Below are 57,671 nucleotides of genomic sequence, written 5' to 3'. Positions count from 1 at the left end.
TTGTCTACCTGGATATAGAACGCATAGATGCCCAACACCAGCCAGAACACCATGAACAGCCATGGCGCACGCATGGAAAACAACAGCGACTTGCGATAGCCCTTGTGGCTCGACTCCACCTCGGAAAACAGCGGCGATTCATCGTACGCCATGCCCATCACCGGCTCGCTGCGCAGCAATTCGCTTTGCTTGTAGTGCCAGTGGTCGATGATTTCATACGCCGCACGGATACCGGGCCAGGCATTCAGCGAACTGAGAATACCCAGCGAAACCAGGAAGATCGGCACCACCAGCGTGAACAGCTTGCCCCATTCCGGGTTGAGGTTACCCATGCCGGAAACAAAGGCAATCACCAGGAAGGACTGCGCCGTCAGGTAGGCGTCGGTGCGGTTGGCCAGGATGCTGGTTTCGTACTGAATCTCGCGCCGGTAAAAGTCGAGGCGGTCCTTGGGCGAGCCGAAAATCTTTGCGTTGTGTTCGCTGTGGTCGTTCAGGGCCGCTTCCGGAGTGTGGGGGGAGATGATTCTGGACACGACGGTGCTCCACAAGGTGACGAAACTCCTTAGAAGAATCGGGGCCTAGTGAAGTTCAAGTCGGTTCACGCACCAATTCAGGGCAGCCACCGCCCTCTGTAGGATCGAGCTTGCTCGCGAAAAACGTCAACGCTAACGCGGGCTGCCTGATTAAACGCGGTGCCGGCGAGTTTTTCGCGAGCAAGCTCGCTCCTACAGGGGATTAACGGCATTCCGGCACAGGCATTGCTTTATCCATTCACCACCCGGAAAACAGGAGCATGCGTTACCCCCTGACCCAGAGCCGCCCCCATAAGAAAGTAAGGACCAGGTCTGTTGGCACCTTCAGCCACGGGCTCATAAAAACATGCGTTTTTTTAAGCGGCAGTGCCACCCAAAGCCACACTGGGCACTGACAAGGTACTGGAATGGCTCGATCTTTCTTTGATGAAATGAATGACGCAAACGGCGTATGCCGTGCGCACTATCAGGACTTCTCTCGCTGGCTGGCCAACACGCCGCCGGAACTGCTGGCCCAGCGTCGCCGTGAAGCGGATTTGCTGTTCCATCGCGCCGGGATCACCTTCACCCTGTATGGCGACGAGCAAGACACCGAACGCCTGATTCCCTTTGACATCATTCCCCGCAGCATCCCCGCCAGTGAATGGAGCCTGATCGAGCGCGGCTGTATCCAGCGGGTTAATGCATTGAACATGTTCCTCGCCGACATCTACCACGACCAGCGCATCATCAAGGCCGGGATCATTCCCGCCGACCAGGTCCTGGGCAATGAGGGCTATCAGAAAGCCATGGTCGGTCTTGACCTGCACCGCGGCATCTACTCGCACATCTCCGGCGTCGACCTGGTTCGCGACGGCGACGGTACCTACTACGTGCTGGAAGACAACCTGCGCACCCCCAGCGGCGTGAGCTACATGCTCGAAGACCGCAAGATGATGATGCGCCTGTTCCCGGAAGTGTTCGCCAAGCAGCGCATTGCGCCGGTGGATCATTACCCTAACCTGCTGCTCAAGACCTTGAAGAACTCCAGCCGCCTGGACAATCCCAACGTGGTCGTCCTGACTCCAGGGCGCTTCAACAGCGCCTTCTTCGAACACGCGTTCCTTGCCCGGGAAATGGGCGTGGAACTGGTGGAAGGCGCCGATCTGTTCGTGCAGGACCTCAAGGTGTTCATGCGCACCACCGACGGCCCCAAGGCCGTGGACGTGATCTACCGGCGCATCGACGACGCTTTCCTCGACCCCCAGGCGTTCAACCCCGAGTCGATGCTCGGCGTGCCCGGGCTGGTGGCGGCTTACTGCGCCGGCAATGTGGTACTGGCCAACGCCATCGGCACCGGGGTGGCTGACGACAAGTCGATCTACCCCTACGTACCGGCCATGATCCGCTTCTACCTGGACGAGGAACCGATCCTGCAGAACGTGCCGACCTTCCAATGCCGCAAGCCCGATGAACTGTCCCATGTGCTGGCCAACCTTGAGCAATTGGTGGTCAAGGAGACCCAGGGTTCCGGCGGCTACGGCATGCTGGTGGGCCCGGCGTCGACGGCCGCCGAGATCGAAGACTTCCGCCAGCGCATCAAGGCCCGTCCCCATGCCTATATCGCCCAACCCACCTTGAGCCTGTCCACCTGCCCGACCTTTGTCGAAAACGGCATCGCGCCCCGGCACATCGACCTGCGACCCTTCGTGCTCTCGGGCAAGGAAACCCGCCTGGTGCCCGGTGGCTTGACCCGCGTGGCGCTGAAGGAAGGCTCGCTGGTCGTCAACTCGTCGCAAGGCGGTGGAACCAAGGACACCTGGGTGGTGGAGGGCTGAGTATGCTGAGTAGAACGGCTGCAGATCTGTATTGGATGTCGCGCTACCTGGAACGCGCCGAGAACCTGGCACGCATGCTGGAAGTCAGTTATTCGCTGTCCTTGATGCCCCAGGCCGGGCGCAGCGATGGCCTGGATGAACTGGCGATGTCGTTGCTCAGCAGCGGCACCCTGGACAGCTACCTGGAACGGCACCAGACCCTGGATGCTGAGCGCATGTTGCACTTCTTTGCCCTCGATGCAGAAAACCCCGCGAGCATTTACAACTGCCTGCGCGCCGCCCGAGGCAATGCCCATGCGGTACGCGGGCGCATCACCGCCGACATGTGGGAAAACCTCAACGCCACCTGGCTGGAAATGCGCAGCATCGCCGCCGGTGGCCTGGCGCGACACGGTATCAGCCACTTCTGTGACTGGGTCAAGCAGCGCTCGCACCTGTTTCGTGGCGCAACCTCGGGCACCATCATGCGCAATGACGCCTACCGTTTCATTCGCCTGGGCACCTTTGTCGAGCGCGCCGATAACACCCTGCGCCTGCTGGATGCACGCTATGAGATGTTCGGCGAAGAGTCCGAAGAAGTCAGCGACCTGTCGGCACGCGGTTATTACCAGTGGAGCGCCCTGCTGCGCGCGTTGTCGTCGTTCGAGGCGTATACCGAGCTGTATCCGAATGCCTTGAATGCACGCTCGGTATCCGAGCTGTTGCTGTTACGCAGTGATGTGCCGCGTTCGCTGCATGCCTGCATCGAGGAATTGAGCCATATTCTGGCGGACCTGCCCGGCAGTTATGGGCGCACGGCGCAACGCCTGGCGGCGGAGTTCGAGGCGCGGCTGCGGTACACGGGGATTGATGAGATTCTGGAAGATGGGCTGCACACTCGGCTGACAGAATTCATCGACACCGTGCGTGAGTTGGCGCGGGAGATACAAAGCTCCTACCTGGAAGTGGTCTAACACAAACCTGTAGGAGCGAGCTTGCTCGCGGAAAACTCACCGGCGCCGCGTTTATTCAGAAAACCCGCGTTATCGTTGACGTTTTTCGCGAGCAAGCTCGCTCCTACTGGGGGGTGATCGCCCACCAGCGCGGCAGCAACTGGCGCACCCGCGATTCGCCGAAGCGGTCGTCGATCAGCATCACCACCCCGCGATCCTGCTGGCTGCGGATCACCCTCCCCGCTGCCTGCACCACTTTCTGAATGCCGGGATACAGGTAGGTGTAGTCATACCCCGCGCCAAAGACCGCGCCCATACGTGCCTTGATCTGTTCATTCACCGGGTTGAGCTGCGGCAAACCCAGGGTGGCGATAAAGGCACCGATCAGGCGCGCACCCGGCAGGTCGATACCTTCGCCAAACGCACCGCCCAGCACCGCAAAGCCAATGCCCTGGCTGTGGTGGGTGAACTGGTCTAAAAACGCTTGGCGCTCGGCCTCGGCCATGCCCCGCGCCTGCAACCACAACTCAACCTGTGGGTGCCGTTCGGCCATTAACTGGGCCACCTGTTGCAGATAATCGAAGCTTGAGAAAAACGCCAGGTAGTTACCCGGTTGCGCGGCGAATTGCCGGGCGAGCAGTTCCACAATGGGCTCCAGCGATGCCTGGCGATGCACAAACCGCGTAGAGATGCGGTCAACGATGCTGACCTGCAATTGCTCGGCCCTGAACGGTGACGCCACATCAACCCAGGCGGTATCCGCCGGCAGGCCCAGCAAGTCGGCGTAATAATGGCGCGGGCTCAGGGTCGCAGAAAACAGCACGCTGCTGCGTGCGGCGGTCAGCCTGGGCCGGATGAACTCGGCCGGCACCACATTGCGCAGGCACAGGGTCGAGCTACTGCGCTTGCCGCTGAACTGGCGCTTGGTGATATCGAAGATAAAGTGCTCATTGAACAGCTCGGCCACTTTGGCCCATTGCAGCGCGTCGAAGTAGAAGGCTTGCAGATCACCGCTGAGGGCTTCGGGGTGGTCGTTGAAGTAGTCGCCCATGGCGCTGGTGCACAGGCTCAGGGCCTGGAGCAGTTTGTCCGGTTTGGCCGCGTATGCCTGATACGGCGCGAGTTGGTCCTTGTGCAACGCATTCCACTCGCGGTTCAAGCGCTGCAAGGGCTTCTTCAGTGTCTCGGGCGCGCTCTCGCGCAAGGTCTTGAGGCTGTACTGGTCCAGGCTGGCGCTGTACATCGAGCGCGCGCGTTCGACCAGGTTGTGCGCCTCGTCCACCAGCACCGCGACGCGCCATTGGTTGAGCTGGGCCAGGCCGAACAGCATGGCGCCAAAGTCGAAATAATAGTTGTAGTCGGCGACGATCAGGTCGCTCCAGCGCGCCATTTCCTGGCTCAGGTAGTACGGGCACACCTGATGGGCCAGCGCTACGTTGCGCAGGCTGCGCTGGTCGAGCAGGCGCACCTGGGACGCAGCCTGGCGGGCGGCAGGCAGGCGGTCGTAAAAACCCTTGGCCAATGGGCAGGAATCACCGTGGCAGGCTTTGTCCAAGTGTTCGCACGCCTTGTCCCGGGCCACCAGTTCAAGCACACGCAGTGACAGCTCGGGGCTGCTGTCGTACAGAACCTGGGCGGCATCCAGGGCCAGCTTGCGGCCGGGCGTCTTGGCGGTGAGGAAGAACAGTTTGTCCAGTTGCTGCGGCGCCAGGGCCTTGAGCAGCGGAAAAATAGTGCCGATGGTCTTGCCAATACCCGTGGGCGCCTGGGCCATCAGGCACCGGCCCGTACTCACCGCTTTGTAGACCGACTCGGCCAGGTCGCGCTGCCCGGTACGGAAGTCGGCATGGGGAAACGCCAGGCTCTGCGCAGCGGCGTTACGCGCGTCGCGATGCTGCATCTCTTGCCGGGCCCAGTCCAGGAACAGCGCGCATTGGTGATTGAAGAATTGCTCAAGGCCTGGCGCATCGAATCGCTGGTTCAGCACGGTTTCGCCTTCGCCGACGATATCGAAGTACACCAGCGCCAGGTCAATGTGATCGAGCCCGAGTTTCTGGCACATCAGCCAGCCATACACCTTGACCTGGGCCCAGTGCAGTTGCCGGTGGTTGGCGGGCTGAGCGGCGAGGTCGCCACGGTAGGTCTTGACTTCTTCCAGGCGGTTGGCGTCCGGGTCATAGCCGTCCGCCCTGCCCCGCACCTTGAGCTGCTGGTAGTCGCCCTCCAGGGCAACCTCATGCTGATAATGCGCGCTGCGCCGGGACGCCACCGTACGATGGCCGACAATGCCTTCCTGGGCGCTGGGCGACGGCGTAAAGCGCAGGTCGAGGTCGCCGACCTTGGCGGTGAACTCACACAGCGCCCGCACGGCCACGCTGTAACTCAAGCGGGTTGCTCCGCCCAGCGCACGTAGCAAACGGTGACCGGCATCTGGTATTCGCCGCAGAATGCCAGCCAACGCAACTGGTTGTCTTGCAGGCGGTCGCCGGGGCCCTTGACCTCGATCATGCGATAGGTGTTTTGCGCCGGCCAGAACTGGATGAGGTCCGGCATCCCGGCCCGGTTGGCACGGATATCCTGCAACAGGCGCGTAAACCAATGGCGCAAATGCTCGGCGGGCAGGCAGGCCAGGGCTTGCTCCAGCAGTTCTTCGCTGAGCAGGTTCCAGAACACAAAGGGCGACTGAATGCCCCATTTGTCCATGTAGCGTTGGCGGATGCTGGCCTTGTAGCGACCGTCCTCCAGTTGCGCAAAGCACGCGGCAAACAAGGCTTCACGGCGCTGATAAAAGTCCTCGCTGTGCAAGTCCGCCGGCCCGCGCTGGAACGGGTGGAAGAACGCCCCTGGCAGCGGTGCGAAAATCGCTTCCCAGCACAGCAAGCCAAACAGCGAATTGATCAGGCCATTCTCGACGTAATGCACCGGCGCATCCGGTTCACTCAGGTGCGCCAGCACACAGGACTCCACCGACAGCAGCGGCTCCTGCACCAGCGCCAGGTCCAGGCGCGCCACCGCTTGGGGCTTGGCCCTGGGCAGCGCCGGCCCGCCAAGTTTGCGGCGCAGGCGCGGCACGACGCGCAGCAGGTGTTGTTGTTCCGCTGCGCTGTGTGGGGCCTGTTGCGCCTCGCTCGCCAAGGCCATGGCTTGGGCGTAATCCTCCTGGCGCTCCAGTACGCGGATCAGCCGCGCCCGCGCACCGGGATAAGTGCAATTGCGGTAGATCTGTTCGGCCAGTGCCAGCTCGGCGCAACGTTCGCAATACTGGCCGATCTGGAACAGCAGCTTGGCGCGGCGCTTTTCCAGCCAGGGGTTGTCGGTACACAGCGTGGCGACCTGTGCCAACACCGTATCCAATGCCTCACCGGCTTCAAAGGCTTGCTGGCAATGGTGCAGGAACAGAAACCCGTGCACGTCGTCACGGCTGCGTAAACCGCGAGACTCGGCGCAGAACTCGACTTTTTCATAGGTGTAGATACCCAGGTCCGCCAGCACGAACTCCGACCAGTCTTGGTGCAGGTTGCCGAAGAACATCAGGCGCAGGCGATCACATAACTCCATTACCGTCAGGCTATAGAGCACATCGTCCACGTCGGGGCACCACTGGGCAAAGCTGCGCGTTTCGGTAAATTGCGCGGCCAAGGGTTCAAGCCAATCGGCCTTGTTGGCCTTGGGTTGATCGATCCAGGGCCTGAAGGCGCCGAGCAGTTCACTTTTTTGCAGCAGCGCAAACAGGGTGGCAAACGGCAGCGGGCTTTGATCCTCGACCCATCCCAACTCACGCAAAGGCCGCGCCGCCGCATGAGGGCAACCGATTTCCAGGTAATGGAGCTTGGCGGCACGAAAATGCACGCCCTTGCGCATCACCATCCGCACCAACAACGCCTGGGACGCCTGGGGCAACCTGTCAAATTGCTGAATGAAATGCTGTTCGTGAGCATCGAGCAAATCGGCATAGCGTTGCCCCAACCACACCAGCACTTGGCGGAAGTTATGCAGGTAATACAAGGGGTCTTCGAGGGGATTGGCCATGGCGCAAAGCAATCAAGTACTGGTTATGCATACAGATTGCCGGGGCAAAGCGGTTGTTGCAATCAGTAATAGATAAATGGCGCCTGCAACTTTTTGCAAAAAAACAATCTGATGAGGGGGTTGATCAAGTAATATTTATGGCCGCGCAGCCAGACGCTGCGGGACTTTTCAGGGTTAAAGGTAAGGGTTATGAACATGAAGAATTTGGGTCTGCCACTGGTTGCACTCACTTTTCTGGTATTGGCCGGTTGCTCCACGCAAACCGTAGTGACCTTGCAAAATGGCACGCAATATTTGACCAAGGACACGCCCAACGCCAAGACGGCCGACGGCTTCTACGAGTTCACCGATATTGCCGGCAAGCGTATTCGTATCAAGGCCGATGATGTGGCCACGGTGCGTAAGGAAAAATGATCATCTAGCAACACCCCATCAAATGTGGGAGCTGGCTTGCCTGCGATAGCGATTTGTCAGTCACCGCATGGCTGTCTCGACCGCCGCCATCGCAGGCAAGCCAGCTCCCACACCGAATACGTTAACTGATGACTATCCCCTCCCCCGACAGACTGCTCACACCCACCAGCGTCACCGAATCCGTACCAAAACTAATGACGGTATCCCCGCCCACCACCTTGGCGTGATCGCGGTAATCATTGCTGCCCGCCACATCGTTGAACACCAGCTTGTCCGTCGCCTGATAGCCAATCACCCGGTCATTGCCAAACTGCCCGCTGAACAAAAACGTGTTATGCCCGCTGCTGTCGCGGATCGTGTCATTGCCCTTGCCGCCTTCGATAAAGTCCGCGCCCCTGCCGCCTTTGATCAGGTCGTCGCCGTCGCTGCCGATGATGAAGGTATTGCCCTTGTGCGTCTCTGCATTGCGGTTGAGGTCTTGCACCCAGGTGGTGGCCCGTGCCGGGTCGGACAGGTTGGCGACGATCACCGTGGAGTCGCGGGTCATCTGCTCGTAGAAGCCCGAATCGAGGATGCGGGTCATGCCGTCGCCGTAACCGGTGGGCAAGTGCGAGACCCAGGTGGGCAGGTTGAGGATGGAAAACGGCAGCACGTTCCACAGGGATGAGGCGTAGTGGTCGTTGAAGCTGACGATGTTGTCGGTGCTCGATTCGTGGGGTTTGTCGTGCACGCCCAGGGACGACAGGTTGAATGACGAGCCATCCAGGGCGCGGAACACCGGGTCGTTTTCATAGCCAACGTTAAGCACCTTGTCGCCGGCGCTCTGGGTCGGCGACGCGTAGGCCACGTAGTTGGAGTCCTTATAAAACCCTGACCAGGTGCTGTCGCTCAAATCGGCCATGCTGTTGACCGCCAGGCCCCCCAGGCTGTGGCCGCTGACCACGACGTCATTGCCGCTCAGGCCCTGGGCGCTGGCGTAGTCCGCCACGTTCTTGAGCAAGCCGCCAAAGGCTTCGCCCGCGTAGTTCTTGGCGTAATCCTTGGGCCCGAAGGCGGCGAGCAGGTCGCTGATCACATCGCCGATGGAATCGGTGATCACACTTTCCCGAGGCCCCGAAGTGCCGCGAAAACTGATGCCGAGTTCCAGCAACTTGCCAGCGTCATCATATTTGCCCAGCACCTCGGCCTGCGCTGTGCCGTAGCCGAATTTTTCGCCAAAGAAGGTGCCGCGCGCATCGACCTTGCCGCTGTAGCCCAGGGTGCTGGCGCTGATGGGCGTCCAGCCGGCTGCTTGCACCGCCTCAAGGGCGGCTTTTTCCGAGTCGGGGTTCCAGGGGATGCCGGGGATGACCCCTTGGGCGTTGGTGCCGCCAATCAGCGCGCTGACCAGGGTGGCGGGCAGGCCCAGGCCGAGGCCGTTGTTCTGGTAGCCGACGGCAAAGCCGTTATCCAGGTTGTGGTAGGAATACAGCGTGATCGCCATGGCATCGGCGAACAGCGCCTTGGAGTCCTCGGTACCGAGGTTTTTATAGTCAAAGATACCCATTGGTAGTGCCTCTCTGTTGTTGGATTTGTAGAGAAAGCCAAAACACCTGTTATCTGTTACCACCTGTAGGAGCGAGCTTGCTCGCGAAGGTCGTCAACGATGACGCGTTCTACCTGAAGGAACGCGGCGCACTTGAGTTTTTCGCGAGCAAGCTCGCTCCTACAGTGGTTTTTCAAAACTTTAGAACGCCCAATCCAGGCTCAAGCCGACGCCGTGCACCTTCTCCTTGCTGGCCAGCAGGCCGTTGTAATCGAAGTTCACCCGCGCATCCTTGCTCAAGGCCAGGCTGACCCGTGCCCCGACCAACGCAGCATCGCGCACCATTGGCGCACTTTCCACAGCGAACGAAGGGCCGCCCGAGGCAAACGCCAGGTGCTGCTCCGAATCGGTGCTGCTCAGGTTGTGCTGCCAGCCCAGGGTGCCGGAGACTTCCAGTTGCTGGTGATCGTTGATATTGAAGGTCTTCAAGGCGCGCATACCCAGGGTGCTGAGCACCAGGTCACGGCTGTCATCGCCACTTCTCAGCGCGGCGGCGTCGCCCTTCTCTTTGAAGCTGTCAGTTGCCAGGTGCACGTAGGCCAGATTGGCGAACGGCTCCAGGGCCAGCGGTTGCAGGTTGATGCGGTACGCAGCTTCGGTGAACACCTGGGTGCTGTGGGCATCGACCTTGGCCTTTTGCTTGCCGCTGACGTCGCCGTATTGCAGGTCGCGTTTGACATCGGCGCGGTGCCAGCTGTAGGTCGCGCCGCCACTCAGGCGCCAGGCGCCGATTTCATGCCCGGCATAGGCGCCGAAATGGTAGCTGTCGACCGAAGCGCGGCTGTGGGTGCCGCTGCCCATGTTCAGCGACGTGTCGCTGTAGCCGGCCACCAGGCCAATGCGTGTGGCGTCATCGAGGGCACCGTCCACACCGGCGAGCATGCCGCCGATGGAGGTGGTGTAGCCCGCGGTGTCGTTGCGGCTGTCGGTCTTGCCCCATGCGCCCAGTGCCTTGACCCACACGTTGCCACGGCTGTCGATGGCTTGGCTGGCAGCGCCCATTTCACCGTTGCGCAGGCGTTCGCCCACGGCTTCGCGCACGTAGCGGCTGTCATTGACCAGCGCGGTTTCCAGCGCCGGGTAAACCTCGCCGCTCAGTTGCTGGAACGCGCCCTGGGCCGAGGCGGCCGTGGGTGCCAGCAGCAAGCTTTCATACACACCGTTGCCCGCGCCCAATTGCTCGACGGCGCCGGCCACGGCGCGCTGGTTCGGCGTGGCGGCCACACTGGCGAAGCTGTTGGTGCGTGCCACATCCAGTTGCACACCGTTGGCGGCGTAGTTCAAGGTGCCGCCGACAAACAGGTAGTTGGGCACCACTGCCGCGAAACTGCCGGTGACGCCACCTGCCGCTTGCAGGATGTTGTACTGACGGCCGATCAGGCTTTGGGCCTGGGTGGCGCTCAACAAGGTCGGGCTATTTTCCAGGGCCAGGGTCACGGTGCCGCCGTTGAGGGTGGCCGTGCCGCCGGCGACGATGCGATCGCTGCTGGTGGGCGACAGTTCTACCGCGTAGGTGGAACCCGGTTCAAAGTTGACGTTGCCCGCCACGTTCAAGGTGCCGATGGAATTGCCCGGCGCCACGGTGCCGCCGCTGTTCGCGCTCAGCGAACCGATACGCCCCGAACCACCGACCACGCCGCGCTGGCTCACAGTGACGTCGGAGGTAACCGAACCGTTGATCGCCAGCAAGCCCTGGTTGACCCGCGTCGGCCCGCTGTAGGTATTGGCGCCGGTGAGCACCAAGGTACCGATGCCCTGCTTGGTCAGGCCGCCATGGCCCGAGATGTCATTGCTCCACACATCGCGCCCGCAGTGCAGGTCGTCGCACACACGCTGGGTGGGTTTGCCGGCATCCACCACCGCGCCGACACCCGGCAGGTCCGCGACGAACTGGCCGCTGCCGTAGGCGCCGTCGATACGGAACTCGGCCGGGATATCCTCAGCGGTGATAAACATCCCTGGGCCGTTGACCGCTTTGCCCAGGTTGATCATGCCCCAGCCGTACAACGAGTCGATGCCCGGCGCGCCGAGGTCGGTGGCGGTGGTCTTGAGCACGGTGGAAATCTGGTCGCCGCTCATGTACTGGAAGCGCTCCATCAGCACCGCTGCGGCGCCCGCCACGTGAGGTGCGGCCATGGAGGTGCCATTTTTGTTGGCCCAGTCGGTGGTGAGGTTTTCCAGGCTGGTACCGTTGATGATGGAGCTGTAGATCTTGGTGCCGGGTGCCGATACGCAAAAGCTCGCCGCATAGCCACAACGCGAGGAGAACGTACTGATCACGTAAGGATCGGGGCTGGCAGTATTCGGGTTCTGCTGGAGGGCCGCGACGGACAGCCAGTTAGGCGCGATCTCTGGCACAAAATACGCAAGGCCGGAAATCGCATCCGGGTTGTTGAGGTTGTAGTCATTACCTGCGGCAAAGATGGTCAGCACACCGCTGCGGGCCGCGTCGATGGCGCCTTGGTACGCGCCACCTGCGAGGGTGCCAAGGATCGGCCGGATGGTATTGAACTGCGCCTGGGCCTCATTGACGGTGAAGTTGGGGAACGCCGGATCACGGCCGCCTTTGGCGTACTGATCACCAATGCCGATGCCCCAACTGTTGTTGATGATGCGTGCGCCACTGGCGACCAGCCCATCCCAACCCGCCTTGTACACGGCGCCGTCGTTGCCAAGGATGATCCCGTCTTCCGGCCCCGGGTCACCGTTTTCGGCGGTGAGGATTTGGGCGTTGAACGCCACGCCATGCATCGGCCCGCCATCGCGGTTACCGGCCGCAATGCCGCCGACATGGGTGCCGTGGTTACCCAGCTTGCCGTTGGAGTCCTTGGACGGCGTGCCGTCGTAGCGGAACGCGTCGCCCGCCTTCACCGGGATATATGGGTCGGTGTATTGGCGAATGCCCTCGGTGACAATCGTCACCACCTTGTCGGGGCTGGCGAACTCCGGGTGCTGGGCGTACACCGGCTGGTCGAAGATCCCCAGCTTGACGCCCTTGCCGGTATAGCCGGCCGCATAGGCGGTGTCGGCGTGCACGGCGCCCAGGCCCCAGTCGGCCTTGAACTCATTGCTGCGCCAGCTGGCGGCGTCGCCCAGTTTGCCGGTTTCCACATAGGGTGCAGCCTGGGCGGTCCCCAGGCTTGCCAGGCAACACAACAACGCGCCATATGGCACGCAGCTCAGCGCCTTGAGCGGATAGCCCGGGCCTGTGTGGATGGCGGTAGTTAACCCTGACTTGCGTTTTTTCACGGTGACCTTCCTTAGTTTTCTTATTGCACGTGTGTAAATCACTTCTCCAGAACACCGCCGCTGATCATTCCCACGCTCCGCGTGGGAATGCGGCCCCGGACGCTCTGCGTCCCAAAGCGTGACGCGGAGCGTCACAAGAGGCGTTACCACGCGGAGCGTGGGAACGATCAGCGGAGCGTGGGAACGATCAGGTTCGCTGTGTCTTCAGAACTGCCAGTTCAGGCTCAAGCCCACGCCCTGGGTTTTCGCGCGCCCACCCAGTTGGCCGTTGTAATCCAGGTTGACCCGTGTCGATGCATTCAGCGCCAGGCTGGCCTGCACGCCCACCAAGGCAGCGTCGCGCAGCAATGGCGCACTGCGCACGGCAAATGAAGGCCCGCCCGCGACAAACGCCAAGTGCTCTTCGGACTCCACCGCCGTCAGGCTGTGTTGCCAGCCCAACGAACCGGACAGGTCCAGTTGCTGATGGTCATTGAGGGCCAGGGTTTTCAGGGCACGTACGCCAAGGGTGCTGAGCACCGCGTCACGCCGGTCGCTGCCGCGCTCCAGGGCCGCGGCATCGCCTTTTTCGTGGAAGGACTCGCTGTTGAGATGCACATAGGCCAGGTTGGCGAACGGCTCCAGCGCCACCGCCTGCAGGCGGATGCGGTACGCGGCTTCGGTGAAGACTTGCGCCGTGGTCGCGTCCAGCTTGGTTTTTTGCTTGCCGCTGACATCACCCCATTGCAGGTCGCGCTTCACATCGCCGCGATGCCAGCTGTAGGCACCGCCGACGCTCAGGCGCCAATCACCCAGCTCGCGCCCGGCGTACGCGCCAAAGTGGTAGCTGTCGATGGATGCCGATGAATGGGTACCACTGCCCATGTTCAAGGAGCTGTCGCTGTAACCGGCGACCACACCCACGCGGGTCTGCTCATCCAGCGCGCCATCCACGCCCGCCAACAGGCCACCGATGGAGGTGGTGGAACCCGCCGTTTCAGTGCGTCTGTCGGTCTTGCCCCAGGCGCCCAGTGCTTTGAACCACAGGTTGCTTTCACCGGTCACTGGCACATGGCGCAGGCGCTCGCCCACGGCATTACGCAGTTGCAGGCTGTCGTTGATCAGCATCGCACCCACGGCGGGGTAGATTTCCCCGGACAGTTGCTGCAAGCCCTGCTGGGCCACGGCGACCGATTGCGACTGCAGCAGGCTTTCATACACCGGGTTGCCAGCGCCCAATTGCTCAGCGGCGGCTGCGACGTTGCGCTGGTTGCGGGTGGCGCCGACGCTGGCGAAGCTGGCGTCGTTGCGCCCCACGTTCAGTTGCACGGCATTGGCGGCGTAGTCCAGGGTGCCACCGAGGAACAGGTAGTTGGGCAGCACTTGCCCGAACTGGCCCTGAATGCCGCCCGCCGCCTCGAGAATCGAGTACTGCCGGCCGATCAGGCTTTGGGCCTCGCTCTGGCTGAGCAAGGTGGGGCTGTTTTCCAGCGCCAGCGTAACGGTACCGCCGCCCAGAATAGCCTGGCCGCCGGCGACAATGCGGTCGCTGCTGGTGGGCGTCAGTTCCACGGCATAGGTCGAGCCGGCGCCGAGGTTTACATCCCCCGCCACCTGCAATGTACCCACCGAATTGCCTGGCGCCACACGGCCGCCACTGTTTACCGACAACGCGGCGATACGTCCGGAACCACCCAGGGTGCCGCTGTCATTGACCGTCACCGCCGAAGTCAACGAGCCATTGACGGCCAACAGACCGCCGTTGACCAGGGTCGCACCGCGATAGGTGCTGTCGCCGCTGAGCACCAGGCTGCCGGCACCGGCCTTGATCAGGCTGCCTTCGTACACGCGGTTGGCGGCGGCCTGGTCGCGGGCATTGCCGATGGCGTAGTCGGTCTGGTCCTGCTGGCTGGCAGTGGCGCCCACGCCGTTTTGCCAGCCCTTGTCGATCAGGGTTTGCTGCCAAGCCGTGTGTTCGGCGCGGTCCTCGGCCTGGCGCTGGATGAGCGCCTGGTCGGAGATGCCGTTGCTCCACACGTCACCCTGTCCGGCGGCCAGGTTGACCTCCATGGGCCCGAGCAGTTGCCCTGGGCCGTGCATCGCCCGGCCCAGGTCAGGTACGCCCCAGCCGACGATGGCGTTGGGCGCCTGGGTGATCGAGCCGTCGAGTTGCGTGGCGGTGGTCAGCAGCACCTGCAAGGCTTGCTCGTTGGTCATGTAGGGATAACGTTCCATCACCAGCGCCAACGCGCCAGTGGCATGGGGCGCTGACATCGAGGTGCCGGACTTCACCCCATACCCCCCGTCGGGAATAGTGCTGTTGATCAGCGCGCCGGGGGTAGAAATACACCAGTACTTGGCAACGCCGCACTTGTTGTATTTCTGGTTATTGGCTTTATCCAGCCCGGATACGGCCAGCCAGTGGCCTTCCAGTTCCGGCTGGAAATACGGCAAGGCCGAGCGCACGCTGGCGTTGGCATAGCCGCTGTTGCCGGCGCTGAACACGTTGATCACGCCCGCCTTGGCCACGTCCGCTGCCGCGTCAAGCCAGGTGCCGCGGTTGTAATGCTGGGCGTACGCCGCGTGCATGTTGTCCAGGGTCTGGTAGCTGACGTCCTTGGGCTGGCTGCCCCAGCTGTTGTTGATGGCGCGCACGCCGGAGTCCACCAAAGCGGTGTACACGGTCTTGAAGTATTTGGGGTCTGGCGTGGGGCCGAACAGGAAGCTGTCGTTGGCGTTGGTGTTGCCCACATAGACCTGCGCGTTGTAAGCAACGCCATGCATGCCCACGCCGTCGCGGGCGGCGCCCATGGTGCCGGTGACGTGGGTGCCGTGGGAATCGTTGTTCGGGTTGAGCGCGCCGGTGGTGCTGAAGGCGCTGCCATCGACATAGGTGCCAGTGGCGGTGACCGGGTGGAAACGGTCTTTGGCAGCTTCGGGGTGATTGGCATCGAACCCTGAGTCCAGCGCGCCGATTTTTACGCCCTGGCCGCTGATCCCGGCGGCGTAGGCTTCATCGGCTTTCATACGGCCCAGGCCCCAGTCGCTCTGGTACTCGGCCGAGCGCCAGCTGGCAGGGTTACCCGGTTGGCCGGTCTCGGTGTATTGCGCCTGTGCCGCAACGGACAGCAAGAGCAAGGAACCTGCGGTGAAGGGTTTGAAACGTGGTGAATCGGTGATCATGTGCACACTCCCTATTATTGTTATTCCCTGCCCTGTGGCGAGGGAGCTTGCTCCCGCTGGAGTGCGAAGCGCTCCCTAAAAAAGCCGGCTCCAGCTTCGCTGTCGAGCGGGAGCAAGCTCCCTCGCCACAAAACACGCGCTCCTACAGTTTTCCATCCGGGCCGAAGGCTTCGTCCACTTTGGCCAAGTCGGTGTCACGCAAGTTGCCCGCGTAGTAGTGCAATTTGGTCCAGGCCATCAAGTAGTCATAACGCGCCTGGGCCAGGTCGCGGCGGGTGCTGTACAGCTGCTGTTCGGCGTTCAAGGCGTCGAGGTTGACGCGCTCGCCGCCCAGAATGCTTTGCTTGGTCGACACCACCAGCGCCTCGGCGGATGCCAGCGCTTTCTGATAGGCGCGCAACTTGCTCACGCCTGACAGGCACGCACTGAACTGGCGACGCAGTTCGATCAGGGTTTCGCGGGTCTTGCCTTCCAGCTCGTACTCCGCCTGCTCCATGGCGCGGCTGGCCTGGCGGGTGGAGGCCGAGATACCGCCACCGGCATACAGCGGCATGCTCACTTCGACGCCGATGGTGTTGGTGTCGTAGCGCTGGTTATAGGTGTTGCCGCTGTCGGACTCCTGCTTGCGCGAGGTGGCATACGCGGTGATTCGCGGCAAATGCCCGGCGCGGTTGCGTTCCACTTCATAACGCGCCACTTCCAGGGACTGGCGCTGCGAAGCCAGCACCGGGTTGTTGGTCAATGCCAACTCATGCCAGGTGTCGTAGTTGGCCGGGGTCAGGGTGAACGCGGCAAAGCTCTGGTTCAGCGGTGCCAGGTCGTTGATGTTGACACTTTGCACACCGATCAATGCGCCCAGTTCCCGGAGCGAGGCGTCCTGCTCATCCAGGGCCTGGATCTCTTCGGCGGTGGCCAGCTCATAGCGCGACTCGGCTTCAAGGATATCGGTGCGGGTGCCCTCGCCTTGCTGGAACAGATGGCGGTTCTGCTGGAACTGTTGCTCGAAGGCCTTCTTCTTGGCCCTGGCGATGTCGATCTGGTCCTGGGCAAACAGCGCCTGGGTGTAATAGCTCAACACCCGCACCAGCAACGCCTGGCTCTTGTCGCGAAAGCTCTCATCGGCAAACAGCGCCTGGGCCACGCCCTTGCGGTAGTTGGCATAGGCTTCGTAGTCGAACAGCGGCTGTTGCAAGCTGAAGGTCGAGCCGTAGCTGTTGTAGTTGCGGTCGTCGCGGTAACTGCCGCCGCGCCCGTCAGGCAGGTGCGCTTCGGAGTTGTTGCGGCCCTTGTTGTAGTTGTAGGACAGCCGCGGCAGCAAGCCGGCGCGGCCAATGGTGCGGTTTTCCAGGCCGGCGTCGCGCTCCTTGATGGCGCCGAGGAACACCGGGTCGTTGCGCAGCGCCTGCTCGTACACATCGAAGGGCCCCATGGCTGCCTGGGCACTGCCACACACCAGCAACAGCGAAATGAACACTGGCTTCATGCTCATTCCTCGGTCAACGCGGAGCCGGCGCGATCCAGCAGCGGCTTGAACAGGTAGTTGAGCAAGGAACGCTCGCCGGTGCGCACGAACATCTCGGCGGGCATGCCGGGCTTGATCACCAGGCCGTTGAGTTTTTCCATCGCCGCCTCGCTCACGCTGGTACGCAGCACGTAGTACGGCGCCCCGGTTTTTTCATCGAGCATCTGGTCGGCGGAGATCAGGCTGACTTCGCCCGGCACCCGTGGCGTGCGGCTTTGGTTGAAGGCAGTGAAGAGGATGTCGACCGGCAAGTGCGTGCCAACCTTGTCCACCAAATGCACCGGCAGGTGCCCTTCCACTTCCAGGCGCGTGCCCTGGGGCACGATCTCCAGCAGGGTTTCACCGGCGCGCACCACGGCGCCTTCGGTGTGCACGCTGAGGTTGACCGCAATGCCATCGGCCGGCGCGTTGATTTCGCTGTGCTGCAGGTTGAAGCCGGCGGAGGTCAGTTGCTGCTCCAGTGTCAGGCTGCGCAGTTGCGCGTCGGCCAGTTGGCTGCGCACTTCCTTTTGATATTCCTCGCTGTGCTGCTGCAACTTGAGGCGAGATTCGACAATGCCCTGCTCTATCCGGCCGCTTTCCCCGGCGTTTTGCGCCAGGTCCTGCTGCACCTGGGATAACTGGCGCTGGTAGTCCATCAGCCGGTTGCGCGGGATATAGCCGTTGTCGGCCAAGGGTTGCAGGTTGCTCAGTTGCGCGCGCAGGGATTGGGCCTGTGAGGTCAGGTCGCTGCGCGCACGGCGCATACCACTTAACTGAGAGGTGGCGCCTTCGATGCTGGCGCGAATCCCGGCCTGTTCACGGGCAAACGCGTCGCGACGGCTGCTAAACAGTTGGCGCTGGCCTTCGAGCACCAGCATCAGCGCGGGATCGGGATTGGCGCTCAGCTCAGCAGGAAAGGTAATACCGGGCAGGTTGTCACGCTCGCTCTCCCAGCGCGCCACACTGGCCCAGGCCATGCGGTACTGGGCTTGCAGCGATTGCACATCGGCCTGGTTCTGGGTCTGGTCGAGGCGAAACAGCGGCTGGCCTTGTTTGACCAGTTCGCCCTCTTTGACCAGGATCCGGCTGACCACGCCGGGGCTGAAGGTTTGTACGGCCTTGCGCTTGCCGGACACCACCACGGTGCCTTGGACCGGAATGCCCTGGTCCAACGGTGCGAGGCTGGCCCAGAGGAAAAACCCGCCGGCACCGACAAGGGTCATCACCCAGCCCATTTTTACGAAAAAGCCGGCATCGCGTTCTTTAATTTGAGGTTCAACAGTAAGGCTGCTCATGCGCCTGGATTCCTTGCGGCCGGGTACTGACGACTGAAACTGACACCGGTTTTTTCTTTCGGCGCTTCCTGCTGCCCGGACAACGCCCGCAGCACCTCCTGGCTGGGCCCGAATGCCTGCAACTGGCCTTCGCCGAGCACCAGCAATTTATCGGCCTGGGCCAATGCCGAGGAACGATGGGTGACTAGCACCACGCTGCTGCCCTGGGCTTTCATTTGCATGATGGCGCTGGCCAATGCGGCTTCGCCGACGGTGTCGAGGTTGGAGTTGGGCTCGTCCAGCACGATCAGGCGCGGCCCGCCGTACAGGGCGCGAGCCAGGGCCACGCGCTGTTTCTGGCCGCCGGACAAGCCACCGCCGTTGTCGCCCAGCACGGTGTCGTAGCCCTGGGGCAGGCGCAGGATCAATTCATGCACACCGGCCTGTTGCGCGGCCTTGACCACCCGCTCCGGGTCGGCCTCGCGAAAGCGCGCGATGTTGTCGGCGATGCTGCCGCTGAACAGCTCGATGTCCTGGGGCAAATAGCCGATATGCGGGCCGAGGTCGTCGCGGTTCCAGCGGTGAATATCCGCGCCGTCCAGGCGCACGGTACCGGCCAGGGTCGGCCACACGCCCACCAGCACGCGGGCCAGGGTGGATTTGCCGGAGCCCGACGCGCCTAGCACGCCCAGCACTTCACCGGCGGCCAGGTTGAAGCTGACCTGATGCAGGGTGGCCATGCGTCGCCCCGGTGGGCCGGCGCTGACCTGCTCGAAACTGACCTGGCCGTGGGGCGCCGGCAAGGCCATGTGCTCGACCTCTGGCGGGAATTCGCGCAGCAGCTCGTCGAGGCGCTGGTAGGCCAGCTTGGCCGAACTCCATTGCTTCCACACCGCAATCAATTGGTCGATGGGGCTGAGTACGCGGCCCATCAAGATGGAGCCTGCGATCATCATCCCGGCGGTCATGTCGCCCTTGATCACTAGGTAGGCGCCCAGGCCCAGCACCAGTGATTGCAGGCACAGGCGCAGGGATTTGCTTAAGGAGGTGATGATCGAACCGGTGTCGCTGGCCTGGTTCTGCAAGCCCAGGAACTGCGAATGCACGCCAAACCAGCGTTGGCGCAGCGCGCCGAGCATACCCATGGCCTGGATGGTTTCGGCGTTGTGCAAATGGCTGGTGGCCAGTTGGGTGGACTGCTGCGAATAACCGCTGGCCTCGCCCAACGGCTTTTTAGTCAAGTATTCGTTAAGGCACGCCAGTGCGATCAACAGCACCGCGCCCGCCGTAGCCAGCACGCCGAGCCACACGTTGAACAGGAAAATCACGAACAGATAGATCGGAAACCACGGCGCATCGAAAAACGCGAACAGCGCCGGCCCCGTGATGAATTGGCGCAGAGCGGTCAGGTCGCCCAAGGATTGCCCGGCATGCCCCTGGCCGCGCTGCAGGTTGCGCTCGAACGCGGCTTTGTACACGCGCAAGTTGAAACGCCGCTCCAACTGGCTGCCAATGCGGATCACGATAAAGCTGCGCACCACTTCCAGCAGGCCGATAAACGCAAAGAAGCCCACGACCATCAGCGTCAACATCACCAGGGTGGTTTCATTCTGGGAGGACAACACACGGTCATACACTTGCAGCATGTAAATCGAGGGCACCAGCATTAATAGGTTAATCAGTGCCGTGAAACAGCCAACGCTGATCAAAATACTCTTGTATTCACCCAGCGCCCTGAATAAGGGCGCCACCCCATGGGACTTCGCCATATTAATTGTTTTTCCTTGCAGCGAATTACGCAAAAGGGTCACCCCTACCAAGTAGGGTACGGCCGCCTAACAAATCGAGTTATATGCTTATAACTTTTAATTAAGGTTTACGTTGCAGCGTTACAACTTCGCCAGCTTTGGTGCGGGCTTGATAGTCGCCCTCTTTCTGGCGATTTAAATGGGTGATCCCTGAGCCTTCAGCGTTAAACAGCCAGATACCATCCGGCGTGGGTGACCATGTCTGCGGCTTGTCGCCCAGCCACTGCTCGGCACAAGCGATATCGCCCCCAAGGGCATTGGCTTGCTCCACTAACTTCAGCACGCACACCTGATCCTGCTGTTTCAGCTCCCACTGCCCGGCAAGCTGCGCGGAGGTGGGTAATACAAGACTGCTAGCCATTGCGTGGGCTCCTGCCGACACGAACAACACCTGCACAACACAGGCGATCAAAGGGGAAAAACGTGGCATATCCAACTCCAGCCAGGAGCGCGGCGCCGAAGCGCCGCGCGCTTTACATCAGGCTACGATGTCACTGGCAGCCGCCTGGCCAACGGTGGTGACGAGGAAATCCGCCACGCCGTGCCCGGAGAAGTCCACCGCCAAGGTGCCCAGGTTGGTACCTGAGGCATAGGTCAGTACAGCATCGCCGGCATGCCCGGTAAAGGCGTTGACGAAGGTCACGCCCGCACCCTTGGTGATACCGGACAGGTCGATCTTGTCCGAACCGGAGGTGAAGTCGAAGATCTTGTCCGCAGCCCCTGGCCTGGAGTCGGAACTGGCACCGTACACGAAAGTGTCGCTGCCAGTGCCGCCCCACAGCTGGTCCGCACCGCCGCCACCGTAGATGAGGTCGTTGCCGGCCCCGCCCTTGATGGTGTTGGCGACTTGGTTACCAATGATCAGGTCGTTGCCCGCGCCGCCGAACGCGTTCTCGATGGTGACGCCCTTGGCGATGGACACGTTGCCCACCAGGCCGCCCACATCAGAGAACGAGGTGGCCGTGAGGTTGATCTTCTGGTTCTGGGTGAAACCGGAGAAGTCCAGGGTGTCGTTGCCGCCACCGTCCCATACCGAGAACACCAGCTTGTCGGCGTTGGACGTGGCGCTGAGGAAATCACGCCCGGTGTTGGAGTTGAACCCGTAGGTGGTGTCCGTGGCGCGGGTGCTGAGGTTGGCACCGTAGAGCTTCTGGATCGCGGCAATGTCGTCGATCAGCGGGCCGGAAGCGTAAGCTTCGACGCCGCCTTTGCTGAAGTTCTGGTTGGTGTTGCTCTCGCTCCAGTAACTCATGAGGCTATAACCACGCGTGTCCTGTCCATAGGTTGCGTCGTTATAGGTCGGGTTGCCGTTCCCGGCGTTGTAGTCGCCAGGGTGAGCCAGGCCCAGGGTGTGGCCGATTTCGTGGGTCAGGGTCTGCCGGCCATAGTTGTTCAGGTCCGGGGTCTTGTTCGGCGTGTAGCTGTTGTTTGTCAGGTACCACGAGGTGCCGTCGTAGCCTGCACCGGTACCGGGCAGGTAAGCGAAGGCCGCGGCGCCGTCCTGGCCACTGCTGTAGTTGCCGAACGTCATGTGGCCGTCACCGCCGGAAGCCTTTTCGGTAAAGGTCACGTTGGCAACATCCGCCCAGGATTGCATGGCCAGTGCGGCCTGTGCTTTCTGCTGGGTGTTGAACTGGCTGAACCCCGAGATGCCATGTTTGTTCATGGTGCTCTGGGTAGCCGAGGTGAGGAAGGTGTAGGTCAGATCGATCTTGCCGTTGCCATCAAAGTCCCGGTACGCAGCACCATCCCGCAGCAGCTGGGTCGCTGCCTGGTCCACGGTGTAGGACGGTTTGCCATTGACTGTGAGGTTACCGCCACGGTCATACAAATGGCTGAAGCTATCGATTTGCGAGTAAGCAGTGCTGGCTTGCGCGGCAGATACAATAGCTTTGTCTTTTACTTTTGACATAAACGTACTTCCTTGTTTGCAAGTGCATCAGTCTTTGTTCGATAGGAACCTCGCGGGCGAGGATAGTCCTATCACTCACCTCTTTTGAAGGCGTAAGAAAACTGACACAACTTGAAATCTTTCGTCTACATCTATTTCCATCGCACAATTGTGACGCAGGTTCAAGTTGCAGAAGTCGCACGCAGTGTTTATTGGGGGCCGTTGCGTTTGTGTGGCCGAATCGGCGCTCACCACTATTTAAATATTAAATACAAGTAAAGCCACTCTAAGTGAGCGGCCGACTTGATTAATGGATCCAATATATTGTCACGGTGTCATTAGCAACATTAAAGAGCCACTATTCGCACTATTAAAGTGCGCTGCCCCCCATTACCGGGACATACTCCAGCCACACTGTTGCAGGGCTGCCAAGAGGGTTTCGCCAGCCAGGCCCGGCACCTTGACGCCGTCTTGGGTGGTCATGTCTTCACCCGCCAGAATGGCGTTGATGATCGCCTCCTCCACCGCCTCTGCCGCCGCGCTGAACAGCGGCGAAATATGATCATTGTTGACCATCTGCAAGCCGGTGCTGAGCGGCAGGTCCTTGCGCCCATAGTCGGCCGGTGGCAAATCCTGGTTACCGGTGGCAAAGGCCAGGAACAGGTCACCACTGGAATCCTCGGTGCCTCCACCGGTGCGCGCGATGCCGATGGACGCACGCTGTGCCAGGCGCTGGCACTGGTGGGGCAGCAAGGGGGCGTCCGTGGCGATGATCACCACGATGGAGCCCATGCCGGGGGTACCTTGCTCGGCAAAGGGCGAAGCAATGTCCATCAAGTGACGGCCCACCGGGTAGCCATCGACCCGCAGCTCCTGGCGCTTGCCATGGTTGGCCTGCACCAGTACGCCGACGGTCCAGCCGCCCTGCTCCGCTGGCAACCGCCGTGACGCGGTGCCGATGCCGCCCTTGAACTCATGACAAATCATGCCGGTGCCACCGCCCACCGCGCCTTCCTGAACCGGGCCGCTTTCCGCCTGGTCCAGGGCCTGGCGCACATGCTCTGGGCGCACGTGCTGGCCCCAGATATCGTTGAGCAGGCCATCGTAGGTTTCCATGACCACCGGCATACACCAGTACACCGCCGGGTCCGCCAGCCGCTCGCGCTCCAGGGCGATCAGGCTGTCGCGTACCACCCCGATACTGTGAGTGTTGGTGATCGCCATCGGCGTGGTCAACAGCCCCGCCTCGCTGATCCATTCAAGCCCCGTGGCGTCACCATTGCCGTTGAGCACGTGGTAGCCGGCAAAACACGGTTGATGCCGCGCTTCCCCGGCACGCGGCTGGATCAGCGTAACGCCGGTACGCACCTGCTTGCCGTCGACCTGCGCCTTGAGGGTGGCATGGCCGACGCGAACCCCGGGAACATCGGTGATGGCATTCAATTCGCCGGGCATGCCCAACCCCAACGTAATGCCCAATTGACGTGCACGCATACCCACTCCTTACAGTTTCTGAAACGCCGGACTCAACCGGCCACTGATGCAATACAAAATCACCGACAGGGCCAGCAAGCCGATGATGATCATGATGTCGCGTACCGAGGCCTCCAGGATCAAGGTAACCAGCAGGTAACCGGCACCGAGCACCGCCAGCAATGCCGGCAGCGGCCATAACGGCATGCGATAGGGATGCTCGCGATCACGCAGCAGCACCCGGCTCATCAGCGCGCTCAGCGCCACCACCAGGTACACCAGCATGATCAGCAGCACGCTGAATGAGGTCAGGTCGGCCAGGTTAGAGCTGAAGCTCAACAGCGCCGAGGGTATCGCCAGGAACAGCGTCGCCAGCCACGGCGAGTCCCAGCGCGGGTGAATACGCGTGAACAGCTTGTTGATACTCGGCGTCCACAGCGCATCGCGACCGCTGCTGAACACCACCCGGCCAATCTGGATCACGATGGCGACGATCGCGTTGAACACCGACAGGAAAATCCCGGCGCTCACCAACCGCGACAGGGTTTCATTGCCATGGCTGGTCAACAGGTAGCCGATCGGGTCGGGGCTGCTGATCATCTCGCTCAGGGACGGCGCGCCGATCAACAGCGCGGTGATTGGCACCAACTCGATCACCACCACCAACCCCAGGGACCAGAGCACCGCCTTGTGCACGCCCTTGCCGCCGCACTTCATGTCTTCAGCCAGCAACACCGCCGGGCCGTAGCCGTTGAACGAGAACAGGCCAATGCCGACGGCGCCGATCACCAAGGCCCAAGGCGCCAGGTGCAACACGCCGTTTTCGACGATCTGCGGCTGCAACAACACACTGGCCGGCTGCACCGGATTGCCGAAGCCGATCACCACGATCACCAGCAACGCTGCCACTTCCAACAGCAGGCAGGTGCCGGTAATCCAGGCGTTGAGCTTGATATTGAGAATGCCCAGGGCGTAGCTGCACACCACGATCACCAGGGCGACCGTTTGCGCGTCGAACTTGGTGCCCAGGGCGTTATTCAGATAAGTCGCCGCACCGGTGGCCAATACCGGCGGGATAAACAACAACATCACCAGCACCGTCAGGAAGGTGGCGTAACCAGCCATGCCGCCAAATACGCGCTTGGCATACACATACTCGCCGCCGGCGCTGTTATGGGCGCGGCCGAGTTCGGCGTAGCAGAAGGCGAACATCAACGCGAGTAGCGCCGCCATCACAAACGCCAGGAACACGCCACTGCCCGCCTGCTGGATGGCAAACGGGGCGATCACAAAGACGGAACTGGCCGGCGTTACCGCTGAAACGGTAATGGCTACTACATCAAAGACGCTCAGGGTGGGCTTGAGCACGCCATCGGGCGCGGGGGTAGCACTCATATCGTTATCCTCTGTCGTTGTTTTTGGTGTGAGGCAGAAACGAAAAATGATATTTGCTCGGGATATGCTTCCCGTTGAGTAGTGGCGACGTTATCGGCTGACGGGCCTGTCGGCCAATTCCCCTATTGGCGTACTCCCCTTGACGGTGCTCACCAGAAGCCTAACCCTTGGCCGATCATTTTAGGGTGGGGATGGTTGGATGAGCCTGTTCCGGGAAGTGGGTATGCATGCGGGGTTGGGCCGCACCTTGTCTCAGATCGGCACCGAGCGGTTCTGGAAGCAACTGGTGCTGTTGTTGCACCAATGCCTGCCCTTCGATAATGCCCTGGCGATTTTCTACCCGCTGGATGGCCCGCCCCAGGCATTGGAAGAGTACGACGCCCAACCCAGCAGCAAACCGGCATCGATGCTGGTGTACCTCAACGGCCTGTACCTGCTCGACCCGTTCTACCAAGCCTGCCGCGAGCACTATGCCAGCGGCGTATACCGCCTGGAGGAAGTGGCGCCGGATCATTTCCGCCAGAGTGAGTACTTCCTCAATTACTTCCACGACAACGTGCTGGAAGACGAAGTGCAATTGATCCTGCAATTGCCCGGCGCGGGCACGCTGTCGCTATCACTGGGTATGCAGCGGCGCTTCAGCTTTGAAGAAACCGGGCTGTTGACCACGCTGTCGGCCTGGGTGTTGCCGCTCATGCAGCAGCATTGGCAGCAAAGCACCCAGCGGGCACCGGCTATGGACAGCCAGATTCGCGATGCGCTGAGTCATTTCGGCAGCGGTGTGCTGTCGGACCGCGAGCTGGAAATCGCCCGCCTGGTGTTGCGTGGGTTCTCCTCCAAGGCCATGGCCGAACGCCTGAAGATCTCGCCGGACACGGTAAAAGTGCACCGCAGGCATTTGTACGCCAAGCTGGACATCTCGTCGCAGCCCGAGTTGTTTTCGTTATTCATTCAGTCGTTGGGCCATGACTTGGAGAACCCATAGGCTTAATCCTACTGAAAGAAATTAATATGCTCCGGCAAGAGATTTACCCCGTCCACTCGCACAGAAAAGTTCGGCCCTTCAGGGTTAACCTTGATATTCAAGGTGCTTACGCCAAATTCGTGGGTCAGTTGCACATCACCCACGTTCACGGGCGGGCCTGTTTGGATATTAATGGCTGAGATGTTGTTTTCTTTCAAAACTCCGGACACATCGATCTCATCCTCCTTTGGGTTGAAATTCAAGATAGTGTCTGGGTCATCGCCAAGGGAGTCGGTGCTTTTTTCATATTTGAATGTATTCTCACCTTGGCGCCCCACCAACTGGTCGGCACCACCGCCGCCGACGAGCACCGAGGGCTCGCCGCGCTTGGCTTCCAGGCGCTCACGCTGGTCTGTACCACGCAAGGTCGGCGGGCTGTTTTCCGGTTGGGTCCACGTGCCGCCAGTGGGAAGGCTTTGTATTGAGGACATATAAGTCACCTGTCAGATAATGAGTGTATGTGAAAGTGTTACGCGTTGCGGATCGAAATCTCTCACGCAGGCAATAACACTTTCCACTCGAAATACTTGACATTAAATGTCTTAAATATGACGTTATTATTTATTAAGGTCACCGCCAATAGCGCATTTATCATCTGGGCGCCAGGGCTGCTGGCTTATACTTCAAGCCAGCGGGTTATAAATGTGACCGCCAGCTAATCATCTCCTCGTTCGGATGGCATTCCCTACCCGAGCACCCACGTGATCGATACTCAGCGGTATGGCTTACCTGATCGACCCGGCATCAACCAAGACTTTAACGACGACTGAAGAAATCGATATGCTCAGGCAACAATTTCATGGCATCAATACGAACAGAGAAGTCTGGCCCATGGGGGCGCACTTTGATTGTGAGTCTACTGTCGCCAAAGGGGCTATGTATGATCTGTACATCACCTATTTTCTCGGGCGGCTCATTCCGAATTCTGACTTCCTTCACCTTGTACTTACTTAGCAGTTTTGATACGTCAATCTTGTCCTCCCCAGGATCAAAATTAAAGATAACATCTTCGTTAGTGCGAGAGGAGTCGGAGAGCTTTTCATACTTGAAGGTATTTGCACCCCACGCTCCCCATAAATGGTCAGCGCCGCCCCGCCCGATAAGCACAGACGCTTCGCCGGGGACGGCGACAAGCCGTTCAGCACGGTTTTCGCCCCGTAATACGGGAGTATGAGAGACCGGTGAGGTCCAGGTTCCACCGATAGGAAGGGGGGCGTATGTCGTCATATTTATAACCCTTTAGTCAGTTTTATGTTGAAGTACTACGCATATTTCAGTACGCAACGCTCTCACATTCCCCCCTCATCTCCCAGCCATTATCTTTAACACATCATTTCAAGAAATTGACACTGTACATATCTCGCAACCGTTCATTCGCCCTATCAACTTTATAGTGACTTAACAATCCCGAAAGAGCTCCCTGTTGCGAGCATTTATTTCAATGGCAGTATGCTGGTATGGCAGTTTAATTATGCGGACACCTTAATAAAGTCCGCACTATTAAAAAACACTCCATGCCAGCACACGAAAGGTGTGAATTATCGCCCTGTGCGAATGGTGTTCCAAACCCGAGTACGCACCCGGTCGATATTCAACGGCATGGCCTCCAGTGCAAATAACTTGCCCATCATTTCCGCGCTTGGATACACCTTTGTATCGGCCTTGATCGCGGGGTCTACCAGGCTGTCGGCCGCCGCGTTGCCGTTAGCGTAGTGCACGTAGTTGGTGATACTCGCCATCACGTCGGGGCGCAGCAGGTAGTTCATGAACGCATAGCCGGCTTTCTCATTCGGTGCGTCGACGGGCATGGCCACCATGTCGAACCAGATCGCTGCGCCTTCCTTGGGAATGTTGTAGCCGATATTCACGCCGTTCTTGGCTTCCTTGGCGCGGCTTTCGGCCTGCAGGATATCGCCGGAGAAACCGACGGCTACACAGATATCGCCATTGGCCAGGTCGGCGGTGTATTTCGAAGAATGGAAATACGCCACGTAAGGTCGCACTTTCATCAGCAGGGCTTCGGCCTTTTTGTAGTCCTCGGCTTTTTTGCTGTGGTGCGGCAAGCCCAGGTAATTCAGCGCGGCAGGCAGCAGTTCGGGGCCGTTATCGAGGATGGCGACGCCGCATTTTTGCAGCTTGGCCATGTTTTCCGGTTTGAAGATCAAGTCCCAGGAGTCCACCGGGGCATTGTCGCCGAGTACCGCCTTGACCTTGTCGATGTTGTAGCCGATACCGGTGCTGCCCCACAGGTACGGGAAGCCGTGGGCATTGCCAGGGTCGTTATTTTCCAGGGCCTTGAGCAGCACCGGGTTGAGGTTTTTCCAGTTGGGCAACTGGCTCTTGTCGAGCTTTTTCAGGGCGCCGCCCTGGATCTGCCGAGCCATGAAATGGTTGGAGGGGAATACCACGTCGTAGCCTGATTTACCGGTCATCAGCTTGCCGTCGAGGGTTTCGTTGCTGTCGTACACGTCGTAGGTGAAACCGATGCCGGTGTCTTGCTGGAAATTTTTGGTGGTGTCCGGTGCGATGTAGTCCGACCAGTTATAGATCTTCACAGTCTCAGCGGCCTGGCTGATAGAGGCCACCAACATCAAGGGCAACAGGGCAATGGCTTTCATGGTTCGATTTCCTGGCGGTTTTAGGGCTTTTTATGGCAGGCGATCAAGGATCAAAGCGTTACAGAATCAGGACATAGGTCTTGCGCACGGTCTCCTGGATATCCCAGATACCGGTGCTATTGGCTGGCAACATCAGTGCGTCACCGGCTTGTATGTGCAGGGTTTCCCCGTTATCAGGCGTGAAGGTGCAGCGCCCTTGGATGAAATGGCAGAACTCCTGGGACGTGATCTGCCGACGCCAGCGCCCCGGCGTACAGGCCCAGATACCGGTCTCGACGCCGTCGTTGCGCTCCACGCTCAGCGTGGAGGCCACGGCGATGGGCTCGCCCAAGGGCGCCGCCACCGGTGATGAATCCGGCAGAGGGGTGTTCAGCGTGTCTTTGAATTGGGTGATGCTCATGGGTTTTCCCCTGTGGGTGGAACGACTTAGTGCATGAAACCTTCCATGAAACCGGCAATGCCGGTCGCCAGCTTGCGACGCCAGGGCGCAGTGTTGGGGTTGGCCAAGACCTGGTCTTCATGAACAAAACTGCGAATGATCGCGTTGTAGCCCAGCCAGCGGCACGGCTCGGGCTCCCAGGCCTTTAGTGCTTTGAGGCCGCCCTCGCGAATCACCCAGGGTTGTTGGGTCAGCAAGGTGTCGCGACCCAGGATCAAATCGGCCAGGGTGCGGCCGCCGAGGTTGGTGGCCCCCACGCCCTCCCCGCCATAGCCGCCGGACAGTGCGACGCCGGTGCTGTGGTCACAGAGCATGTGCGGTCGAAAACGGCGCGACATGCCGAGGTTGCCGCCCCAGGAGTGGGTAATCCTGGCCTTTTTCAGCTGTGGGAAGAGTTCGCCAAACAGGTAGCGACGCAACTCCACTTCGCTGTCGGTCAGGTCGAAGTTGTGCCGCAACTTGCCGGCAAATTGATAACCGCCACGGGCGCCGAACACCAGGCGATTGTCGGCCGTACGCTGGCCGTAGGTAACTTGACGGCTGCTCTCGCCAAAGGCCTGACCCTGACTGAGCCCGATGTCTGCCCAGGTGCTGGCCGGCAGCGGTTCGGTGGCAACGATCAAACTCTGCACCGGTAACTGATAGCGGCCCAACGGCGGCAAGGTATTGGCGTAACCCTCGACAGCAGGCACCACCCAGGCGGCGCGCACGCTGGCCTTGGCGGTGCGCAGGCTGCCGGACTGCCAATGGGTCACGGGGCTGTTCTCGTAGATGGCTACACCCAGGTTCTCAACGGCCCGCGCCAGGCCACGCACCAGTTTCGCCGGGTGGATGGTCGCGACGTGGGGGGCATAGATGCCGCCATAAGGCTTGGCAATGCGGACCTGCTCGGCCAATTGCTGCGGGCTGAGCCAGCGGTAGTCCGCTTCGGTAAGGCCTTGGGCGTACAGCTTGTCCAGATAGCGGCGCAGGCTGCCTTCCTGTTCGGGGTAGCGTGCGGCGCAATACAAGGCGCCACCTTTGCGGTAATCGCAGTCAATGCCTTCGCGCGCCAGCACCTGGGCCACTTCATCGGGAATGCCATGCAAAAGGTCAAACGAAGCGCGACGCTGCTTGGGGGCAAGCCCTGCCAGAAGACGGTCTTCTCCCAAAAGGTTGCCCATCAACCAGCCACCATTGCGCCCGGATGCGCCGAAACCGGCCGTTTGCGCCTCGATGATTGCAATTTTCAGCTCGGGGGCCTGGCGCTTCAGGTAATAGGCGGTCCACAGGCCGGTGTAGCCGGCGCCGATGATCGCCACATTGACGTCCAGGTCGTGCTCCAGCGACGGCCGCGCCACCAGCGGGTCGTCCAGTTGGTCCATCCATAAACTGATACTGCGCCATGCCGGCATGCCAGGTTCCCCTACCTCGGTTCGATAGGGTCGATCCTAGAGCGCAGCGTCAGGGGCTGTCTTGCGCGCGTGCACGCAGAGAAATTTGTTTGAGGTACGCCTTGGGCGATTGCCCGGTGTGCTGGCGAAAAGCGCTGTAGAACGCCGAAAGTGAATTGAAACCGGCGGCAAAGGCCAGATCATCCACCTTGATGGGTGGTGTGGCGCAGTCCAGCGCGGCCAGCAAATGCTGAAGTCGCGCCTGGTTGACGTAGCGATAGAAGCTCTGCCCCAGCACCTGGTTCAGCAGGTAGGACATCTGGTTGCGACTGTAGCCACAGGCCTTGGCGACCCGCTGCAGGTCCAGCTCCGGGTCCAGGTACGGTTGCTGACGCTCGAAATATTGTTGCAGGTCATTGGCCATATAACCCAACTGCTGGGGCGACAGACCCAGGCGGCTGACCGTCGGGCGCAGCGCCTGGGTCGGTTGCTCGTGCACCAGGGACGCATATTCATTCACCCGCCAGATCAACCCGTCGCGCACCGTAATGGCCTCACTGGTACGAAACGACACCAGGCCCTGGCCGCCACGCAAGGTAATGCGGTACTGGATAAACGCCGTATCGCCATCGGCGCGGATGCGATCGGTGTGTTCAATCGCCTCGTCTGCCTCACGGGGCATGCTGGCCTGCAAGTACTCGCGCAACTCGGCATAGCCCACCACACGGTTCTGGAAAAAATCGTGGTACTGGATCTCGGGGTGATAGTAGGCCATCACTCCGTCCAGATCGCGATGGCGCCAGCACAAGTGATGGCGCAGCACCAGCGCGCCGGTAGCGTGGGAATTCTGATACTCATCGTCTGGAGCGATGTCGGGCATATCGGGCTCTATCGCGGGAAAAATACTTGAGACTGCCGAAGTTTACCCGCCTCTTCAAGAGTCAAATCGAGCGCCTGACTAATGGCCTTTTGCCTATTCCTCTGTAGGACATGATCCATATCAAAATTAGGCGAAAGAACCGCTGAACGGGCCCAAAAAAGTCACCTTGCAGTTGCGAACGAATGCTATTTTTAAGTCCTTATCTGTCATGACCAGTGAAGGTCCTGGCCCCTGCCGCGAGCTAAAGGAAGCGCTCAATGAACAAGGTGGGCAACATGAACAAAGTGACATTCCCCAACGCCTGCCAGCTGATGCGCTGGCATTTTCACCCGATGGGCTTCGAGGGCAGCATGGACGCCCCCGGCAGCATGATCGTCCGCCTGTTCGACCGGGCCAGCGGCGAGACATTGATCGCCATCGCGGGGATCCCGTGCGCCACGGTGATGAACGCGGCTGATGTGGAGCGCATCATCGAGGCCGTGGAGGATGAATTGGAGAGTTTTGTGCCGCCGTTGTCGTTGCGGGCGTGAGGTGGCAATAGCGTAGTAACGCCCCACTTTGACGGTAACCACGATGCGAAGCGAGTCGCTCTTGATCTTGATCTGCTTTTGATCTTGATCTCAGGCGCCCCGTTAAACCACGCTGGCCGAATGCAGGCTTGAATTCGTGGGTAACCCGGCAGGACGCCGGGTTAGCCGCCCCGCGCCATGGATGGCGCGTGGCGGCGGCCCACGGATTCAAGCCTGCGTTCGGGCACACCGAGCCTAGGCGAGGTGCCGAGTGGTGGGGCAAGAGCGTTTTGCTTACTTTGCCGCTTTTGCAAAGTGAGCCGCTGTCAGAGCGGAACCCTAAGCGGCCGTTACCGCAGCAATGGATATGCACTCGGTATAACGGTGTCGACTGTGAGGCCGTCTTCGCGAGCAAGCCCGCTCCCACATTTTTGATCGTGGGGTTTCAGGTAGATAGGCGCCGGCTGGCAGGCCGCAATCGCAGGCAAGCCAGCTCCCACATTTTCGATCGTTGGGGTGTCAGGTAGATAGGCGTCGGCTGGCAGGCCGTCATCGCAGGTCAGCCAGCCCCCTTCACTGAACGCTGATCATCAAAAAACACCTTCCTGCCATCCACCCGTTCAGACGCCCTCGGCACATTCACACCCTGGCCTTCCGGCTTCTCCACATACCAATAACAATGGCTGACCGCCCGGGTAATCCCAACGTAGGCCAGGCGCAACACTTCGTCTCTCTGCGCATTGTCATAAGGCTCGTTGTCGCCATCCTTGCCCAAACCCGCCATGCGATACACCTGATTCTTGTACGGCGAACTGGTGACATGCTGACAATCACCCAGCAAAAACACCGCATCCGCCTGCAAGCCCTTGGCACTGTGATAAGTCAGCTGTTTAAGCCTGCGCGCCTGAGGCGCCAAGCTAGAATCAACATTAACTACCGACTGAATATGTTCCTGAATCAATAACTTATCGCTACTTTTTCGATAAAGCATCAGGATTGAATCGCCCCGCTGATAGTGCTTCAGCAACCGCTGCCCCAGTGCCGCGTCGTCACGTTCCAACACCGTGACGGGCACCAATGCCTTGGGCTCGCCACTGGCCCTGGCCTTCTTGCCCGGGATGGCCGGTGCACTGCGTACGATATGTTCGGCGGCGTCGATGATGTGCTGGTGGCTGCGGTAGTTCTCCCCCAGCATCACGCGGGTAGTGCTGGGCGAAACAAACTCCTTGTTGAACTCCATGAAGTACTTGGGCGAACTGCCGCGCCAGCCGTAGATCGATTGCCAGTCATCCCCCACGCACAACAAGGATGAGCGTTGCGCCCCACGCCCGACGTGCATGGCCGGCCCGCGGCTGCGGATTTCCCGCAGGCTGGCGCGGATCCAGGACACGATCTGCGGCGACACGTCCTGGAATTCATCGATCATCAGGTGCGACATCGGCCGCAACAGCGGATCGCTGAGCAGCTTGAGGTTCTCCGGGGTGTTTTCGCCAAATAGCGAGAACATCCGGTTGTAGGTCATGATCGGCGGCGATTGTTCCAGCAGGTGATCTTCCAGGGCCTTCCAGAAAATGCTCAGAGCCTCGAAGAACAGCCGGTCCGGGTCGTCTTTGGCGAAGCTCATCTGGCCAACCGCCGTAGGCACATCCAAACCAAGGTTCTCGATAAACCCGGCTGCCATGACAAAACTGTCCAACAGGGGCGCCGAAGCGAGCTCGCCTGTAACCTTGTAATCAAAGCCTGGCCCGGCCGTGGCATCGCCGCCCAGGCTGCTCAAAAGGCGCTTGGAAGATTCGTAATTATCCAGCCATATCAGCGGCTTATTGCAGAAAGCTTGAAACAACGTGCGCTTCACCGCCCATTCTGCACGCACCGAGAGTTTCGAATTCGGCCGACTGATCTGCGGGTTTTCGCGCCCATCGAACCCCAGTACCACCCAGGCATCGAGCTCCGGGATATAGCCGTGGCAATGAAATTGCGCGCCGTTGATTTCAAAGACCTGACGGCTGGGCTCGATGCCTTTGATCGGCCAGGCACCGGCGCGAAACCACAGGTCTTCGATCACATCACAGAGTTCTTCATCACGCTTGGCGGCCAGTTCAGTCACGGCCATGCGCTTTTGCACGTCCGGATGATCGCGCTCCAGCTCCTTGAGCTGGAGGCCATGGCGTGCCAACGGCGCTATCAACTCGCGAAAGCGCTCATGGCGGCCATACAAGCGGTGATAACAGGCGTTCATCTGTTGCCGCTGGGCGTCGCTGATACGCAGGTCGAAAGCGTTGCTGTCGGCGTCGTCAAAACCACCATTGAGGTTCTCAAAGGCTTGCAGCCGTTCAAAGCCCGGCAGGCTGCGCACCATCGGCAGGATGCGCGAATGAAAGGTGCGCACCACCGCCTGAGCTTCTTTAATGCCAAGGGGTTGGCCCCACAGGCTGAGAATCTCCATGAGTTTGTTGATGAAGTCCTTGCGCGACTCGCGGGTGAACGTCACCACCGTCATGGAACTTAGCTCAAAGCCCAGGTAATGGCTGAGCAGCAGGATGCGCAGCACCAAGGACGTCGACTTGCCGGCGCCTGCGCCCGCAATCACTGAGGTCGAGGGCGTGTCGCTGAAGATCATCTTCCATTGCGCCGCACTTGGCTGCGCGTGGGCTGGCAGCAGGCGTGCGACATCGGCCTTCATGCGTTTCTTCAGCTCTGCGGTGAGCGGCAACCGCCAATCGTCGAACAGGCTGTCATCTATGCCTGGCGCCCGGTGCTCATCGGGGCGAAAGTCACGAATCAACAGGACCTGGCGGCCCTCTTCAATGCCATCGGCCTTGCCCTCGCGGTAACCGTATTCAACGCCCGCCTCATGCCCACTGCGAAAGCCGTCGGCCTGGCCATGCAACCAGGAAAACCGATGTTGCGCACGCAAACGGGTGAGGCCATGGCCGAACAGGCGAGCGGCAAGCCGCTTCAACAGCGGCATTTCAGCCAAGGGGCGCAGTTCGGGAGGTAGATCAGGCTGTTGTTGCGACACGCGGACTCCTGCGGTGAGCTTGTTTTGACCAAGCCGTCATGGTCGCCGGAAACGCCGCTCAGTTCCAGCCAAATGCTTTGCAGTCATGCAGTTAGGCGATGAAGTGAAAGTGAACACCGGGATTAACCATCGAATAAATGGATCATAAACAGGCATTTTTTACGCTTTTTCTCGATCATGCGCTGCTGGATGATAGGCCCATCAACAGGAGACGATCATGCTTGAACTTCGACCTTTCAACACACTGGGCGGCGCCCACCATGGCTGGCTTGACGCTCATCACCACTTTTCCTTTGCCGAATACCACGACCCCCAGCGCATGCACTGGGGCAACTTGCGGGTATGGAACGACGACATCATCGCCCCCGGCAGCGGCTTTCCCCAGCACCCGCACCGCGACATGGAAATCATCACCTATGTGCGCGAAGGGGCCATCAGCCATGCCGACAACCTGGGTAACAAAGGCCGCACCGAAGCCGGCGACGTGCAAGTAATGAGCGCAGGCACCGGCATTGCCCACAGCGAGTACAACCTGGAGGCTACGCCAACCAAGATCTTTCAGATCTGGATCATTCCCAATGAGGCTGGCTTGCCGCCGTCCTGGGGCGCCAAACCGTTTCCACAGGGCAACCGCGAGGGCTTTGTAACCCTGGCCAGCGGCAAGGCTGGCGACAGTGAAAGCTTGCGAATTCGTGCGGATGCACGCTTGGTGGCAGCTAACCTGAAAGCTGGAGAAAGAGCGGAGTACCGGCTGGACAGTGGCCGCCGGGCGTACCTGGTGCCCGCCACGGGCGTGATTGACGTCAATGGCGTGCAGGCAAAGGCGCGAGATGGTGTGGCGGTTGAGGATGAACAGGTATTGCGGGTAACGGCGATTGAGGACAGCGAAATCGTGCTGGTGGACCTCGCCTGATCATGTAGGAGCGAGCTTGCTCGCGAAGAACTCACCGACAAGCACGCGTTATCGTTGACGTTTTTCGCGAGCAAGCTCGCTCCTACATACAGTGTCAGTTATTGGCTGATTGCACCATCGACCAACACCTGCGCCTCTTCCACCAGTTGCTTGAGGTGTTCTTCGCCAATGAAGCTCTCGGCGTAGATCTTGTAGATGTCCTCAGTGCCCGAAGGCCGTGCGGCAAACCAGCCGTTTTCGGTCATGACTTTCAAACCGCCAATCGCTTGGTTGTTGCCCGGCGCATGGCTGAGGATCTGCTGGATGCTCTCCCCGGCCAATTGCGTGGACGTGACCTGCTCCGGCGACAGTTTACCCAGCAGGGCTTTTTGCGCTGGAGTGGCCTTGGCATCCACGCGAATGGCGAACGGCTCACCCAGGGCATCGGTCAAGCCACGGTAGATCTGGCTCGGGTCCTGGCCTTTGCGCGAGGTCATTTCTGCGGCCAGCAAGGCCGGGATCAGGCCGTCCTTGTCGGTGCTCCACACGCTGCCGTCTTTGCGCAGGAACGAGGCGCCGGCGCTTTCTTCGCCGCCAAACCCCAACGAACCTTCGAACAAGCCATCGGCAAACCACTTGAAGCCCACCGGCACTTCGTACAGGCGACGGCCGATGCGCGCTGCGACGCGGTCGATCAGGCCGCTGCTGACCACGGTCTTGCCTACGGCCGCGTCGGCACGCCAGTCCGGACGGTTCTGGAACAGGTAGTCGATGGACACCGCCAGGTAGTTGTTGGGCGCCAGCAAGCCACCAGAGGGCGTGACGATGCCGTGGCGGTCGTGGTCCGGGTCACACGCAAACGCAACGTCGAAGCGTTCCTTGAGCCCGATCAGGCTTTGCATGGCGTAGCTGGAAGACGGGTCCATGCGAATCTGGCCATCCCAGTCGACGCTCATGAAGCGGAAGGTTGCGTCGACCTCGGTATTCACCACCTCCAGGTTCAAGCGGTAGTGCTCGGCAATCGCCGACCAATAGCGCACCCCTGCTCCGCCCAATGGATCCACGCCCAAGCGCAGGTCGGCGCTACGGATCGCGTCCATGTCGATCACGTTGATCAGGTCGGCCACGTAGCTGTTGAGGTAGTCATGGCGATGGGTGGTGTCTGCCTTGAGCGCCTGGGCGTGAGTGATGCGCTTGACCCCGGCCAGCTTGTTGGCGAGCAGTTCGTTGGCCTTGGCTTCGATCCACTTGGTGACGTGAGTATCGGCTGGGCCACCGTTAGGCGGGTTGTACTTGTAGCCGCCACTTTGCGGCGGGTTGTGGGACGGTGTAATCACAATGCCGTCCGCCAGGCCGCTGGTACGGCCACGGTTGTAGCAAATGATGGCGTGGGAAATCGCCGGCGTCGGCGTGTACTCGTCGCCCTCGGCCAGCATCACGTGCACGCCGTTGGCCGCCAGGACTTCCAAGGCACTGGCACCGGCTGGCGTCGACAATGCATGGGTATCCAGGCCGACAAACAATGGGCCCGTGATGCCCTGGGCTTCGCGGTACAGGCAGATGGCCTGGCTGATAGCCAGCACATGCCACTCGTTGAAACTCAGTTCGAACGAACTGCCACGGTGCCCGGAGGTACCAAAAGCCACGCGCTGAGTGGAGATCGCTGCATCAGGCTGGCCGGTGTAGTAGGCCGTGACCAGTCGCGGGATATCCACCAGCAACTGGGCTGGCGCCGGTTTGCCCGCAAAAGGACTGATAGTCATGCATAAACCTCGAAAAGAAGGATTCGGAAAAAATGACAGTTTACTGAGACTTGGACTACTGCGCGACGGTATCGATCCGACAGCCTGAAGAGAAATTTCGCATAATTGAGGTGAGGATATGCACTCGGCCTGACCGGCTGTCAGGCCAGCTCCCACATTGGATAGTTGTAGGAGCGAGCTTGCTCGCGAAAAACTCACAAGCGCCGCGTTTATTCAGGCAGCGCGCGTTATCGTTGACGTTTTTCGCGAGCAAGCTCGCTCCTACTCAGTCTGCGCCTGCCGTAGTGACTGCGCCAGCGTATCCAGGGCGATGTCGAGGTTGGGATGGCCACTAAAGGTATGGCTCAAGCGCATATGCTGGTGATGCAAACCACTGAGGCTGAACAGCTCGCCCGGGGCAATCACCACCTGCTGGGCGAGCATGCGCTGAAACACCAGGCGCATGTCCACCGGCGCCGTCGACTGCAACCAAAAACTCGCCCCGGCCACGGGCATGCGGTAATGCACACGTCCTTGCAGACGCACATCCAAGCGGTGACTCATGGCATGGGCCTGCTCGTGAAGGCGCTGACGCAGCGTCTGCAGGTGCTGGTCAAACCGCCCACTCTCATAAAGCCGGGCAATGGCGCGTTGTCGGATAGCAGACAGTCGAAATGAACGCAGCAAGAATTGGCGCTGCAATTCACTGCTCATCTGCCGCGCCAGCAGGTAACCAAAGGGGGCTTCCGGGCCTAACACCTTTTCGAACGAAGAAAACACGATCAGCCGCTCTGGGTTGACCCGGCTGCGCAAGGCCGGCCCGGGCGGCGCAAAGCTCAGGTCACCGAAGGTATCGTTCTCCAGCAACCAGCAGCCGTGCTGGTCGAGCAGTCGCGCTACGTGCAGCCGCTCGGGTTCGGTCATGGTGTTACCCGAGGGCATGCTGACCACGGATGAGAGCAGCACAAGGTGCACCGGTTCATGGCGCAGCAGGTGCTCCAATGTGGCCAGGTCCGGACGGCCGTCGGCACGCCAGGGCCATTCAATAACCCGTACGCCAGCGGCCTGTAGCAGGCGCAACACCAGGTAATCGCAGGGCGATTCAACCACCACCACGGTGCCTTTGAGGCCCAGGGCATCAATGAGGATGCCCAGTACGCCTTGAAGGTCCGCCCCCACATACACCTCATCCGCTTGCCAGCAGCGGGTGGGCGACGAGGTATAGCGGGCGGCCAAGGCAGCGCGCAACTCCCACACACCGCAGGGTTGCGAAGGTTGCAGGTGATGGGGATACCGGCGTACCAGTTGGCGTTCCAGCGCCAGCAAGGCGCCATCCAGCGACCCCAACAGCGCCGGTTCATCACCACTGAGTACCACCATCGCCGGGCGCCGTGCAGCCGTGTACAAGCGCTCGAGCAAATCAGTACCGGCCATAAGGGGCGCGTTTGCAGCCACGGGCCAAGCGAAGTAGCCGGATTTGGCCACCGAGTACACTCGGCCTTCCTTTTCCAGCAACGAATAGGCGTACTGAATCGTCGAGATCGACACATTCATGCGCGTCGATAACTGCCGCAGGGACGGCAGTTTCACCGGCGTTTCCCGGCTGACTTCGTTGATCAGGTTGATCATGTAGCGGTATACCGCCTGATAGGCAAAGTCTACTTGCCGCTCCCCCCGAAGGTTCATCGTTGCTCACCGGCGTTCATTGGCGGACACACGTTGCTAACGCCCCGACACTTGGGCGACGCGCGCCTCGGGCCGCGCGAAAGCTCGTTTGCGCGCCCGCGTGCCGCGTCCTTCCAACAGCGGGCGCTTACGGTACAGGTGCTGCAACAGCGGCAGCGGCAACCCACTGGTATCCACCAGCCACTGGTGCAGGATGTCCGCTGCGGGTTTGCCCTGTAGTGCCTTGTGGAGTTCGGGGAGCGCCACCAGCATGCCGGGATGGCATTGACGCAAGAAACTCTCCAACCGCTCGCCATGCTGAACAAAAGGTGCAAATAACAGGCAGGTCAATTGGCTGTCGTCCAGACCCGAGAACTCCTGGATGTAGGCGGAGGACAGCAACTGCCCTTCCCGCCCGGACGCTTCTTTGATCAGCGCGACCGGCACGTGCCGGCGATGCAGGAAGTCTGCCGCACGACGAACAAACCCCGCGACGCCATGTTCGTAGGAAAGCTCACGCAGGCACTGGGCCTGCACGCCGTGCAAATGCGCCATGAGCATTGGGTTGGGATAGGCTGGATGGCTGAAATGGAACTCGAACGGGTCCCGCTTGTGGGCGAGGAACCCGGTGAGCAGTGGCGCATGCCCGACGTCGGCGTCTTTGAGCAAGTCGGCGATGCCGATATAGGCCAAATGACGATGCCCGCCCCGGCCCGGACTTTCGTTGCCCGCATAGTGCTCGCCATAGACGTCGCGATAGCAACCCACACTCCACTCCTCCATGCGTGCAAACCATGCATTGAGCGACGATGGCTTAGCGGGCGCAAAGGCAAGACCGGTCGCCAGCGCGCTTTTTTTCAGCCACGCGATGTATTGGCTTTGCTTGCGCGCTGAATCACCGCTGACCAAGGCGTGTACGCCGCCGTTCCAGGTAGCGACCCGTTGATAGAAATCGCCGAGGGCCAGGAGCGTGTCATCGCACAGGGCGGCGCGGATATCGCCGGATGTCAGGTGCCCGATCATCAGCTTGTTACGCTGGCTGATTTCCCGAGCGGCATTGGACGCCGGGCGCTGATGGTTAAATGGCAGCACCTCATGGTTTTCCACCATCAACAGCTCTACGCGGGGGTCGTCATGGAAGAACAGCGCTGCGTAGCCTTGATTCAGTGAGTCGAGCGTTGCTTGAGTCATACCCGCATGCCGCAATGTTGCCACCCGTATCTGAAAAGTCTTGGGCGAGCGTCCGGCAATGGTCAGTTGCGCCGCACGCAGCAACGCGAGGGTGTAGCTGCTCACTTCGCCGCCACCATGGGCGATCAGTACTTTGTAATTGCCCACTTGTTCCATGCCGCCTGCGGCCACCACGATTCGCTGAACGAGCAATTGAAGTGACGTTCGTTCGGCGCGCGTAAAGTGCCCGATTAAACGTTGCAGAACTTGCTGGTAAACATAGCTCATGGCTTGTTCATGAATAGTGCTCATCGTTCTACTACCTGAGTTGAAATATCAGTTTCAAGCAACTACCAAACAGCGTTGCTCGACCTATTACATCTGTAGGCTTGTCTTCCATTGCGCAGCACAAGTTTGAGTCAACATTAGCACCTTGCAACAAAAGCGCAGGTGAGAGCATTGAGGGCGCCCATGGCTGCTCCGCCGGAGAATCCGGCGCCTGCGCGGGCTCCAGCGAAACAGCTGTTAGCCTTAGGAATGTTCCGACAACGTCCTACACTGTTTTAACTAAGCAATTAGAGAATTGTCCGACGAATATTAATCACCTGCGCACCTGGGCTGCGCGTAAAGCAAAAGGGCATTCGTTTTGCACTTGCCGAAAAAAACAATCCGAGCCTCGTTAGTTCTGAAGGTGCGTGACGCAACTGCCGTGTAATCAATCATGGCTCAATCCTTGAGATGACAATGAAGACTCAATTATCGGCACTCAAATAATGATTAACAGATACAGAACAGCGTCAAAAAGCAGTTCAGATGACCTGCCAGCCCAACTTGAATGACGCCCACACAAGAGCGCCGCACTGGATTTCAGGGCGGCGCATGGCAATAACGGTATTGTTTGCGGGGTAGAACGCCCCTGCGGCGGCTCAACCCCGGTGCGGGTTAAGCCCTGTCAAATGGCGCATTTGCCTCATCAGCTCAGGCGCCGGAGTATTCATTTGCGAATACTCCTACAGCTCAAACAGCTTCAACCTGCAACGCCACCCGTTCGCGGCACGGGCATTCATCCATGTATCGGTGCGCTTCGACGAACTGACTGAACGGAAATACCGTGGTTTTCAGTGGGACAAGCACACGGTCGGCCGTCAGCTGGTTGATATCGCGCAACGCACGCTGCAACGCCACTTGGTCCTGGATAATGCCCAGCTCCGGCTTGCCGGTGAAGTTGCCGATACAGTGCACAAAGAACTGAATGTTCTTCTGGAACGCCGCACAGGCCGGGAATGGCGTCTGATTGCCACCTTGCAGGCCATACAGCACCAGGCTGCCGCGCGGCGCCAGGACGTCCCCAAGCAGCGACATCTGCGGGCCTCCCAAGCCATCGAACACCACGTCGACGCCACGGTTGTCCGTGAACTTGTTGATCTGCATCAGCAGGTCTTGTTCTTCGGTCACGATGACCTTTTCCGCCCCGAGAGACAGCAGGTATTCACGTTCAGCACTGTCTTTGGTGGCGGCAATCACCCGTACACCCAGGGCCTTGCCCAGCTGCACAAACGAAGGGCCGGCACAGTGGCTGGCGTCGGTCACCAGGGCAAACTGGCCGGGCTTGACCCGCGCCAGGTCCATGTAGGCAAAGTACGCAATCAGCAGCGGCGTGTAATGCACGCTGGCTTCAATCGGGCTCAAGACATCCGGGTAACGGGTCAGGGCCGAACGGGGCAAGACGATCTGCTCGCCATACACCGGGTAATCATTGGGGCTCTCGGCCGGAAAACTGGCCACCTTATCGCCCACTGCCAAATCATCCACGCCGTCGCCGAGGGCGACTACCACACCGGCCATTTCATGGCCCAGGCCAGAAGGCAGGCGTGCATGGGAAGACGCCAGGTTCTGGCGCCACAGAACGTCGTACCAACTGATGCCGATCGCGTCGACACGCACCTGCACTTCGCCCGGTGCGGGCTGTGCGGCTGCATGCTCTTCGCATTTGAGCACCTCGGCCGGACCAAACTTGTGAAAACGGATCGTGCGGGACATCGCAAACCTCGTCAAAGTAACCTCTAATGCCATGAACTTTATCTGGGCTTTGGGGGTAAGACCACCGGTCACCATTAATAGTCGACATGCCTGTCATTGATTCCGCGAAGGAGGAACACCCCTCAACTATCGTAGGAAAAATCAATTAGCCGGTGCAGAGTACCAGCCTTTCCCCGTAAGATTCATGCCGGTCATCCTTCTGAATCGAACCTCAGGGGTTGCTACATGACCGCTCACATCAAGTTTGCTGACTCTTCCAGGACACAAGATGAACCGTAACGACCTGCGTCGTGTCGACCTTAACCTCTTGATCGTATTCGAAACCTTGATGCATGAGCGCAGTGTGACCCGCGCCGCCGAGAAATTGTTCCTCGGCCAGCCGGCCATCAGCGCGGCGTTGTCACGCCTGCGCGGGTTGTTCGATGACCCCCTGTTCGTGCGCACCGGGCGCAGCATGGAACCCTCGGCCCGCGCCGTGGAAATCTTCGCCCTGCTCTCCCCGGCCCTGGACTCGATCTCCACCGCCGTCAGCCGCGCCGCCGAATTCGACCCGGCCACCAGCACCGCCGTGTTTCGCATTGGCCTGTCCGACGACGTGGAATTCGCCCTGCTCCCGCAACTGCTCAAACGCCTGCGCTCCGAAGCCCCCGGCATCGTGCTGGTGGTACGCCGCGTCAACTACATCCTGATGCCCGGCCTGCTGGCCTCCGGCGAAATCTCCATCGGCGTCAGCTACACCGCCGACCTGCCCGCCAACGCCAAGCGCAAGGTACTGCGCCGCAGCCTGCCCAAACTGCTGCGCGCCGACAGCGTGCCCGGCTCGCTGAGCCTGGATGACTTCTGCTCGCGCCCCCACGCCCTTGTCTCCTTTGCCGGCGACTTGAGCGGGTTTATCGATGAAGAGCTGGAAAAACTCGGCCGCAAGCGCCACGTTGTACTCGCGGTGCCGCAGTTCAATGGCCTGGGTACGTTGCTGGCGGGTACGGACATTTTGGCCACCGTGCCGGATTATGCGGCGGAAGCATTGACCTCGGCGGGTGGGTTGCGGGCCGAAGACCCGCCGTTGCCGGTGCGCTCGTTTGAGCTGCATATGGCGTGGCGGGGTTCGCAGGATAATGATCCGGGGGAGCGGTGGTTGAGGTCGAGGATTCAGATGTTTTTTGGGGATCCTGAGAGTCTCTAGTGGTCGTCTGGCAGGCTGTTTATCTGATCATTTCTGCCTTTTCATAGACCATGAAGACCCATCCATCTCCAGTGGATTGCTCCATTGGGGCACACCTGAGTGCATGCCTCGAATGGTTTGAAAAGGAAAGTCCATGTCATCTGATGAAAAAAGCCTTAGCCGAGGTCGCCGCCGCCCACCGGCAAGGTCACGCCGGTGATGTAGGAGGCCTCGTCGCAGGCCAGGAACAGAATTGCGCCAGCTTGTTCGTCGATGCTGCCGTAGCGTTTCATCGAGCTGCTCTCGAGGGTCTGGTCGACGATCTGCTGGTACCACACACGCTCTTGCTCGCTCTGCGGGTGGCTGTTACGCGGGATGCGCCGTGGCGGTGCCTCGGTGCCGCCGGGCGCGGTGGCGTTGACGCGAATCCCGCTGCCTGCAGTCTCCAGGGCCAGGCAGGCCGTCAAGGCATTCACGCCGCCCTTGGCTGCGCCATAGGGCACGCGATTGACCCCGCGCGTGGCCACGGAAGACACGTTGACGATCGCGCCCGCGCCCTGCTCCAGCATATAGGGCAGCACGCAATGGCAGCACCACAACGTAGGGAACAGCGAGCGGCGCACTTCGGCCTCGATTTCAGCCTCGGCATAATGCTCAAAAGGCTTGGCCCAGATGGTCCCGCCGACGTTATTGACCAGCACGTCTATGCGCCCGAAACGCGCCGTGGCGGCGGCCATTACCCGTGCGCACTCGCTGTATTGTTCCAGGTCGGCGGTCAGCAGTAGCGCTCGCTCATGCTGCAATTCATGCACGAGCTCGGAGCGATCCACCGCGACCAGCCAGGCCCCCTCCTCCAGCAAGCGTTCGGCGACACGTCGGCCGATGCCTTGCGCAGCGCCGGTAACCAGCGCGACCTTGTTGTTAAACCGTTGAGTCATGCGGCAGTCCTCAGGCGGCATCGCACGTGGCGACGGCGTTAGGGGTGAATTTCTCGTAATGGAAGCTGGCCGGGGTCACGCTTTGCTGCTTGAAGTGCTCGCGCACCGCATCGACCATCGGCGGCGGGCCGCACAGGTACACGTCGACATCGCCGCCATTGAGGGCTTCGTCGGCCATGTGCTGGGTCACATAGCCCTGGCGCGGGTGAGTGGTGTGCGGATCAGCCACGCAGGTCACCAGGTTGAAGTCGGGCAAACGCGCGGTAAAAGCCTGCAACGCCTCAATCATCACCAGGTCCTGATCCCGCGTTACGCCGTAGATCAACCGGATCGGGCGGGTTTCCTGGCGCTGCGCGAGCACTTCAAGCATCGACAGGAACGGCGCCAGGCCGGTACCACCGGCCAGTAACAGCAGCGGCCGCGCCACCTCACGCAGGTAGAAACTCCCCAGTGGGCCGGTGATCGCCACGCTGTCGCCCGGCTGGGCGCGCTCGAGCCAACCGCTCATCAACCCGCCGGGCACGTGCTTGATCAGGAAGCTGGCGCGCGGGTCGCCCGGGGGACTGCTGAAGGAGTAAGCACGAGTCTGCCCACTGTCGGGCACGCTGATATTCACGTACTGGCCGGGCAGGAATACCGGCGCCTGGTCCAGTTCGAAACTCACCTCCAGCGCCGCATCGGCATGTCGGGTGATGCCGGCCAGCGTCGCGGCAAAGTGCGTGGTGCCGGTCTTGCAGGCGCTGGACGGCACCGGCACGGCGATCACGCAGTCGGACTGCGGCACCATTTGGCAGGTCAGCACCCGGCGCGCCTGCGCTTCGTCGGCGCTCAGGGCGTCGTCGATAAAGTCGTCGCCCAGGTCGTAGGCGCCGGTTTCACAGCGGCATTTGCAGGTGCCACACACGCCGTCCGAGCAGTCCATGGGCAGGTTGATGCGTTGGCGGAAGGCCGCATCGAGCACCTTTTCTCCCACCTTGCAGTCGATGAAGCGGGTCACTCCATCCTCGAAGTTCAAGGCGATGGCATACGTCATGGCGGTGTCCTCAGATATGGTAGATGTCGATGACCTGGTGGATGTAATCGTTTTTCAGCACCACCTTCTTGCGCGTTATCAGCGGCTGCTCGGCACGGATGTCGAGGCGATAGAAGGAGGTACCGAAATAACTGTCGGTGGTTTTGTAGCGGTGGCTGAGGGTGTGCCAGTTGAAACGCAGGTCCACCTGCGCGCCGTCGTCGGCCAGCACTTCGAGGTTGCACAGCATGTGCACGGTGCGCGGCTCGGGCGTGCTGGCACTGGAGCGCTCAGTCTTGATGCGAAAGATGCGGTCTTCCAGGCCGTCACGGTTGGGGTAGTAGATCAGCGAGATTTCGCGCTGCGGGTCTTCGGTAAGAGTGTCGTGATCGTCCCAGGCGGGCATCCAGAACTCGGCCTTGGGCGAATAGCAGGCCAGCCAGTCATCCCATTGGCGGTCGTCGAGCAGGCGCGCTTCACGGTAAAGAAAATCCAGCAGGTGGTCCCGGGCAAGGCTCATGGCAGCACCTCACAGTCGCTGGCTATCAGCCCTTGCTGTTCGCGCTCGATTGCACGCTGCAGGCTTTGGGCCCAGTGCGCATGCTGGCGCACAAACAAGCCCTCGTCCTCGGTCTTGACCCCGCTGAGCTGCGGTTGCATACCCATGGCCAAGGCATTTTCGTCCGCACCCTCGACCCACTGCTTGGCGCCACGGCTCAAGTCATTCCACAGGGTGCTCGCGCCCTGGTAACCGGTCTGGCAGGCGCGGAACTCCTCGAGGTCATCCGGGGTGCCCATGCCGCTGACATTGAAGAAGTCTTCGTACTGGCGAATCCGCGTGGCGCGCTCCTGGGCGCTTTCGCCGATGGGCGCCATGCAATAGATTGTCACTTCGGTTTTATCCACGGCGAGGGGCCGCACCACGCGGATCTGGGTCGAGAACTGGTCCATCAGGTACACATTGGGGTAGAGACAGAGGTTGCGGGTCTGGTCGACGATAAAGTCGGCGCGCGCTTGGCCCAGGCGTTCGGCCAAGGCCTCGCGGTGAGCGTGCACCGGGCGCACTTGGGGGTTAAGCAGGCGCGTCCACAGCAGGATATGCCCGTGGTCGAAGGCGTAGACGCCGCCCAGGCTTTTCGACCAGCCATTGGCGTCGACGGTGCGCGTGCCTTCGGCGTCGTAGTTGCGCCGGCCCATGGTCGCCGAGTAGTTCCAGTGCACGGAGCTGACGTGGTAACCGTCGGCGCCGTTTTCGATTTGCAGCTTCCAGTTGCCGTCATAGACATAGGAAGAGCTGCCGCGCAGCACCTCCAGGCCCAAAGGGGCCTGGTCGACCATCTGGTCGATGATGACGCGGGTTTCACCCAAGTAATCGCTGAGTTCCGGCACCGCATCGCTGAGGCTGGCGAACAGGAAACCGCGGTAGTTTTCAAAGCGCGCCAGGCGCTTGAGGTCATGGGAGCCGTCGCAGTCGAAGCTGTCCGGGTAGGCGCCGGTCTTTGCGTCCTTTACCTTGAGCAGCTTGCCGGCGTTGCTGAACGTCCAGCCATGGAAGGGGCAAGTGAATGAGCCCTTGTTGCCTTGTTTGCGCCGGCACAACATGGCGCCGCGATGCGCGCAGGCGTTGACCAGGCCATGCAGCGCGCCGTGCTTGTCACGGGTGATGACCACCGGCTGGCGGCCGATCCAGGTGGTGAAGTAATCGTTGATCTGCGGCACCTGGCTTTCATGGGCCAGGTAGATCCAGCCGCCTTCGAAGATGTGTTTCATCTCCAGGGCAAACAGGTCGGGGTCGGTGAAGATGTCGCGGCGGCAGCGGAACACCCCAGTGGCGGGGTCTTCCTGTACGGACTCGCGCAATTGGCAGGCGAGTCGGTCGAGTGTACTGATCATGGGGCGGGCCCTCCGTTGTTCTTGTATCAGGCGCCCTCACCGTACGTGCTCGCCCTGCCCGTCAATATCCGCTGCCTGCACATCGCTATCCGCCAGGCGCACGTCGCTTAACGATGGCGTTTCCAGGTCTGCGACGGCAGTTCGCCGAAGCGTTTGCGATAGGCTTCGGAAAACCGCCCCAGGTGCATGAACCCATGGTCCAAAGCCACCTCGGTCACGCTGCGCGTGCTGCTTAGTTGCAAGCGTGCATGTACGCGTTCGAGCTTGCAGCGGCGTACGTAATCGCGCGGCGACAGCCCCACCTGGCGCTCAAACAGGCTGTACAGCGAACGTTCACTGACGTTGGCCACGGCCATCAACTGCTCGACGCTGATGTCATCGCCCAGGTGCTGCTGGATAAATTCGTGCACCGCTTCAAACCCACCGCCGTGGGCAGCCCGGGGGGGCACCCGCGACACATTGCTGCCCAGCAATGCCAGCAGCTTGTTGGCCACGATGCGTTCGTACAGGCCTTGCATGTGGGGCTCGGCAGCGTTTTCCGCCTCATGGCAGATCAACCCGAGCAACGGCAGGAAGCCGCCCATTTCACTGAGCGCGTGGCGGGCCGTCGTGAAGCGGACCCCCGCCCGCGGCAGGCTCCAGTGCTGCTCCAGGCAGGCGTTTTCCAGCAGGCGCACCGGCAGTTTGATGATGAATTTTTCGCAGTCGGCGGAATAGGTCAGGTCTACCGGGTCGTCCGGATTGATCAGCAGGATTTCCCCCGGCCCGAACACATCATCCTCGCCACGGGAGTTGGAGCGGCAATGCCCGCTCAAGAGGATCTGCAGGTGGTAGATGGTCTCCAGCGCCACCGACGTGACCCGCACCGGTGCGCCGTAGCTGATGCGGCACAGGTCCAGGCTGGCGAAGGTGCGATGGCTGATACTTGCCCGGGGCTGGCCCCTGGGAGGCAGGCGAATGCAGTGGCTGCCCACATGCTGGTTGACGTAGTCCGACACCGCGTAGGCATCGGCGCCCTGGAAAATCTGGCTGCGCTCACTCAATAGCACGGTCATGGTCGCGACTCTTTTATCGTTATTGGGCTCAGGCTGACGCTTGGGTAGGGGGGCGTCCAATATGGATAAAGTCTGGAGGGATACCCTGGAGGTATAGTCGGGCGTGGCGCTCGGGACCTAGCGATACCCCCGCGCCTGAACATCGAACAACTCGGCATAGCATCCACCCGCCGCCATCAGTTGGTGATGACTGCCCTCCTCCAGGATTCGCCCGCCGTCCAGCACGATGATGTGGTCGGCATTGCGCACGCTGGAGAATCGATGGGAAATCAACAACGTCATGCGGCCCTTGGCGTGTTCGCGAAAGTGCTCGAACACCGCCGCCTCGGCGCCGGCGTCCAGCGCCGCCGTCGGCTCGTCAAGAATCAGCAGATCCGCCTCCTGGCGCATATATGCGCGTGACAACCCAACCTTCTGCCATTGCCCACCCGACAACTCCTGGCCGCCAAGCCAGCGCCCTAACGGTGTGCCGTAGGTCTTGCTCAGGCGTTCGATGAACCCGGCGGCCACCCCCTGGGTTGCAGCCTTGCGCCAACGCGCCTCGTCGTTCAGCGCATCGACGTCACCCACGCCAAGGTTCTCGCCGACGGTCATCTGGTAGCGGATGTAATCCTGGAAAATCACCCCAATGCGCTGGCGCAGTGTCTGTTCATCCCAGTCTTGCAAGTCGCTGCCATCCAGCAGAATACGCCCCTCGTGCGGGGTATACAGGCGCGTGAGCAGTTTGATCAGGCTGGTTTTGCCCGAGCCATTCTCGCCCACCAGGGCCAGGCTTTGCCCCGGCGCCAAGTGCAGGTTGATGTCAGTCAATGCCGGCCCCTCAGCGCCGGGGTAACTGAACCCCACGTGCTCGCAACGCAGACCGTCGCCGGGACGCGCGCCCTGGGTAAGCCGGCCACTCGGCACGACCACTGGGGTTAGCAGGTACTCATAAAGATCTGAGAGAAACAGACTGTCGTCATACAGGCCGGCAATCGCGCTGAGGCTGGCGGTGATCGCGCTTTGCCCTTGCTTGAACAGCACGATGTACATGGTCATCTGCCCCAGGCTGGTCTGGCCGCGCACGGTGTCCAGCACCACCCAGGCGTAAGCCACATAAAACGCCGCGGTGCCCAGCAGGCCCAGGGCAAAGCCCCAGGCATCCCGGCGCACCGTCAACTGGCGGTCTTCGGCGTACAAGCGTCGGGCGTTGTCGCGGTAGCGCTTGAGGAACAGCGGCGCCAGCCCGAACAGCTTGACCTCTTTGGCATGGGTCTCGTGGGACAGCAGCGATTCCAGGTAATTCTGCTGACGGGTCTCCGGCGCACGCCGGTGGAACAGGCGAAACGCATTGCCCGAGAAATGCGTCTCGGCGAAGAAAACCGGTAAGGCGCCGACCACCAGAATCACCAGCGCCCACGGCGAAAAGTGCACTAACAACACGGCAAAGCTGACCAGCGAGATCAGGTTCTGCACCAACCCCAGGCCCTTGGTGACCAGGCTCAGCGGCCGTGTCGACGCGCCCTGGCGCACGCGCACCAGCTTGTCGTGGAACTCGGCGTCTTCAAATTGCGTGAGCGAGAGGGTCTGGGCCTTCTCCAGAATCATCAGGTTGACCTTCACCCCCAACTGCACCCGCAGCAACGATTGCTGCATTGACAACGCACGCTGAGCGGCGGCCAGCAGCCCCAACACGCCCGCCTCGGCCAGCACGTATTGCATCACTGGCCACACGGGTGCCTGGCTGCCAGCTGCATGAATCTGCATCGCATGCACCACGCCATCGACAATACGCTGGCCGATCCAGGCAGCCAGCGCAGGCAACAGACCTGCAACGATGGTGGCCAGCAGCAGGCCTATGAATAAGGGGCGCGACGTCCCCCAGACCAGCTTCAGTGCCCTGCGCGCCTGGATGGAAAACGCGCTCAATCGATTGAACAGCACCATCAATGGCATGGACTCCGTGTGGGGTTTAGGAGTGAGACGGGTGGATTATGACAGGCGATGACGTCGAGCACATCCAACGGCGAGCCGACACGCCGCGCCAGCCGGGTAATAAAAATAGGTGATCTTATAAAACCACAAGATAACAATATCTAATAATTAGCTTATTCTAAAAAAGACTTTCCCCGCAGTTTTTTATAGAGATATCTTCACTTCACAGACCGACCCCATGCCTGGCGGAGGACGTACCCCCGACATGGATCTCTCTCGATATGCCCGATATTTCTCATCCCGCCCCGCTGAAAAAATTCCACCTGTCGCTGTTGACCAGTTCGCTGCTGGCGGCGGTACCCGCCCACCGGCCGCGCGGCGGTGCCGGAGGTGTTTCCTGACGACTACTACCCGCTGAACAACCTCAAGGACCGCGACTACACCAAGCTGGCCTACGACTTCTGATTCACATCGCCAAACGAGGGCACCCCATTGAACACCTCCAACTTGATGAGCCGTCTGCTGGCCCCCTGCGCCCTGGCGATCAGCCTGGCCGCCTGCTCACCTTCGGGTGACCAGGCGCAAGCGAACAAAACCCTGAACATTGCATTTTTTGGCGACAACACCACCCTGGTCAGCGTCGACCCATTCCAGGTGTACTGGCTGGAACACCGCGTTCTGCTGCGCAATGTCGCCGAGTCGCTCACCGACCAGGACCCGGCAACCGGCAAGATCATCCCCTGGCTGGCCAAGAGCTGGGAGATCAGTGACGACGCGCTGACCTACACCTTTCACTTGCGCGACAACGTGACGTTCAGCAACGGCGAGCGCTTCGACGCAAACGCGGTAAAAACCGCGTTCGACAGCGACAAGGCACTGGCCACCCAACTGCCAGCGACCTTCGGCGCCACCTACCTGGCAGGTTATGACCACGCCGAAGTGGTCGACGACTTCACCGTCAAGCTGGTACTGGCTAAACCCAACGCGGGCTTTTTACAAGCCACTTCTACCACCAACTTGGCAATCCTTGCGCCCGCGTCCTATGCACTCACGGTCAAGGAACGCTCTCTGGGCAAGATCATCGGTACCGGGCCGTTTGTGCTGGCCAGCTATACCCCGGAAGTCGGCGCGCGCCTGACAAAACGCAAGGGTTACGCGTGGCCCTCGGCGAATATGAAGAACCCGGGTGAGGCACACCTGGACGCCGTCGACATCAGCTACATCCCCGAAGAGAGCGTGCGCAACGGCCTGTTTTTGCAGGGCAAGGCCGACATCCTGTGGCCACGCAACCCGTTTTCGGAGGTCGACCTCAAGCTGTTCCAGTCCAAGGGCGCGACCATCCAGAGCCGCTCGCTGCCGGGCCCGGCGCTGAATCTGTACCCCAACACCCGTGGCGAGCGCATCCTCGCCGATCAACAAGTGCGCCTGGCCGTGCAGAAGTCCATCGACCGCAAGAGCTACGCCAGCACCGTATATAACGCCGAGTTCCCAGTGGTGGATGGCATCTTTGACGTGACCACGCCTTACTTCAAAAGCCAGGGCAGCAAGCTCGGCTACGACCCGGCAGCTGCCGAAAAACTGTTGGATCAAGCCGGCTGGGCCAAGGGCGCGGACGGTTACCGCAGCAAAAACGGCAAGCGTCTGAGCCTGAGCTACAACATCAGCCCGGCCGAAACCGCGGGTGACGTGCTGATCCAGGACCAACTGCGCAAGGTCGGCATCGAACTGAAGCTCAGCGTGGTGACCCGCGCCGAATGGGTGGCCAACAACTCCGCCGGCAACTACGACCTGACCATCAACTACATGACTCGCGCTGACCCGATCATCCTGCAAACCATCCTCGATCCGCGTAGCGCCAACAGTTCCACCGTGGCCACTAACACCTACGAACCGGCCACCCTGGAAAAAGCCAAGGGCTTGTTCGATGCCGGCATTACGGCCACCCAAGGCGCACAGCGTGCCGCCGCCTATGGCGACCTGCAGGACCTTCTGATCGACGAAAGCTCGGCGTTCCCGGTGTACGAGCGCGTGTGGCAGGCGGCAACGTCGCCGAAGGTGAAGAACTTTCGCTGGACTGCCGAGGGCTTCGCGCTGCTGGGTGATATCGAGATCGGCACACCATGAGCCGCTACCTGACCGCACGCGTCGGCCAGGCCCTGCTGGTGTTGTGGGGGGCCTATAGCATCACCTACTTGATCCTCTATCTGCTGCCGGGCGACACGCTGTCGATCATGCTCAGTGCTTCGGGCATGGAGGCCGATTCACTGTCGGTGGCCGACCTGGCCAAGGCGCGGGCCTATTATGGCCTGGACAAGGGCCTGTTCGAGCAATATGTCGACCTGCTGCTGGGCGCCTTGCACGGCGACTTCGGCCAGTCCCTGTCGCTGAACCGCCCGGTATCCGAGTTACTCGCCGAGCGCCTGCCGCAAACCCTGTCCTTGGCCGGCCTGGCGATTGTGTTGTCGTTGATCGGCGGCATCGGCCTGGCCTACCTGACCGCCTACATTCGCTGGCAACCGCTGAAAAAAGCCTTGGCGCGCCTGCCTTCCCTGGGGTTTTCGGTGCCGGTGTTCTGGATGGGCCTGTTGCTGATACAGGTGTTTGCCTTCGGCCTCGGCTGGTTCCCCGCCACCGGCAGCCGGGGCTTTGAAAGCCTGGTGCTGCCGGCGATCACCCTGGCGATTCCAAGTGCGGCGGTGTATGCCCAAGTGCTGCAGCGCAGCTTCCAGGGAGTGTGGCAGGAGTCGTATATCGTCACCGCCTACGCCAAGGGCCTGAGCCGTGGCCAGGTGCAGGCGCACCATGGGTTTCGCAACGCGGCGCTGCCGATTCTCACCCTGATCGGCCTGCAGGTGGGCAACACGGTGTCCGGTGCGGTGCTGGTGGAAACCATCTTCGCCCGCTCCGGCATCGGCCGCCTGGCCCAGGAGGCTGTGCTGCGCCAGGACATCCCGGTGGTGCTGGCGATTGTCGCGGTGTCGGCGGCAGCCTTTGTGCTGGTCAACCTGCTGGTGGATTTGCTGTACCCGTGGCTCGACCCGCGCATTTCCCACACGCCAAAGGTGTCCTAGACCATGACGATCCTTGAGCAAAACCTCGGCCTTACGCCCCCACTCTGGCAACGCCGCACCCGCCGACAACGTGCCACGGCGGCGGTCATGCCCTTGCTGCGGCGACCGGGCTTTAGCCTGGCGGTGTTGATTGTGTTGTTTTCACTGCTCGCCGCCGTGGCGCCGCAGTGGTTGACCAGCTTCGACCCTTATGCCACCGCACCTGCGGTCAAGCTCACGGCGCCGAACCTGACCCACTGGTTCGGCACCGACGAGTTGGGCCGCGACCTGTACACCCGGATGGTCTACGGCTCCAGCCTGTCGGTGCTGGCGGCCTTTCTGGCGGTGGGGATCGCGTTGTTGGGCGGGCTCGGGCTGGGCATTCTGTCCGGCTTTGCCGGTGGGCGTATCGACGCGGTAATCATGCGGTTTGTCGACGTGTTGCTCGCCTTGCCCGGCTTGCTGCTGGCCCTGGCGATTGTCACCGCCATCGGCTTCGGCACGGTGCCGGTGGCTATCGCCGTGGGCGTCGGGATTATCCCCGGGTTCGCCCGCACCACCCGCGCCGAAGTGCTGCGCGTCAAGACCCTGCCGTACGTGGAAGCCGCACGCCTGGGCGGCGCCAGCTGGGGCCGCACCTTGCTGCGGCACATCCTGCCCAACGCATGGGGCCCAGTGGCGGTACTGGCGACCCTGGATTTCGGTGCAGCCATCCTCGCCACCGCCGGCCTGAGTTTTCTCGGTTTTGGCGCCGCGCCTCCGGCCGCCGAATGGGGCACGTTGATCGCCAACGGTCGGCACTTTCTGATCACCGCCCCCTGGGTGTCGTTGCTGCCCGGCCTGTTCCTGGTCGCGGTGGTGTTCAGCCTCAACCACATTGCCCGCACGTTCGAGGAGGTTCAGCGATGAATGCTTTAGTTGATGTTCGCCAGCTGAGTGTCAGCTACCGGCACGGCAACCTGGCGGTAAACCAGCTGTCAATGACCATCGCCCAAGGCGAGACGCTGGCGATTGTCGGCGAGTCCGGCTCGGGTAAATCCACCCTGGCCAACGCGATTCTCGGCCTGTTGCCGGGCAGCGCAACCATCAGCGCCGGCGAGCTGTGGGTGGACGGCAACGACCTCACCCACGCCAGCGAACGCCAGAGACGCGGCCTGCGCGGGCGCACCATCGGCCTGGTGCCCCAGGACCCGATGGTCAGCCTCAACCCGACCCTGCGCATTGGCCAGCAGATTGCCGAAGCGCTGATCCTGGCCAAGGGCAAGCGCTACCCCGGCGTCGATGCGGATATCGTCGAGCTACTGCAACAGGTCGGTATCGCCAAGCCGGTACTGCGCGCGCGCCAGTACCCGCATGAACTCTCCGGGGGCATGCGCCAGCGTGTGCTGATCGCCATCGCCCTGGCCGGCAACCCACGCTTGATCATCGCCGACGAACCGACCAGTGCCCTCGACGTCACCGTGCAGCGCAAGATCCTCGACCACCTGAAACGGCTGGTCAGTGAGCGCGGAATTTCCTTGCTGATCATCACCCATGACCTTGGCGTGGCGCTGGATCGCGCCGACCGCGTCCTAGTGATGCAACAGGGACAAGTGGTGGAGCAAGGGGCACCACGGCAGATTCTCGGCGCGCCGCAGCATGACTACACCCGCGCCTTGATCGCCGCGGCGCCAGCGTTCGCCACGCGCCGCCAGCCGCTGGCCCGGCCGGCTCCGACGCAGCCGCCGATCCTGCAGCTGCAAAACGTTGGCAAGACGTTCGCGCTGCCCAAGGTCAAGGGCGAAGACGCGACCTTTGTCGCGTTGGAGGACCTCAGCCTGCAGGTCTACCCCGGGCAGACCCTGGCGATTGTCGGCGAGTCCGGCTCAGGCAAAAGCACCGCGCTGCGCATCGCCCTCGGCCTGGAAAAACCCAGCCGCGGGCGGGTGTGGTTCGAGCAACAGGACGTCACCGACCTCAGCTGGCGCGACTTCCGCCCGCTGCGCCAGCGCCTGCAACTGGTGCAACAAAACCCGTTTGCGGCGCTGGACCCACGCTTCACAGTGTTCGACAGCATCGTCGAACCGCTGGTGTCGTTCGGCTTGCTCAAGGGCCCTGCCCTGGAACAGGCCGCGCGCGAGCTGATCAGTCGCGTGCATTTGCCGGTGAGTTTCCTCGATCGCCTGCCGCGCGAGCTTTCCGGCGGCCAGTGCCAACGGGTCGCCATCGCCCGCGCCCTGGCGCTGAAACCGGATCTATTGCTACTGGATGAACCGGTCAGTGCCCTCGACGTGTCCGTGCAGGCGCACATCCTTAAACTGCTGCAAGAGCTGCAACGGGACATGGGCATCGCCTACGTGCTGGTGTCCCACGACTTGTCGGTGGTCGCCAACTTCGCCCATGAGGTGCTGGTGTTGCGCAATGGCCGGGTGGTCGAACAGGGTTCGGTGGAGCGCATCTTCAACCGCCCGACCAGCGATTACACCCGTGAGCTGATTGGCGCCATCCCTGGCCAGCACGCTATCGCGAGCGCCGCCTGAGCGGCGCTTTACTCGGCAGCGCAGTCACGCGCCGTGATGCCCTTCTCCTGGGCATACGCGGTCTGACGTGAAGCAATAGGACAGCCGCACGTTCTTCGTTTCGCCCGTGGCATTGACCGCGTCGAACACTTCCCGGACAGCCAGCCGCCGAGTCTGCAGCTTGAGAAAACCCGTCAGCCAGATTTGCTGATAACGTTTCATTTGGTCTTCAGTCAGCGGTGAAAGCTGGCTCCGCGCTTATCGCTTATATCGTTCCGACTGATAATGTGAGTGGCGAGGATTCTTCGCAGCACAGAACCGATACGACGCCTGTGACACTGCGCGCTCAAGCCTGCGTGTTACACCTCCTGCCGGACTTGATCCGCTTCAGAATCCAGCGCAACCACTGTCGCACCATGGTTGGTAATGCCGAAAGGAATGTGCACAGATGGCGCAACTGCGCTAGTCGATTGTAGGTGCCCAGATTGATCATCAAAGAAGATGTGCGGTTTCAATACACCTAAAATCCTGCCTTTCTCGATGCCACCCAGAAAGAATGCGTCGTTAGCCATGACACCCCAACTTTTGAGTGTATTCATTGCACGCTCATGAGACGGCGCATTGCGGGCTGTGACGATTGAGACTCGTATGCGGTTTTCGTAGTCAGGATTGAGCTTTTTATGTTGCTCCTCGACCGACTGGATTTTGGATATCCGCACCATGAACTCCTTCAGCGGGCCCGGGTTATGGGGCTGCATAACGTTCTTCACTTCATGCGCATGGAACTCAGACAATCCAGAGGCCTGCATGATTGTTTCGGACTCATCACCGGCAAGGACGCCGTCAAAGTCGAACGCGATGCGTAGGGTTTTATCCGTTTCGTCGTCTTCGAATTTTGAATCGAGCACCTGGCCAGCCGGGTACCCGGCCTTGATAGCCGCTTCCACGTCTTTTTTGTCACCCGACAAAAATAAAGCGATGTTCAGAGCAGGTATGTATTCATAAGGGGATTTTCCCTGCATGAAAATCGCCCGTGTCATCCCAAGGCCGTAGTGCTCGATAGTCTTCAGCACGCGCAGCCCAGTATCAGGATCGTTGCGCGAAAGCAGTATGACCTCAACGAGCGGATCCGTAGGATCGACGCTCAGGTCATTCACTGACAGCAAGCGCTTGATGAAGGGGAACGCTATCCCCTTAGGAAGCGGGACGTGAAGATTTTTTTGCTGAAACTTGCGGTATTCCTCCTCCCCCTGTCTCTGAAACACTGCGTCCGATGCCAGCAAATCAAACACAGCGCTGGAAGCGACGCCGATCACCAGGCGATTTTCTAACTCGTAGGGCATTGAAACCTCTCTGGATGCCTCTAAACGCAAATATGGATAGGCATTGAACATGCCGATCGATTTCAAGCACACATCGCGCCTTCTCCCACGCACAGTCAGGCATATCAATCTTCAAATCAATCTGCAGGTTGCTTTATTACGGGTGGATGCAGAAGGTTTACGTTTAGTGGAGCAGCGCGTCGCCGAAGACACCGCCAAAATTGAGGCACTGCGCACCGGGCCTTCGCAGCGATCACCTCGTCTATTCACGCCAGCAGGCCAAACAAACCAAGGAACGGTCAAAAACCCACGCCATATCGTGTTCTATCGTGGGGCAAACGACGACGTGATCGAGGTCGTCAGACTCCTTCATGACGCCATGGAAGC

The 57,671-nt window shown here is 60.8% G+C and carries 43 protein-coding genes and 2 pseudogenes (2 of these 45 cut by a window edge); 13 read left to right on the top strand and 32 right to left on the bottom strand.

Going from position 1 to position 57,671, the window contains the following annotated elements; translation table 11 throughout:
• Positions 1–533: the 5' portion of a hypothetical protein gene (locus tag TX24_RS07015; RefSeq protein ID WP_014718415.1), read on the bottom strand. It extends 13 nt beyond the left edge of the window; only the first 533 of its 546 coding nucleotides appear in the window; its start codon is at positions 531–533; the stop codon falls past the left edge of the window.
• 407 nt (positions 534–940) lie between these two features.
• Here TX24_RS07015 and TX24_RS07010 point away from each other — a divergent pair, with 407 nt between their 5' ends.
• Both TX24_RS07010 and TX24_RS07005 read left to right on the top strand, forming a co-directional pair.
• Complete coding sequence (locus TX24_RS07010) at positions 941–2,350, top strand: circularly permuted type 2 ATP-grasp protein (RefSeq protein WP_034135613.1); 1,410 nt, start codon at positions 941–943, stop codon at positions 2,348–2,350.
• Positions 2,351–2,352: 2 nt separating this feature from the next.
• Positions 2,353–3,303 carry an alpha-E domain-containing protein gene (locus tag TX24_RS07005; protein ID WP_003191166.1) on the top strand — a complete coding sequence of 317 codons (951 nt, stop codon included), beginning with the start codon at positions 2,353–2,355 and terminating at the stop codon, positions 3,301–3,303.
• Positions 3,304–3,406: 103 nt separating this feature from the next.
• On the opposite strand, the gene TX24_RS07000 is transcribed toward TX24_RS07005, so the two are convergent.
• Positions 3,407–5,668, bottom strand: a complete 2,262-nt coding sequence (locus tag TX24_RS07000; protein ID WP_057709976.1) for an ATP-dependent DNA helicase — start codon at positions 5,666–5,668, stop codon at positions 3,407–3,409.
• Entirely contained in the window at positions 5,665–7,311 is a 1,647-nt protein-coding gene (locus TX24_RS06995) for a VRR-NUC domain-containing protein (RefSeq protein ID WP_034135611.1), read from the bottom strand. The genes TX24_RS07000 and TX24_RS06995 overlap by 4 nt, the downstream gene beginning before the upstream one ends.
• A gap of 189 nt (positions 7,312–7,500) precedes the next feature.
• Between TX24_RS06995 and TX24_RS06990 the strand changes: the two genes are divergently transcribed.
• Entirely contained in the window at positions 7,501–7,725 is a 225-nt protein-coding gene (locus tag TX24_RS06990) for a YgdI/YgdR family lipoprotein (protein ID WP_003191162.1), read from the top strand.
• Positions 7,726–7,846: 121 nt separating this feature from the next.
• Here TX24_RS06990 and TX24_RS06985 read toward each other — a convergent pair whose 3' ends face one another.
• The 10 genes from TX24_RS06985 to TX24_RS06940 form a co-directional block, all read right to left on the bottom strand.
• Positions 7,847–9,271, bottom strand: a complete 1,425-nt coding sequence (locus TX24_RS06985) for a polyurethane esterase (RefSeq protein ID WP_057709975.1) — start codon at positions 9,269–9,271, stop codon at positions 7,847–7,849.
• 180 nt (positions 9,272–9,451) lie between these two features.
• A complete protein-coding gene (locus TX24_RS06980) occupies positions 9,452–12,559 on the bottom strand; it encodes an autotransporter outer membrane beta-barrel domain-containing protein (protein WP_057709974.1) in 3,108 nt (1,035 codons plus the stop codon).
• Between the two features lie 204 nt (positions 12,560–12,763).
• On the bottom strand, positions 12,764–15,721 hold the full coding sequence (gene eprS, locus TX24_RS06975) for an autotransporter serine peptidase EprS (RefSeq protein ID WP_057709973.1): 2,958 nt from the start codon (positions 15,719–15,721) through the stop codon (positions 12,764–12,766).
• Between the two features lie 142 nt (positions 15,722–15,863).
• Positions 15,864–17,204 (bottom strand): TolC family outer membrane protein, encoded by a 1,341-nt coding sequence (locus tag TX24_RS06970; protein ID WP_003191155.1) that lies wholly within the window; start codon positions 17,202–17,204, stop codon positions 15,864–15,866.
• 2 nt (positions 17,205–17,206) lie between these two features.
• The gene (locus TX24_RS06965) at positions 17,207–18,520 is read right to left on the bottom strand and encodes an HlyD family type I secretion periplasmic adaptor subunit (RefSeq protein ID WP_057709972.1); all 1,314 of its coding nucleotides are present in this window, start codon (positions 18,518–18,520) and stop codon (positions 17,207–17,209) included.
• Positions 18,517–20,268, bottom strand: coding sequence for a type I secretion system permease/ATPase (locus TX24_RS06960; protein ID WP_034135606.1), 1,752 nt, complete (start codon positions 20,266–20,268; stop codon positions 18,517–18,519). Before TX24_RS06960 ends, TX24_RS06965 begins: the two co-directional genes overlap by 4 nt.
• Positions 20,269–20,368: 100 nt before the next feature.
• On the bottom strand, positions 20,369–20,737 hold the full coding sequence (locus tag TX24_RS06955) for a protease inhibitor Inh/omp19 family protein (RefSeq protein WP_003191151.1): 369 nt from the start codon (positions 20,735–20,737) through the stop codon (positions 20,369–20,371).
• Between the two features lie 48 nt (positions 20,738–20,785).
• Positions 20,786–22,219, bottom strand: a complete 1,434-nt coding sequence (locus TX24_RS06950) for a serralysin family metalloprotease (protein WP_057709971.1) — start codon at positions 22,217–22,219, stop codon at positions 20,786–20,788.
• A 369-nt stretch (positions 22,220–22,588) separates the two neighbouring features.
• Positions 22,589–23,692, bottom strand: a complete 1,104-nt coding sequence (locus TX24_RS06945; RefSeq protein WP_003191148.1) for a DmpA family aminopeptidase — start codon at positions 23,690–23,692, stop codon at positions 22,589–22,591.
• A 9-nt stretch (positions 23,693–23,701) separates the two neighbouring features.
• Entirely contained in the window at positions 23,702–25,066 is a 1,365-nt protein-coding gene (locus tag TX24_RS06940; RefSeq protein ID WP_003191147.1) for an APC family permease, read from the bottom strand.
• Between the two features lie 199 nt (positions 25,067–25,265).
• On the opposite strand from TX24_RS06940, the gene TX24_RS06935 reads away from it, so the two are divergent.
• Positions 25,266–26,051 (top strand): helix-turn-helix transcriptional regulator, encoded by a 786-nt coding sequence (locus TX24_RS06935; protein ID WP_003191146.1) that lies wholly within the window; start codon positions 25,266–25,268, stop codon positions 26,049–26,051.
• 8 nt (positions 26,052–26,059) lie between these two features.
• Here TX24_RS06935 and TX24_RS06930 read toward each other — a convergent pair whose 3' ends face one another.
• The 6 genes from TX24_RS06930 to TX24_RS06905 all read right to left on the bottom strand — a co-directional run bounded on the left by TX24_RS06930 (position 26,060) and on the right by TX24_RS06905 (position 31,400).
• Positions 26,060–26,521 carry a M10 family metallopeptidase C-terminal domain-containing protein gene (locus TX24_RS06930; protein WP_057709970.1) on the bottom strand — a complete coding sequence of 154 codons (462 nt, stop codon included), beginning with the start codon at positions 26,519–26,521 and terminating at the stop codon, positions 26,060–26,062.
• Between the two features lie 325 nt (positions 26,522–26,846).
• Positions 26,847–27,317: a M10 family metallopeptidase C-terminal domain-containing protein gene (locus tag TX24_RS30395; RefSeq protein ID WP_082628760.1), complete on the bottom strand. Its 471-nt coding sequence runs from the start codon at positions 27,315–27,317 to the stop codon at positions 26,847–26,849.
• Between the two features lie 311 nt (positions 27,318–27,628).
• Complete coding sequence (locus tag TX24_RS06920) at positions 27,629–28,708, bottom strand: polyamine ABC transporter substrate-binding protein (RefSeq protein ID WP_034135602.1); 1,080 nt, start codon at positions 28,706–28,708, stop codon at positions 27,629–27,631.
• A 58-nt stretch (positions 28,709–28,766) separates the two neighbouring features.
• On the bottom strand, positions 28,767–29,108 hold the full coding sequence (locus tag TX24_RS06915; protein ID WP_003191142.1) for a cupin domain-containing protein: 342 nt from the start codon (positions 29,106–29,108) through the stop codon (positions 28,767–28,769).
• Positions 29,109–29,134: 26 nt separating this feature from the next.
• Positions 29,135–30,541: an NAD(P)/FAD-dependent oxidoreductase gene (locus TX24_RS06910; RefSeq protein WP_034135601.1), complete on the bottom strand. Its 1,407-nt coding sequence runs from the start codon at positions 30,539–30,541 to the stop codon at positions 29,135–29,137.
• 49 nt (positions 30,542–30,590) lie between these two features.
• The gene (locus TX24_RS06905; RefSeq protein ID WP_034135600.1) at positions 30,591–31,400 is read right to left on the bottom strand and encodes a helix-turn-helix transcriptional regulator; all 810 of its coding nucleotides are present in this window, start codon (positions 31,398–31,400) and stop codon (positions 30,591–30,593) included.
• Between the two features lie 257 nt (positions 31,401–31,657).
• Between TX24_RS06905 and TX24_RS06900 the strand changes: the two genes are divergently transcribed.
• Positions 31,658–31,930: a DUF1652 domain-containing protein gene (locus TX24_RS06900; protein ID WP_034135599.1), complete on the top strand. Its 273-nt coding sequence runs from the start codon at positions 31,658–31,660 to the stop codon at positions 31,928–31,930.
• 538 nt (positions 31,931–32,468) lie between these two features.
• Here TX24_RS06900 and TX24_RS06895 read toward each other — a convergent pair.
• On the bottom strand, positions 32,469–34,931 hold the full coding sequence (locus TX24_RS06895) for a UvrD-helicase domain-containing protein (protein WP_057709968.1): 2,463 nt from the start codon (positions 34,929–34,931) through the stop codon (positions 32,469–32,471).
• Positions 34,932–35,148: 217 nt separating this feature from the next.
• On the opposite strand from TX24_RS06895, the gene TX24_RS06890 reads away from it, so the two are divergent.
• Positions 35,149–35,844, top strand: coding sequence for a pirin family protein (locus TX24_RS06890; protein ID WP_057709967.1), 696 nt, complete (start codon positions 35,149–35,151; stop codon positions 35,842–35,844).
• A gap of 98 nt (positions 35,845–35,942) precedes the next feature.
• On the opposite strand, the gene pgm is transcribed toward TX24_RS06890, so the two are convergent.
• The 4 genes from pgm to TX24_RS06870 form a co-directional block, all read right to left on the bottom strand.
• On the bottom strand, positions 35,943–37,586 hold the full coding sequence (gene pgm / locus TX24_RS06885; protein WP_034135596.1) for a phosphoglucomutase (alpha-D-glucose-1,6-bisphosphate-dependent): 1,644 nt from the start codon (positions 37,584–37,586) through the stop codon (positions 35,943–35,945).
• A 261-nt stretch (positions 37,587–37,847) separates the two neighbouring features.
• Positions 37,848–39,251 carry an aminotransferase-like domain-containing protein gene (locus TX24_RS06880; protein ID WP_003191132.1) on the bottom strand — a complete coding sequence of 468 codons (1,404 nt, stop codon included), beginning with the start codon at positions 39,249–39,251 and terminating at the stop codon, positions 37,848–37,850.
• Positions 39,252–39,287: 36 nt separating this feature from the next.
• The gene (locus TX24_RS06875) at positions 39,288–40,712 is read right to left on the bottom strand and encodes a hypothetical protein (protein ID WP_169878712.1); all 1,425 of its coding nucleotides are present in this window, start codon (positions 40,710–40,712) and stop codon (positions 39,288–39,290) included.
• 705 nt (positions 40,713–41,417) lie between these two features.
• The gene (locus TX24_RS06870; RefSeq protein ID WP_003191130.1) at positions 41,418–42,440 is read right to left on the bottom strand and encodes a zinc-dependent alcohol dehydrogenase family protein; all 1,023 of its coding nucleotides are present in this window, start codon (positions 42,438–42,440) and stop codon (positions 41,418–41,420) included.
• 268 nt (positions 42,441–42,708) lie between these two features.
• On the opposite strand from TX24_RS06870, the gene TX24_RS06865 reads away from it, so the two are divergent.
• Complete coding sequence (locus TX24_RS06865) at positions 42,709–43,623, top strand: LysR family transcriptional regulator (RefSeq protein WP_034127379.1); 915 nt, start codon at positions 42,709–42,711, stop codon at positions 43,621–43,623.
• A 155-nt stretch (positions 43,624–43,778) separates the two neighbouring features.
• Here TX24_RS06865 and TX24_RS06860 read toward each other — a convergent pair whose 3' ends face one another.
• From TX24_RS06860 to TX24_RS06835, 6 genes are all read right to left on the bottom strand, one after another.
• Entirely contained in the window at positions 43,779–44,540 is a 762-nt protein-coding gene (locus TX24_RS06860) for a 1,6-dihydroxycyclohexa-2,4-diene-1-carboxylate dehydrogenase (protein ID WP_057709965.1), read from the bottom strand.
• Between the two features lie 10 nt (positions 44,541–44,550).
• Positions 44,551–45,573, bottom strand: a complete 1,023-nt coding sequence (gene benC, locus TX24_RS06855) for a benzoate 1,2-dioxygenase electron transfer component BenC (protein WP_057709964.1) — start codon at positions 45,571–45,573, stop codon at positions 44,551–44,553.
• Between the two features lie 10 nt (positions 45,574–45,583).
• Positions 45,584–46,072: a benzoate 1,2-dioxygenase small subunit gene (gene benB / locus TX24_RS06850; RefSeq protein ID WP_034135573.1), complete on the bottom strand. Its 489-nt coding sequence runs from the start codon at positions 46,070–46,072 to the stop codon at positions 45,584–45,586.
• Entirely contained in the window at positions 46,069–47,445 is a 1,377-nt protein-coding gene (locus TX24_RS06845) for a Rieske 2Fe-2S domain-containing protein (RefSeq protein WP_003191120.1), read from the bottom strand. The genes benB and TX24_RS06845 overlap by 4 nt, the downstream gene beginning before the upstream one ends.
• A gap of 107 nt (positions 47,446–47,552) precedes the next feature.
• Positions 47,553–48,500: an AraC family transcriptional regulator gene (locus TX24_RS06840; RefSeq protein ID WP_003191119.1), complete on the bottom strand. Its 948-nt coding sequence runs from the start codon at positions 48,498–48,500 to the stop codon at positions 47,553–47,555.
• A 117-nt stretch (positions 48,501–48,617) separates the two neighbouring features.
• Positions 48,618–50,426: an ABC transporter ATP-binding protein gene (locus TX24_RS06835; protein WP_057710010.1), complete on the bottom strand. Its 1,809-nt coding sequence runs from the start codon at positions 50,424–50,426 to the stop codon at positions 48,618–48,620.
• Between the two features lie 498 nt (positions 50,427–50,924).
• Here TX24_RS06835 and TX24_RS06830 point away from each other — a divergent pair, with 498 nt between their 5' ends.
• Genes TX24_RS06830 through TX24_RS06815 form a run of 4 tightly spaced genes read left to right on the top strand, consistent with a single transcriptional unit; the run spans position 50,925 to position 55,983 of the window.
• Positions 50,925–52,538, top strand: coding sequence for an ABC transporter substrate-binding protein (locus tag TX24_RS06830; RefSeq protein ID WP_034135663.1), 1,614 nt, complete (start codon positions 50,925–50,927; stop codon positions 52,536–52,538).
• Positions 52,535–53,485 carry an ABC transporter permease gene (locus TX24_RS06825; protein WP_057709963.1) on the top strand — a complete coding sequence of 317 codons (951 nt, stop codon included), beginning with the start codon at positions 52,535–52,537 and terminating at the stop codon, positions 53,483–53,485. The genes TX24_RS06830 and TX24_RS06825 overlap by 4 nt, the downstream gene beginning before the upstream one ends.
• A gap of 3 nt (positions 53,486–53,488) precedes the next feature.
• Positions 53,489–54,373, top strand: coding sequence for an ABC transporter permease (locus TX24_RS06820; protein WP_003191115.1), 885 nt, complete (start codon positions 53,489–53,491; stop codon positions 54,371–54,373).
• On the top strand, positions 54,370–55,983 hold the full coding sequence (locus TX24_RS06815) for a dipeptide ABC transporter ATP-binding protein (protein WP_057709962.1): 1,614 nt from the start codon (positions 54,370–54,372) through the stop codon (positions 55,981–55,983). The genes TX24_RS06820 and TX24_RS06815 overlap by 4 nt, the downstream gene beginning before the upstream one ends.
• 24 nt (positions 55,984–56,007) lie before the next feature.
• Here TX24_RS06815 and TX24_RS31785 read toward each other — a convergent pair whose 3' ends face one another.
• Positions 56,008–56,184, bottom strand: a complete 177-nt coding sequence (locus TX24_RS31785) for a hypothetical protein (RefSeq protein WP_003191113.1) — start codon at positions 56,182–56,184, stop codon at positions 56,008–56,010.
• A 137-nt stretch (positions 56,185–56,321) separates the two neighbouring features.
• Positions 56,322–57,305 (bottom strand): 5'-nucleotidase, encoded by a 984-nt coding sequence (locus tag TX24_RS06810; protein ID WP_003191112.1) that lies wholly within the window; start codon positions 57,303–57,305, stop codon positions 56,322–56,324.
• Positions 57,306–57,456: 151 nt separating this feature from the next.
• Between TX24_RS06810 and TX24_RS31780 the strand changes: the two are divergent.
• Positions 57,457–57,531: pseudogene (locus tag TX24_RS31780) on the top strand (type II toxin-antitoxin system ParD family antitoxin); the annotation flags it as partial.
• Positions 57,518–57,671: pseudogene (locus TX24_RS32440) on the top strand (type II toxin-antitoxin system RelE/ParE family toxin); its annotated part runs 16 nt beyond the window's last position; the annotation flags it as partial. The pseudogenes TX24_RS31780 and TX24_RS32440, both read left to right, overlap by 14 nt.

The organism is Pseudomonas lactis, from assembly GCF_001439845.1.
In the GTDB taxonomy this organism is placed as follows: Bacteria; Pseudomonadota; Gammaproteobacteria; order Pseudomonadales; family Pseudomonadaceae; genus Aquipseudomonas; species Aquipseudomonas lactis.
Note: the sequence above shows the minus strand (reverse complement) of the source record. Positions and strands in the feature narration are given on the sequence as shown.

Bases quoted from the DNA above. Each gene is read 5' to 3' on its own strand.
- TX24_RS07010 (WP_034135613.1), top strand. From the start codon at position 941: ATGGCTCGATCTTTCTTTGATGAAATGAATGACGCAAACGGCGTATGC.
- TX24_RS07005 (WP_003191166.1), top strand. From the start codon at position 2,353: ATGCTGAGTAGAACGGCTGCAGATCTGTATTGGATGTCGCGCTACCTG.
- TX24_RS06995 (WP_034135611.1), bottom strand. From the start codon at position 7,311: ATGGCCAATCCCCTCGAAGACCCCTTGTATTACCTGCATAACTTCCGC.
- TX24_RS06990 (WP_003191162.1), top strand. From the start codon at position 7,501: ATGAACATGAAGAATTTGGGTCTGCCACTGGTTGCACTCACTTTTCTG.
- TX24_RS06985 (WP_057709975.1), bottom strand. From the start codon at position 9,271: ATGGGTATCTTTGACTATAAAAACCTCGGTACCGAGGACTCCAAGGCG.
- eprS (WP_057709973.1), bottom strand. From the start codon at position 15,721: ATGATCACCGATTCACCACGTTTCAAACCCTTCACCGCAGGTTCCTTG.
- TX24_RS06970 (WP_003191155.1), bottom strand. From the start codon at position 17,204: ATGAAGCCAGTGTTCATTTCGCTGTTGCTGGTGTGTGGCAGTGCCCAG.
- TX24_RS06965 (WP_057709972.1), bottom strand. From the start codon at position 18,520: ATGAGCAGCCTTACTGTTGAACCTCAAATTAAAGAACGCGATGCCGGC.
- TX24_RS06960 (WP_034135606.1), bottom strand. From the start codon at position 20,268: ATGGCGAAGTCCCATGGGGTGGCGCCCTTATTCAGGGCGCTGGGTGAA.
- TX24_RS06955 (WP_003191151.1), bottom strand. From the start codon at position 20,737: ATGCCACGTTTTTCCCCTTTGATCGCCTGTGTTGTGCAGGTGTTGTTC.
- TX24_RS06950 (WP_057709971.1), bottom strand. From the start codon at position 22,219: ATGTCAAAAGTAAAAGACAAAGCTATTGTATCTGCCGCGCAAGCCAGC.
- TX24_RS06945 (WP_003191148.1), bottom strand. From the start codon at position 23,692: ATGCGTGCACGTCAATTGGGCATTACGTTGGGGTTGGGCATGCCCGGC.
- TX24_RS06940 (WP_003191147.1), bottom strand. From the start codon at position 25,066: ATGAGTGCTACCCCCGCGCCCGATGGCGTGCTCAAGCCCACCCTGAGC.
- TX24_RS06935 (WP_003191146.1), top strand. From the start codon at position 25,266: ATGAGCCTGTTCCGGGAAGTGGGTATGCATGCGGGGTTGGGCCGCACC.
- TX24_RS06930 (WP_057709970.1), bottom strand. From the start codon at position 26,521: ATGTCCTCAATACAAAGCCTTCCCACTGGCGGCACGTGGACCCAACCG.
- TX24_RS30395 (WP_082628760.1), bottom strand. From the start codon at position 27,317: ATGACGACATACGCCCCCCTTCCTATCGGTGGAACCTGGACCTCACCG.
- TX24_RS06920 (WP_034135602.1), bottom strand. From the start codon at position 28,708: ATGAAAGCCATTGCCCTGTTGCCCTTGATGTTGGTGGCCTCTATCAGC.
- TX24_RS06915 (WP_003191142.1), bottom strand. From the start codon at position 29,108: ATGAGCATCACCCAATTCAAAGACACGCTGAACACCCCTCTGCCGGAT.
- TX24_RS06910 (WP_034135601.1), bottom strand. From the start codon at position 30,541: ATGCCGGCATGGCGCAGTATCAGTTTATGGATGGACCAACTGGACGAC.
- TX24_RS06905 (WP_034135600.1), bottom strand. From the start codon at position 31,400: ATGCCCGACATCGCTCCAGACGATGAGTATCAGAATTCCCACGCTACC.
- TX24_RS06900 (WP_034135599.1), top strand. From the start codon at position 31,658: ATGAACAAGGTGGGCAACATGAACAAAGTGACATTCCCCAACGCCTGC.
- TX24_RS06890 (WP_057709967.1), top strand. From the start codon at position 35,149: ATGCTTGAACTTCGACCTTTCAACACACTGGGCGGCGCCCACCATGGC.
- pgm (WP_034135596.1), bottom strand. From the start codon at position 37,586: ATGACTATCAGTCCTTTTGCGGGCAAACCGGCGCCAGCCCAGTTGCTG.
- TX24_RS06880 (WP_003191132.1), bottom strand. From the start codon at position 39,251: ATGAACCTTCGGGGGGAGCGGCAAGTAGACTTTGCCTATCAGGCGGTA.
- TX24_RS06875 (WP_169878712.1), bottom strand. From the start codon at position 40,712: ATGAGCACTATTCATGAACAAGCCATGAGCTATGTTTACCAGCAAGTT.
- TX24_RS06870 (WP_003191130.1), bottom strand. From the start codon at position 42,440: ATGTCCCGCACGATCCGTTTTCACAAGTTTGGTCCGGCCGAGGTGCTC.
- TX24_RS06865 (WP_034127379.1), top strand. From the start codon at position 42,709: ATGAACCGTAACGACCTGCGTCGTGTCGACCTTAACCTCTTGATCGTA.
- TX24_RS06860 (WP_057709965.1), bottom strand. From the start codon at position 44,540: ATGACTCAACGGTTTAACAACAAGGTCGCGCTGGTTACCGGCGCTGCG.
- benC (WP_057709964.1), bottom strand. From the start codon at position 45,573: ATGACGTATGCCATCGCCTTGAACTTCGAGGATGGAGTGACCCGCTTC.
- benB (WP_034135573.1), bottom strand. From the start codon at position 46,072: ATGAGCCTTGCCCGGGACCACCTGCTGGATTTTCTTTACCGTGAAGCG.
- TX24_RS06845 (WP_003191120.1), bottom strand. From the start codon at position 47,445: ATGATCAGTACACTCGACCGACTCGCCTGCCAATTGCGCGAGTCCGTA.
- TX24_RS06840 (WP_003191119.1), bottom strand. From the start codon at position 48,500: ATGACCGTGCTATTGAGTGAGCGCAGCCAGATTTTCCAGGGCGCCGAT.
- TX24_RS06835 (WP_057710010.1), bottom strand. From the start codon at position 50,426: ATGGTGCTGTTCAATCGATTGAGCGCGTTTTCCATCCAGGCGCGCAGG.
- TX24_RS06830 (WP_034135663.1), top strand. From the start codon at position 50,925: ATGAGCCGTCTGCTGGCCCCCTGCGCCCTGGCGATCAGCCTGGCCGCC.
- TX24_RS06825 (WP_057709963.1), top strand. From the start codon at position 52,535: ATGAGCCGCTACCTGACCGCACGCGTCGGCCAGGCCCTGCTGGTGTTG.
- TX24_RS06820 (WP_003191115.1), top strand. From the start codon at position 53,489: ATGACGATCCTTGAGCAAAACCTCGGCCTTACGCCCCCACTCTGGCAA.
- TX24_RS06815 (WP_057709962.1), top strand. From the start codon at position 54,370: ATGAATGCTTTAGTTGATGTTCGCCAGCTGAGTGTCAGCTACCGGCAC.
- TX24_RS31785 (WP_003191113.1), bottom strand. From the start codon at position 56,184: ATGAAACGTTATCAGCAAATCTGGCTGACGGGTTTTCTCAAGCTGCAG.
- TX24_RS06810 (WP_003191112.1), bottom strand. From the start codon at position 57,305: ATGCCCTACGAGTTAGAAAATCGCCTGGTGATCGGCGTCGCTTCCAGC.